At 60.7% G+C, this 57,027-nt stretch carries 49 protein-coding genes, 1 tRNA gene and 2 pseudogenes; 33 read left to right on the top strand and 19 right to left on the bottom strand.

Annotated elements, in window-relative coordinates:
• The first annotated feature begins 157 nt into the window (after window positions 1-157).
• From nifA (NKJ81_RS25530) to NKJ81_RS25495, 8 genes are all read left to right on the top strand, one after another.
• A complete protein-coding gene (gene nifA / locus NKJ81_RS25530) occupies window positions 158-1,921 on the top strand; it encodes a nif-specific transcriptional activator NifA (protein ID WP_352542074.1) in 1,764 nt (587 codons plus the stop codon).
• A 238-nt stretch (window positions 1,922-2,159) separates the two neighbouring features.
• Window positions 2,160-3,638: a nitrogenase cofactor biosynthesis protein NifB gene (nifB, locus tag NKJ81_RS25525; protein ID WP_352542073.1), complete on the top strand. Its 1,479-nt coding sequence runs from the start codon at window positions 2,160-2,162 to the stop codon at window positions 3,636-3,638.
• Between the two features lie 32 nt (window positions 3,639-3,670).
• Window positions 3,671-3,865, top strand: coding sequence for a 4Fe-4S dicluster domain-containing protein (locus NKJ81_RS32705; RefSeq protein ID WP_023678248.1), 195 nt, complete (start codon window positions 3,671-3,673; stop codon window positions 3,863-3,865).
• Between the two features lie 99 nt (window positions 3,866-3,964).
• Window positions 3,965-4,285: a nitrogen fixation protein NifZ gene (locus NKJ81_RS25515; protein ID WP_352542072.1), complete on the top strand. Its 321-nt coding sequence runs from the start codon at window positions 3,965-3,967 to the stop codon at window positions 4,283-4,285.
• The gene (nifT, locus tag NKJ81_RS25510; RefSeq protein ID WP_352542071.1) at window positions 4,282-4,494 is read left to right on the top strand and encodes a putative nitrogen fixation protein NifT; all 213 of its coding nucleotides are present in this window, start codon (window positions 4,282-4,284) and stop codon (window positions 4,492-4,494) included. Before NKJ81_RS25515 ends, nifT begins: the two co-directional genes overlap by 4 nt.
• Before the next feature lie 37 nt (window positions 4,495-4,531).
• A complete protein-coding gene (locus tag NKJ81_RS25505; protein WP_352503021.1) occupies window positions 4,532-5,437 on the top strand; it encodes an SIR2 family NAD-dependent protein deacylase in 906 nt (301 codons plus the stop codon).
• 73 nt (window positions 5,438-5,510) lie between these two features.
• Window positions 5,511-7,379 (top strand): ABC transporter ATP-binding protein, encoded by a 1,869-nt coding sequence (locus NKJ81_RS25500; protein ID WP_352542070.1) that lies wholly within the window; start codon window positions 5,511-5,513, stop codon window positions 7,377-7,379.
• Window positions 7,379-9,274: an ABC transporter ATP-binding protein gene (locus NKJ81_RS25495; protein ID WP_352542069.1), complete on the top strand. Its 1,896-nt coding sequence runs from the start codon at window positions 7,379-7,381 to the stop codon at window positions 9,272-9,274. Before NKJ81_RS25500 ends, NKJ81_RS25495 begins: the two co-directional genes overlap by 1 nt.
• Before the next feature lie 608 nt (window positions 9,275-9,882).
• Here the strand turns inward: NKJ81_RS25495 and NKJ81_RS25490 are convergent.
• The 3 genes from NKJ81_RS25490 to nifA (NKJ81_RS25480) all read right to left on the bottom strand — a co-directional run bounded on the left by NKJ81_RS25490 (window position 9,883) and on the right by nifA (NKJ81_RS25480) (window position 14,161).
• Window positions 9,883-10,923, bottom strand: coding sequence for an LLM class flavin-dependent oxidoreductase (locus tag NKJ81_RS25490; RefSeq protein WP_352542068.1), 1,041 nt, complete (start codon window positions 10,921-10,923; stop codon window positions 9,883-9,885).
• A 91-nt stretch (window positions 10,924-11,014) separates the two neighbouring features.
• The gene (gene hisC / locus NKJ81_RS25485) at window positions 11,015-12,154 is read right to left on the bottom strand and encodes a histidinol-phosphate transaminase (RefSeq protein ID WP_352542067.1); all 1,140 of its coding nucleotides are present in this window, start codon (window positions 12,152-12,154) and stop codon (window positions 11,015-11,017) included.
• A 234-nt stretch (window positions 12,155-12,388) separates the two neighbouring features.
• Window positions 12,389-14,161: a nif-specific transcriptional activator NifA gene (gene nifA, locus NKJ81_RS25480; protein WP_352542113.1), complete on the bottom strand. Its 1,773-nt coding sequence runs from the start codon at window positions 14,159-14,161 to the stop codon at window positions 12,389-12,391.
• Window positions 14,162-15,162: 1,001 nt separating this feature from the next.
• On the opposite strand from nifA (NKJ81_RS25480), the gene NKJ81_RS25475 reads away from it, so the two are divergent.
• Together NKJ81_RS25475 and NKJ81_RS25470 are read left to right on the top strand one after the other, a co-directional pair.
• On the top strand, window positions 15,163-16,491 hold the full coding sequence (locus NKJ81_RS25475) for a dicarboxylate/amino acid:cation symporter (protein WP_023678259.1): 1,329 nt from the start codon (window positions 15,163-15,165) through the stop codon (window positions 16,489-16,491).
• A 302-nt stretch (window positions 16,492-16,793) separates the two neighbouring features.
• Window positions 16,794-17,825, top strand: coding sequence for a LacI family DNA-binding transcriptional regulator (locus NKJ81_RS25470; RefSeq protein WP_352542066.1), 1,032 nt, complete (start codon window positions 16,794-16,796; stop codon window positions 17,823-17,825).
• 580 nt (window positions 17,826-18,405) lie between these two features.
• On the opposite strand, the gene NKJ81_RS25465 is transcribed toward NKJ81_RS25470, so the two are convergent.
• Window positions 18,406-19,335, bottom strand: coding sequence for a LysR family transcriptional regulator (locus tag NKJ81_RS25465; RefSeq protein WP_352494956.1), 930 nt, complete (start codon window positions 19,333-19,335; stop codon window positions 18,406-18,408).
• A 268-nt stretch (window positions 19,336-19,603) separates the two neighbouring features.
• Here NKJ81_RS25465 and NKJ81_RS25460 point away from each other — a divergent pair, with 268 nt between their 5' ends.
• The 9 genes and pseudogenes from NKJ81_RS25460 to NKJ81_RS25420 all read left to right on the top strand — a co-directional run.
• Entirely contained in the window at window positions 19,604-20,197 is a 594-nt protein-coding gene (locus tag NKJ81_RS25460; RefSeq protein WP_352457034.1) for a NodA family N-acyltransferase, read from the top strand.
• Window positions 20,194-20,853, top strand: coding sequence for a chitooligosaccharide deacetylase NodB (gene nodB, locus NKJ81_RS25455; protein WP_352542065.1), 660 nt, complete (start codon window positions 20,194-20,196; stop codon window positions 20,851-20,853). Before NKJ81_RS25460 ends, nodB begins: the two co-directional genes overlap by 4 nt.
• Window positions 20,854-20,867: 14 nt before the next feature.
• A complete protein-coding gene (gene nodC, locus NKJ81_RS25450) occupies window positions 20,868-22,193 on the top strand; it encodes a chitooligosaccharide synthase NodC (protein ID WP_352466667.1) in 1,326 nt (441 codons plus the stop codon).
• An 80-nt stretch (window positions 22,194-22,273) separates the two neighbouring features.
• Window positions 22,274-22,870: a nodulation methyltransferase NodS gene (gene nodS, locus NKJ81_RS25445; RefSeq protein WP_352466712.1), complete on the top strand. Its 597-nt coding sequence runs from the start codon at window positions 22,274-22,276 to the stop codon at window positions 22,868-22,870.
• A 35-nt stretch (window positions 22,871-22,905) separates the two neighbouring features.
• Window positions 22,906-23,151, top strand: a pseudogene (locus tag NKJ81_RS25440) (carbamoyltransferase N-terminal domain-containing protein); the annotation flags it as partial.
• Window positions 23,152-23,194: 43 nt separating this feature from the next.
• Complete coding sequence (gene nodI, locus NKJ81_RS25435; RefSeq protein WP_023719311.1) at window positions 23,195-24,106, top strand: nodulation factor ABC transporter ATP-binding protein NodI; 912 nt, start codon at window positions 23,195-23,197, stop codon at window positions 24,104-24,106.
• A gap of 3 nt (window positions 24,107-24,109) precedes the next feature.
• The gene (locus NKJ81_RS25430; RefSeq protein WP_023719312.1) at window positions 24,110-24,898 is read left to right on the top strand and encodes an ABC transporter permease; all 789 of its coding nucleotides are present in this window, start codon (window positions 24,110-24,112) and stop codon (window positions 24,896-24,898) included.
• A gap of 67 nt (window positions 24,899-24,965) precedes the next feature.
• A complete protein-coding gene (locus NKJ81_RS25425; protein WP_352516375.1) occupies window positions 24,966-25,928 on the top strand; it encodes a LysR family transcriptional regulator in 963 nt (320 codons plus the stop codon).
• 8 nt (window positions 25,929-25,936) lie between these two features.
• A pseudogene (locus NKJ81_RS25420) lies at window positions 25,937-26,199 on the top strand (hypothetical protein); the annotation flags it as partial.
• Window positions 26,200-26,310: 111 nt separating this feature from the next.
• Here the strand turns inward: NKJ81_RS25420 and NKJ81_RS25415 are convergent.
• Complete coding sequence (locus tag NKJ81_RS25415; protein WP_352491482.1) at window positions 26,311-26,544, bottom strand: hypothetical protein; 234 nt, start codon at window positions 26,542-26,544, stop codon at window positions 26,311-26,313.
• A gap of 556 nt (window positions 26,545-27,100) precedes the next feature.
• Between NKJ81_RS25415 and NKJ81_RS25410 the strand changes: the two genes are divergently transcribed.
• The 4 genes from NKJ81_RS25410 (at window position 27,101) to NKJ81_RS25395 (ending at window position 33,230) form a co-directional block, all read left to right on the top strand.
• Window positions 27,101-27,892: a M10 family metallopeptidase C-terminal domain-containing protein gene (locus NKJ81_RS25410; RefSeq protein WP_352491483.1), complete on the top strand. Its 792-nt coding sequence runs from the start codon at window positions 27,101-27,103 to the stop codon at window positions 27,890-27,892.
• 386 nt (window positions 27,893-28,278) lie between these two features.
• Window positions 28,279-30,051 (top strand): type I secretion system permease/ATPase, encoded by a 1,773-nt coding sequence (locus NKJ81_RS25405; RefSeq protein WP_352491525.1) that lies wholly within the window; start codon window positions 28,279-28,281, stop codon window positions 30,049-30,051.
• Entirely contained in the window at window positions 30,029-31,342 is a 1,314-nt protein-coding gene (locus NKJ81_RS25400) for an HlyD family type I secretion periplasmic adaptor subunit (RefSeq protein WP_352542064.1), read from the top strand. Before NKJ81_RS25405 ends, NKJ81_RS25400 begins: the two co-directional genes overlap by 23 nt.
• Window positions 31,343-32,012: 670 nt before the next feature.
• The gene (locus NKJ81_RS25395; RefSeq protein ID WP_352542063.1) at window positions 32,013-33,230 is read left to right on the top strand and encodes a tyrosine-type recombinase/integrase; all 1,218 of its coding nucleotides are present in this window, start codon (window positions 32,013-32,015) and stop codon (window positions 33,228-33,230) included.
• Window positions 33,231-33,251: 21 nt separating this feature from the next.
• On the opposite strand, the gene NKJ81_RS25390 is transcribed toward NKJ81_RS25395, so the two are convergent.
• A tRNA-Ile gene (locus NKJ81_RS25390) sits at window positions 33,252-33,327 on the bottom strand.
• Between the two features lie 184 nt (window positions 33,328-33,511).
• Here NKJ81_RS25390 and NKJ81_RS25385 point away from each other — a divergent pair.
• The gene (locus tag NKJ81_RS25385) at window positions 33,512-34,222 is read left to right on the top strand and encodes an SIMPL domain-containing protein (protein ID WP_352472400.1); all 711 of its coding nucleotides are present in this window, start codon (window positions 33,512-33,514) and stop codon (window positions 34,220-34,222) included.
• 132 nt (window positions 34,223-34,354) lie between these two features.
• Here the strand turns inward: NKJ81_RS25385 and NKJ81_RS25380 are convergent, their stop codons facing one another.
• Complete coding sequence (locus NKJ81_RS25380; protein WP_352472399.1) at window positions 34,355-34,714, bottom strand: hypothetical protein; 360 nt, start codon at window positions 34,712-34,714, stop codon at window positions 34,355-34,357.
• Window positions 34,715-34,939: 225 nt separating this feature from the next.
• On the bottom strand, window positions 34,940-35,386 hold the full coding sequence (locus NKJ81_RS25375; protein ID WP_023678278.1) for a YcgN family cysteine cluster protein: 447 nt from the start codon (window positions 35,384-35,386) through the stop codon (window positions 34,940-34,942).
• Window positions 35,387-35,621: 235 nt separating this feature from the next.
• On the opposite strand from NKJ81_RS25375, the gene NKJ81_RS25370 reads away from it, so the two are divergent.
• Complete coding sequence (locus tag NKJ81_RS25370) at window positions 35,622-37,868, top strand: OmpA family protein (protein WP_502904327.1); 2,247 nt, start codon at window positions 35,622-35,624, stop codon at window positions 37,866-37,868.
• Window positions 37,869-38,107: 239 nt separating this feature from the next.
• The gene (locus NKJ81_RS25365) at window positions 38,108-38,623 is read left to right on the top strand and encodes a TIGR00645 family protein (protein ID WP_352542061.1); all 516 of its coding nucleotides are present in this window, start codon (window positions 38,108-38,110) and stop codon (window positions 38,621-38,623) included.
• Window positions 38,624-38,677: 54 nt separating this feature from the next.
• On the opposite strand, the gene NKJ81_RS25360 is transcribed toward NKJ81_RS25365, so the two are convergent.
• The 3 genes from NKJ81_RS25360 to NKJ81_RS25350 all read right to left on the bottom strand — a co-directional run bounded on the left by NKJ81_RS25360 (window position 38,678) and on the right by NKJ81_RS25350 (window position 41,171).
• Window positions 38,678-39,544, bottom strand: a complete 867-nt coding sequence (locus tag NKJ81_RS25360; RefSeq protein WP_352473967.1) for an SDR family oxidoreductase — start codon at window positions 39,542-39,544, stop codon at window positions 38,678-38,680.
• A 114-nt stretch (window positions 39,545-39,658) separates the two neighbouring features.
• Window positions 39,659-40,294, bottom strand: coding sequence for a helix-turn-helix transcriptional regulator (locus tag NKJ81_RS25355; RefSeq protein WP_352542060.1), 636 nt, complete (start codon window positions 40,292-40,294; stop codon window positions 39,659-39,661).
• A 7-nt stretch (window positions 40,295-40,301) separates the two neighbouring features.
• Window positions 40,302-41,171, bottom strand: coding sequence for a S1C family serine protease (locus NKJ81_RS25350; RefSeq protein WP_352491489.1), 870 nt, complete (start codon window positions 41,169-41,171; stop codon window positions 40,302-40,304).
• A 169-nt stretch (window positions 41,172-41,340) separates the two neighbouring features.
• Here NKJ81_RS25350 and NKJ81_RS25345 point away from each other — a divergent pair, with 169 nt between their 5' ends.
• The gene (locus NKJ81_RS25345; protein ID WP_023678284.1) at window positions 41,341-42,291 is read left to right on the top strand and encodes a S1C family serine protease; all 951 of its coding nucleotides are present in this window, start codon (window positions 41,341-41,343) and stop codon (window positions 42,289-42,291) included.
• On the opposite strand, the gene NKJ81_RS25340 is transcribed toward NKJ81_RS25345, so the two are convergent.
• Window positions 42,288-42,713, bottom strand: coding sequence for a VOC family protein (locus tag NKJ81_RS25340; protein WP_352473963.1), 426 nt, complete (start codon window positions 42,711-42,713; stop codon window positions 42,288-42,290). The genes NKJ81_RS25345 and NKJ81_RS25340 overlap by 4 nt on opposite strands.
• Before the next feature lie 66 nt (window positions 42,714-42,779).
• Between NKJ81_RS25340 and NKJ81_RS25335 the strand changes: the two genes are divergently transcribed.
• On the top strand, window positions 42,780-43,406 hold the full coding sequence (locus NKJ81_RS25335) for a TetR/AcrR family transcriptional regulator (protein ID WP_352542059.1): 627 nt from the start codon (window positions 42,780-42,782) through the stop codon (window positions 43,404-43,406).
• On the opposite strand, the gene NKJ81_RS25330 is transcribed toward NKJ81_RS25335, so the two are convergent.
• Window positions 43,339-44,295 carry a LysR family transcriptional regulator gene (locus NKJ81_RS25330; protein WP_352450726.1) on the bottom strand — a complete coding sequence of 319 codons (957 nt, stop codon included), beginning with the start codon at window positions 44,293-44,295 and terminating at the stop codon, window positions 43,339-43,341. The two genes, NKJ81_RS25335 and NKJ81_RS25330, sit on opposite strands and share 68 nt — an antisense overlap.
• Window positions 44,296-44,405: 110 nt before the next feature.
• Here NKJ81_RS25330 and NKJ81_RS25325 point away from each other — a divergent pair, with 110 nt between their 5' ends.
• The 3 genes from NKJ81_RS25325 (at window position 44,406) to NKJ81_RS25315 (ending at window position 49,131) form a co-directional block, all read left to right on the top strand.
• Entirely contained in the window at window positions 44,406-45,050 is a 645-nt protein-coding gene (locus NKJ81_RS25325; RefSeq protein ID WP_352491493.1) for an FMN-dependent NADH-azoreductase, read from the top strand.
• Window positions 45,051-45,175: 125 nt separating this feature from the next.
• A complete protein-coding gene (locus NKJ81_RS25320; protein ID WP_352542058.1) occupies window positions 45,176-46,558 on the top strand; it encodes a 3' terminal RNA ribose 2'-O-methyltransferase Hen1 in 1,383 nt (460 codons plus the stop codon).
• A complete protein-coding gene (locus tag NKJ81_RS25315; RefSeq protein ID WP_352542057.1) occupies window positions 46,555-49,131 on the top strand; it encodes a polynucleotide kinase-phosphatase in 2,577 nt (858 codons plus the stop codon). The genes NKJ81_RS25320 and NKJ81_RS25315 overlap by 4 nt, the downstream gene beginning before the upstream one ends.
• Before the next feature lie 8 nt (window positions 49,132-49,139).
• Here the strand turns inward: NKJ81_RS25315 and NKJ81_RS25310 are convergent, their stop codons facing one another.
• The gene (locus NKJ81_RS25310; protein ID WP_023678291.1) at window positions 49,140-49,430 is read right to left on the bottom strand and encodes an HlyU family transcriptional regulator; all 291 of its coding nucleotides are present in this window, start codon (window positions 49,428-49,430) and stop codon (window positions 49,140-49,142) included.
• Between the two features lie 112 nt (window positions 49,431-49,542).
• Window positions 49,543-50,226, bottom strand: coding sequence for a PadR family transcriptional regulator (locus NKJ81_RS25305; RefSeq protein ID WP_352491496.1), 684 nt, complete (start codon window positions 50,224-50,226; stop codon window positions 49,543-49,545).
• A 270-nt stretch (window positions 50,227-50,496) separates the two neighbouring features.
• Here NKJ81_RS25305 and NKJ81_RS25300 point away from each other — a divergent pair, with 270 nt between their 5' ends.
• Entirely contained in the window at window positions 50,497-50,754 is a 258-nt protein-coding gene (locus tag NKJ81_RS25300; RefSeq protein WP_352542056.1) for a DUF2798 domain-containing protein, read from the top strand.
• 63 nt (window positions 50,755-50,817) lie between these two features.
• On the opposite strand, the gene NKJ81_RS25295 is transcribed toward NKJ81_RS25300, so the two are convergent.
• From NKJ81_RS25295 to dnaG, 4 genes are all read right to left on the bottom strand, one after another.
• Window positions 50,818-51,198: a thiol-disulfide oxidoreductase DCC family protein gene (locus tag NKJ81_RS25295; protein ID WP_352542055.1), complete on the bottom strand. Its 381-nt coding sequence runs from the start codon at window positions 51,196-51,198 to the stop codon at window positions 50,818-50,820.
• Window positions 51,199-51,408: 210 nt separating this feature from the next.
• A complete protein-coding gene (locus NKJ81_RS25290; protein ID WP_292658752.1) occupies window positions 51,409-51,702 on the bottom strand; it encodes a GYD domain-containing protein in 294 nt (97 codons plus the stop codon).
• Between the two features lie 207 nt (window positions 51,703-51,909).
• Complete coding sequence (gene rpoD / locus NKJ81_RS25285; RefSeq protein WP_023678297.1) at window positions 51,910-53,931, bottom strand: RNA polymerase sigma factor RpoD; 2,022 nt, start codon at window positions 53,929-53,931, stop codon at window positions 51,910-51,912.
• Window positions 53,932-54,305: 374 nt separating this feature from the next.
• Window positions 54,306-56,267: a DNA primase gene (gene dnaG, locus NKJ81_RS25280; protein ID WP_352473950.1), complete on the bottom strand. Its 1,962-nt coding sequence runs from the start codon at window positions 56,265-56,267 to the stop codon at window positions 54,306-54,308.
• Between the two features lie 282 nt (window positions 56,268-56,549).
• Here dnaG and NKJ81_RS25275 point away from each other — a divergent pair.
• The coding region (locus NKJ81_RS25275) for a hypothetical protein (RefSeq protein WP_352542054.1) at window positions 56,550-57,027 on the top strand (478 nt) is incomplete at its 3' end.

Raw genomic sequence — 57,027 nt, 5'->3', positions numbered from 1 at the left:
GTCAATCTTGATACACCTGAGGTCGGGACCAAGGCCAAGTCTATCTTTCCTTGAATTGCCGCGCCACGAAGAGAAGCTCGTGAATACTGTGCTTTCAGAATTCAGACTCAGATTCAAAAGGAGGAGCACTCTGGACGACAACCCCTGAGGTGTTTCCATGGCTCACGTACCGCAAGATCGGGTCGACGAGGTAGCACCTCGGGATACCCGCCCTGAACTGCCCATCAAAAGCATGCCCCAAGCAGATATCGCGCTCAGGGGACTCTACGAGATATCGAAGGTGCTGACCGCCCCCAGCGAGCTGGAGATTACGCTCGCCAATGTCGTGAACATCCTGCCTTCGTTTCTGCAGATGCGTCACGGAGCAATCGTCGTCCTGGACGCTGAAGGAGAGCCGGAGATTGCCGCAACTGCCGGCAATACCCACGCACTTCAATCAGGCACTCGCCGCGTCATACCACAGGCCGTAACAGATCAAATCGTCGCTACGGGGACGCCGCTGTTCATACCGGACGTCCGCAAGTCCCAACTATTTCAGGCTGACCTTCAAACATCTTCGAGCAGCGGCACCATCCCAATTGCCTTTATCGGTATCCCGCTAAAGGCTGATCATAAAATCCTTGGGACATTGTCGATCGACCGCGCCGGAGACGGCGCCACCGACTTTCGCGACGACGAGGACACATACTTCCTGACGATGGTCGCCAACCTTGTCGGCCGGACGATCCGTCTCCATCGCATCCTGAGTACAGATCGTCAGCGGTCTGTCCATGAGCAATGGAGACCGGAGAAATCGCCCAACGAGGGGAGGACCTACGACCCTGCCCGGCATGCGGATGTCAAAATCGACGGGATCATCGGGGAAAGCCCCGCACTCAAGCAGGTGCTCGAAACCGTCTCGGTCGTAGCAGGGACCAATTCCACCGTGCTACTGCGGGGTGAAAGCGGCACCGGCAAGGAATTCTTTGCGCAAGCCATCCATAAGCTCTCACGTCGGAGGAAGAGGTCTTTCGTCAAATTGAACTGCGCCGCACTGTCTGAAAGCGTTCTGGAGTCAGAACTGTTTGGGCATGAAAAGGGCGCTTTCACGGGTGCTATCTCCCAGCGCGCCGGTCGTTTTGAATTGGCAAATGAGGGAACGCTGCTACTTGATGAAATCGGCGAGATTTCGCCGGCCTTTCAAGCCAAGCTGTTGCGTGTCTTGCAGGAAGGCGAATTGGAGCGAGTCGGCGGCACCAAAACGCTACAGGTCGACGTGCGCCTCATATGCGCCACCAACAAGGATCTCGAGACGGCCGTCATAAAAGGGGAGTTCAGGGCCGACCTTTATTACCGCATCAATGTGGTGCCAATTATCCTGCCTCCGCTCAGAGAGCGACCCGGCGATATTCCACGCCTTGCGAACGCCTTCCTCAATCGATTCAACAAGGAGAACGATCGCGCACTCGCCTTCGCGCCGTCGGCGCTTGACCTGATCTCGCAATGCTACTTCCCTGGTAACGTCCGCGAGCTGGAGAACTGCGTCCAAAGGACGGCCACACTTGCGCGTTCAAGGACGGTCACGCCATCCGATTTCGCCTGTAAGAAGAGCCAGTGCCTTTCCTGGCTCCTCTGGAAGCGAGCCGACCGCTCGAATGGCGGCAATGCCATCGACGATCTCGCACGGGTCAACGCAGTGCCGGTCGGATTGCGGCTGCCGGCCAGTCGCATCGGTGTCTCCGCAGGCAAGGTATCTCCCCTTACGGCCGGCGATCCGAACGATCCCGCTTGTCCCCCGCGTCTGACGGAACGCGACCGGCTGATCGACGCGATGGACAAAGCCGGGTGGGTTCAGGCCAGGGCGGCTCGTATCCTCGGCCTCACGCCGCGGCAAATCGGCTACGCCCTGCGCCGGCATGGTATCGACGTGAAGAAATTCTAGACGTTGTGATGACGTCAAACGTAAGCCCGGAGTAGTCTCCCTCACACTCTGCGCGCCCAAGGCTGGTAGCCTTCGCGACCCGATTTGCTTGTCCACTGTCGGAAGCCCGACAAAGGTGTGTCGGAGCAATCCGACGGAATCCGACACGAAAGCCAATTCGTGAACCAAAACCGCTCTTTGAGCTGGCATAGCTCTTGCGGTTTGAACTGCGACATTCACCCAGCAACGGAGCCGTTCGATGTCCGCACCGGCAATTTCGCTTGAGAGCCTCAGCACGACATTCGATGACCAGTTGCTTGCCACCGTGAAAGCCGGTGGCTGCGCGTCTTCGTCCTGCGGCTCGTCGATAAAGCCGGACGACACGGATCCGGCTGTCTGGGACAAGATCAAGGATCACCCCTGCTTTTCAGAAGAGGCGCATCACTATTTCGCGCGCATGCACGTCGCGGTCGCGCCCAGCTGCAATATCCAGTGCAACTACTGCAATCGCAAATATAACTGCGCCAACGAAAGCCGGCCTGGGGTGGTCTCCGAAAAGCTGACGCCCGACCAGGCGCTACGCAAGGTGATCGCGGTCGCCAACGAGGTGCCGCAGCTCTCCGTGCTCGGCATCGCCGGACCGGGCGATGCCTGTTACGACTGGAAGAAGACGAAGGCAACGTTCGAACGAGTTGCCAGGGAAATCCCAGACATCAAGTTTTGCATCTCCACGAATGGGCTCGCGCTGCCGGACCATGTCGATGAGCTTGCCGACATGAATGTCGATCACGTGACGATCACCATCAACATGGTCGACCCTGAGGTCGGTGCAAAGATCTATCCTTGGATCTTTTACGACCATCGCCGCTACTTCGGCATCGAAGCCGCCCGGATCCTGCACGAGCGGCAGATGTTGGGTCTGGAGATGCTGACCGCGCGCGGCATCCTCACCAAAATCAATTCGGTGATGATCCCCGGCGTGAACGATGAGCATCTGATCGAGGTGAATAGATGGGTCAAGGAGCGAGGCGCGTTCCTGCACAACCTCATGCCGCTGATTTCGGACCCGGCGCACGGCACGCACTACGGACTGAGCGGGCAACGCGGCCCAAACGCAATGGAGATGAAGGCTCTTCAGGATCGTGTCGAAGGCGGCGCCCAGTTGATGCGCCACTGCCGGCAGTGCCGGGCAGATGCCGTCGGCCTGCTCGGTGAGGATCGTGGCCAGGAATTCACAGTCGACCGAATTCCCGGCGAGGTCACCTACGATGCCAGCAATCGCAAGGCCTATCGGGAGCTGGTCGCGGAGGAGCGCCGTGATCACGTGGCGGCTAGGAGAGAAGCGATCGGATTGGTCAAGGCAGCGAGCCCCGGCAAGTCCCTTCTCTTCGCAGTGGCGACCAAGGGCGGCGGCCGCGTCAATGAACATTTCGGCCATGCGAAGGAATTCCAGGTTTACGAAGCCTCGCCGAGAGGGATCAGCTTTGTCGGGCATCGCAAGGTCGAGCAGTATTGTCTCGGGGGCTGGGGCGGAGAAGCCGCCCTGGATGGCGTCATCGCTGCGCTTGAGGGCATAGATGTCGTGCTGTGCGCCAAGATCGGAAACTGCCCGCAGGATCAGCTCGCCGACGCTGGAATCCAAGCCACCGACGCATATGCCCACGACTATATCGAGACCGCAATCAGCGCGATTTACGCGGCCGCGTCTGGGACCCCCGCACTCGCGGCGACGGCCTGAGCGCGTCTCATCCATTCGGACCAGGAGTTAAAATGGCTTTCAAGATCATCGCATCCCAATGCACCCAATGCGGCGCCTGCGAATTCGAGTGTCCCTCCGGCGCGATCAAGTTCAAAGGCGAGAGCTATGTGATCGAGCCGCAAAAGTGCACCGAGTGCGAGGGGGTCTTCGATGCGCAGCAATGTGCCTCGGTATGCCCGGTGCCGAAGACCTGCGTTCCTGCGTGACGAACATTGGGCTGCCGACATGGTCGGGGATGCCTTCGCAGGACGCCTGGAACGCCTTTGTTCACAATCTGCAGCCTCAAGAGAAATCAGGGAACGGACATGTCGCTCGGACGCGAAGAGGAGGTCGAAATCCGCAGGCCTCCACGATTCATGCCGGGAGAGCGGGTACGTGCCACTCGCCACATAAAGAATGACGGCACCTATCCTGGCAGGGAGATCGGCGAAAATCTCGTGCGGAAGGGCGACGAGGGATATGTGCGCGACATTGGCACCTTTCTCCAGCAGTTCTTCATCTATGCGGTCGAATGGGTCGACCGTGGCACCGTCGTCGGCATGCGAGCGCGTGAACTGATGAGCCTCGACAAAGCCGAGGCGCCCTGCAGTGCTGAAAGCAATACCAATGAAGGGACGGCCAGATGAAAGTCATGATCCGCAGGACCGAGGCTGGCTTGTCGGCGTATGTCCCGAAGAAGGACCTCGAAGAGCCGATCATCAAGCTCGAGAAGGAAGAGTTGTGGGGCGGAACTGTGACGCTCAGGAACGGGTGGCGGCTCCTCCTACCCGATCTTCCACGGGATACGCGTCTGCCGATCACCGTCGAGGCAAGGAAGGTTTCCGAACAGGACTGATGCTGCCCCTTGATAGGTGCGTCGCGAGGAAACGAGCATGAACACGATCCTGACATCGGGCCACCTCGTCATCGTGCGGGACAGTTTTGCCGAAAAGCTGCTTGACCTGGCGAAGGAAGCGCTCGCCGCCGATGAGGTGATCCCCTATCTCGGTCCGGGTCTTCTTGGGTTCAACTGTGCGGAACCGCCTGTGCCACATACGCCGGAGGTCGTTGCCGCGGCACTCAATGCACGGGCGCCAGCCCCTTCCAGGATCCGCACCAATATGTGGTCGGTTGCGCAGTTCATCGAACAGCGCCGGCATCGCCGGACGCTTCAAGCTTGGATGACCGACATATTCGCAGCGCCGGTGGCGCCGACCCTCCTCCACGCCTGGCTCGCAAGGCTGCCGCTCTCCCTCATCGTCGACAGCTGGTACGACGGCGCGATGCGCACGGCTCTCGTAGAGACCGGCCGAACGGACGTCGTTGAGATACAAGGCGTCACGCGGGCGAACGAAATCGGTAACATTTGGACGAAAACCTACGATTTGTCCGGGAGGGAACTCGACCCCCGATCGGGGGCGAAGACGGTTCTCTATACACCTCACGGGAGTATTAGGCCGGCGCAAAACTTTCTCGTCGCAGATTCCGACTATGTCGAAGTCCTGACCGAAATCGATATCCAGACACCGATCCCAGACGTGGTGAAGGAACGGCGCATCACCCGTGGACTTTTCTTCGTTGGCTGCCGCTTCAACGATCAGATGCTGCGCACCTACGCCAGGCAGATCATGAAGCGCTCCCGAGGTCCATATTGCGCGGTAATGGACGCGGAAACGCTGACCCGAAACGAAGCGCGTTTCCTTGCGGCAAGCGGAATCACGGTGATCGACATGCCAGTAAGTGAAGCCGCGGCTCGGCTTATAGGAACGCGCCCTGCTGCAGGTGGTGGACTGGATTAACAATGGCGGGCTCCTTTGATGATTGGTCCTTCGGCTTGCCTCGAAGGCGCAAAATGCAGTCGGGAATACACCCGTGAGCAGTGATGCTATCGGCAGCGCAACGAACGCTCTGAATTCGTTGACCGATGTGGAAGCGGCGCGCTGGGGCCGGGATTTGAGTACGCTGTTGCGCATCACGCGTATGAATTTGCGGCATCCCTGGCAGGTCGCCTTCGCTATGGGCTCGACGATCATGGCGGCAATCCTCCAGTTGCTCATTCCCCAGCTGCTCGGCCGGGCTGTCGACCAGACCCAGACAGCCATCGGGGGCGGTGTCGCGGGGACCGCGGCAGGACAAGCGCTCTGGATTCCGGCTCTCCTGCTGCTCGCCGTCAGCGCGCTACGCGGCCTTTTCACGATGGCGCAGAACTTTTTTGCCGAAGCCGTCGGGCATCATGTCGCGTACGAACTGCGGCTCGCCTACTACGACAAGATCCAGCGTCTCAGCTTTTCCTTTCACGACCGGGTCCATTCAGGCGATCTGATCACCATCGGAATGCTCGATCTCCAAGGCGTGCGGATGTATTTTTCCACCGCGCTCGTTCGCGTGGTCCTGCTCACCATGCTGATCGGGATCGGCGCCTACATGATGATCTCGACCGATCCCATGCTCGGCCTGGTCGCGCTGAGCTTCGTGCCTTTTGTCGCCTGGCGCTCATCGACCACACAGCTTAGGCTGCGCGCCACCTGGCTCGACCTCTATGAGCGCCTTTCGGTACTAAGCCGCGTGATGAAGGAAAATCTCGCAGGCATCCGCGTGGTCCGCGCTTTTGCGGCTCAATCCTATGAGATGCTGAAGTTCGACCGCGCTTCCAAGAACGCGCTCGGCCTCGCCAACGATCTCGTTGACATCTACGTACCCAGCACGTCGGCGATGACCTTGTCCTTCTTTTTCGCAATGGGATTGGTGCTTTGGATCGGTGGCAACAAGCTCGTCGCTGGCGAGATCAGCGTCGGAACCATGGCGACCTTCCTGACCTTCATGACCATCCTGCAAATGCCAGTCCGCCAGATCGGCCTCATGGTCAATGCCTTTGCCCGCGCTTCTAGCTGCGGTTCGCGGCTTTTCGGTCTCCTCGATCAGGAGATCACAATCAGGGATGCTCTCGAGGCCAGACCGCTTGAGATAAGCGACGGCACTCTGCGCTTCCACAATGTCTCATTTGCGTACCCCAACGCCGAAAACCGCGCCATTCTGAAGAACCTCAGCTTTGAGGCCCGCAGAGGCGAGACGATCGCGATCGTCGGTCCGCCGGGTTCCGGCAAATCGACGATGGCTCATCTGGTCCCCCGCTTTTACGACGTGACCGGTGGCGCCATCACTTTGGACGGCCAGGACATACGCAATGTCACCCTCGAGAGCCTTCGCAAGGCGGTCGCGGTTGTACAGCAGGATGCGTTCCTGTTCACCACCACGATCGAGAACAACATCGCTTATGGCGATCCTTGGGCGAAGAGACAGCGAATTGAACACGCTGGCGAATTCGCCCAGCTCCACGACTACATTCTCGGGCTCCCAGCAGGGTATGAGACGGTCGTGGGCGAACGCGGCGTTTCTCTCTCTGGCGGCCAGCGCCAGCGTCTCACGATTGCTCGCACCATGATGCTGCGCCCCTCTGTCGTCGTTTTCGACGACTCAATGGCCGCGATCGATGCCGGCACCGAGCAGCGCATTCGCGCGGCGATGCGGCGGTTCGCCAAGGATCGGGTGACGATCATCATCGCGCACCGGCTGAGTGCGCTTATGCATGCCGATCAAATCCTTTTTGTCGATAACGGCGAAATCGTAGAACGCGGCACCCATGAAGAGCTTCTGGCGAAGCGGGGACGCTACAGGGCCCTTTACGATCTCCAGACGCGCCCGGGTCATGACAATATGACCCAGTATGGGGGCGCCCGCTGATGGCGCAGGGCCGCGCCGGCGAAGTCGAAGCCGAACGTGACGACGGTAGACGCCCTCCGCGCGCGGTTGTCGGCTCGCACCGCATCGAGGAGGAGATGTTCGGCCGGGCTTTCGACAAGAGCATCCTCCGGCGCATCTGGGCCTTCGTCCGTCCCTATCGGGCCAGGGTAGTCATCACGATTGCAGCAATGCTGATCTTCACCGGGACGCAGCTTCTCATCCCGTTGATCATCCGCTACGCGATCGACCAGGGCATGAACCCGGCAAGGACCGATCGCTCAGCCCAGCTTGCGGCCGTCGGCGCGTTCGTTTTGGCGATTTTGGTCAATTTCGCTGCCGGCTACATGCAGGAAACCGTGGTTGGGAAAGTGGCCGAAACTGTCCTGTTCGACATCCGCCGCGCCATGTTTGGCCATCTGCAGAAGGTTTCGCTCTCCTTCATGGACAAGACCGAGGTCGGGCGCCTCATGTCGCGCCTGCAAGGCGACGTCAACTCCATACAGGAATTCCTCGAAACCTCGGTATATTCCGTAGGCGATGTTGCGCTTCTCTTCGGCATCGTTTTCGTAATGCTGTGGCTCGACTTCCGCCTCGGCCTCCTGACGCTCTCGGTTCTGCCGATCCTGGTGATCGTCCGCATTGTCTGGCTGCCACGTGCCCGCGACGCCTTCATGGCTGCACACGAAACCAATTCCGTCGTCAATGGCGCGCTGGCCGAAGCCATTCACGGCGTGCGGACCATACAGTCAATGGATCGCCAGCAGGTGAATTTCATTCTTTTTGACGACCGGGCCCATGCCAACCTCAGGACCCAACTGATCGCTGCCAGATATGCACTGGCGATATTGCCCATCGTCGATGGCCTCACCGGCCTCGCCTTGGCCGCCGTTATTGTGGTCGGCGGCTCGATGGTCGTGAATAGCCGCATAGATGTGGGGGTTTTGGTTGCCTACCTGTTTTACATCCAGCGCTTCTTTGACCCGATCCGCTCACTCACCCTGCAATATTCGATCATGCAGCGCGCCATGGCCTCAGGCAAGCGCCTGACCGATGTGCTCGACGTCAAGATCGATGTTCAGGACAAACCCAATGCCGAGGTGCTTTCGCCCGAAATGGACGGCTCGGTCGAGTTTAGGGACGTCACCTTCGGCTACAATCCGAACCGTTCGGTGCTGAAAAATGTCTCCTTCCGGGTCAATCCCGGCGAGACGGTCGCACTGGTCGGGCCGAGCGGTTCTGGCAAATCGAGCGCGATGGCCCTGGTCCACCGCTTCTATGATGTTCAGCAGGGCCAAGTGCTGGTCGGCGGACATGATGTGCGCGATCTCACCCAGGAATCGCTCGGCCGCCAGGTCGCCATGGTGCTGCAGGAGCCGTTCCTGTTCACCGGGACGGTCTTCGAGAACATTCGATACCACAAGACGGAAGCCACGCGCGACAAGGTGATCGAGGCCGCCAAGGCGGTCGGCGCCCACGACTTCATAATGAGCCTCGCCGACGGGTATGAGACCCAACTTGGCGAACGCGGCGACAACTTATCTCTCGGCCAGCGCCAGCTTATCAGTTTCGCCCGCGCCCTCGTCGCCGACGCCAAGATCCTCGTGCTCGACGAAGCTACCGCCAACATCGACAGCTACACGGAAATGCAGATTCAGAAGGCTCTGATAAAGCTGCTTGAAGGGCGCACTGGCCTCGTCATCGCCCACCGTCTTGCCACGATCCGGGGTGCCGACCGCATCATCGTGCTTCAGAATGGCCAAGTTATTGCGACTGGCAACCACGATCAGCTAATAGCCATGGGGGGCCTGTATTCCAAACTCTACAATCTCAACTACGCCTCCTTTGACGATTTTCCAGAACACGATACGACCGTACAAGCCGGCTCCCAGACCTGACGTCTTGGCGGCCTTGTGGTACTGACATTGACTTCGGGCGTGCCGGCGGACACTCAGGCCGCCGCAGACGAGGAAGCAGGCAGCATTCATGCAAAGCACTCGCGCGGATCGTGAAGACCGGCTGCGAACGATTTCCTCCAGCGTCGTTATCCGACCGCGGTGCACGCCGCGACATCGGGCGAACTCGCTCCAGGTGGTGTCGCTCGGCGTAGCAAAGCCGCTCGCGAGCGCGCCCTCAACAGCGCCGTAGCGAGTGACGGCTTTGCTACCGCCGAGCCGCTGATGAAGCTGGATGCGGGAGCCGCCACCGGCGCCGCCCCGGTCGAGAAGACCTCTTGCGGCGGGCTATGGGCAACGACTAGCGCGAGCGCGACGAGCAGATGCGTGCCGGCATCGTGACGCGCTCGGCCATCATCTCCTTAGGATCGTGCAGTCTCACACCGTGCCCAGATGCCGGCCAACGCACAAACCTGGTAATCTGTGCCGCCGGCTCGTCGTCAGTTTGGCCTCCCTCACGATTTCCCAATCCCCACCACGTGCACGCTCGAGCAATGTGAGGGAGCGCTGTTACAACGATTTACGTTCGGATCAGACGGCGAATTTCATGGTCAGACAAGTCGAGCCATGATTTCGGATTGAATGGTCGTCGCGGTGTACAGGGAAGCATCTAGCGGCAGATTTCCAAATGCCAGTTGACAAAGCAGGTAGTTGGCACCTGCCTCTTCCAACTGATCTAACAGAGCTTTTCGCACAGATTCTGCTGATCCTACCACGCACAATTCACGCTCTATTGCCTCATCGAAGGTCAGCGGCAGGTTTGGTGGAGTCGGGATGGCATTAAGGTCGTAAAGGAATTGGAAGCTCTTGAGCCATCGTTCGTAAGCAGGTGCCGCGATCGAATACGCGTCTGTTTCAGAACGCCCAATCACCACCATTCGGAGCAATCCAATAAATAGCGCTCGATCGCCCGTGTCATTGTTGTCCTCTCGATAGCCGCGGAACGCATCAGTAGTTTTGCGAACAGAAGAGGAAGGCCCTACACACGCGATGTTTGCTCCATTCGCAGCGGCCCAGGCTGCGGACTCGGGTCGATTGGCGGCGACCCATGTCGGCGGATGTGGACGCTGATGAGGTCTTAGCGTCAAAGGAACGTCATTGAGCTCAAAATGGCGGCCTTGATAGCACAGCGTGCCAACCTTCATGGCATTAACAAGTATTTCAACAAGAATTTCGCTGGCTTCCGCATAGCGGCCCGGCACCGCGTCCGCACCAATCCCGAAGTAACCCAATTCGATCGGGAGAGCACCGCGCCCTATGCCCAGTTCGAGCCTGCCACCGCTCAACTGGTCCAGCATACAGATCTCTTCGAACGCACGCAGCGGATGATAAAGCGCAAGCAGCATCACCAAGGGTCCGAGACGCAGGCGCCGGGTGCGCTGGGCGACGCTCGATAAGAACAGATTCGGCGATGGACCTCTCCCATGGGGGGTACAGTGGTGCTCTGCGAGATGATAGGCATAGAACCCTAGCTGATCGCACGCCTCTGCTAATATCAGGCGATCTTCGTACTGCCGGGCGATATCGAGGCCGTCCTCGTCCAGATGATCGAAGATGCCGAAGGCTAGGTTTGAAGGAAAGACGTTTGTCACTCGATATTGTCCCCGATTTTAAAGAAAAATGTTGTCGTGCTTGGGTGACCAAGCAAGTCTAAAGATAGCAATGTGTGATATCGGATTAGCGTCAGCGTACCGAACGAGCAGAGCCTGACGCTCCCCTGCCCGTGGTGCTTGGTATGTTTAAGCTTCCAACTATATCGCGAGCGGCAGCAAGAAATGCATCCAATTGCTCTTTTGTGCCGATGCTGACGCGGATGCAATGTTCCAAACCATTATCCGGAAAGTAGGCAACGAGTATCTTTTGCCTTTCCAAGGCTGCTTGCCACCATGAGCCGTCCTGTCCCGCTGGTACACGGGCTAGCAAGAAATTTGCGTGGGAGGGCGTTACGGAAAATCCAAGTTGCGACAGTGCGGCTGTCACTCGCTGTCGTTCATGTCTGATGTGCTTGTGGTTCTCTGCGTAGGCGCCGCGATGCGCAAGCACGCTGATACCAACCGCATGCCCAATCACGTTCATGTTGAAGACGTTCTGGATGTTGCGCAGCCTGCCAATAATCTCAGGGTGACCGAAACCGAAACCGACGCGAATGCCGGCGGCGGCATAGCTCTTCGAAAATGTTCTCAAGATCAGAAGGTTCGAATAACGGTTGATGAGGCGCAGCCCGTGATCGGGTGCAAAGTCGACGTAGGCCTCATCAAGGACGACCAGGCGATCCGATTGTGCCACGAGGCGTTCGATATTGCTTATCGAGAGGAATGTTCCGGTCGGATTGTTTGGATTGGCCACCAGAATGAACTTGGCGTCTTTTGCCGGACCGGAAAGCAATTGCTCCATTGGCAGCGAATGAGTTTGACATCCGATCTCGAGAAACTCAGCACCATGCAACATGGCAAGTTTGCGGTTGAACGAAAACCCTGGCGATATCATCGCCACCTTGTCGCCAGGGGCGAGGAAAGCTCTGTAGATGAGTCCGAGCAGTTCAGACGACCCGTTGCCTGCGATGACCTGATCCGTGGATACGCCATAGGTATTGGACGCTGCTTCCCTCAAGCTGATGTTATCGTCGTCCGGATACAGATACTGGCGATTGAGGGCCGCCACTGCACTTTGCATTATGATTGGCGGCAACGGAAACGGGTTCTCATTCGTATTCAGCTTGACAAAACTTCTGTCCGGCGCTGGTCCGTTGGACGGCAGAGCATCTAACTGTCGCGTCCCTTGCGGAAGAGACGAAAGCACAGCTTGCAGTTTTGCATCGGACATATTTTATCTCCGTTTCAGTCGCACAGGGCATCCGTATGAGCTCGCAACGAGAGCAACATGGCGGACGGATTGACGATGGCAGCGTCGCCTTTCACAAGATGGTCGCAACGCCGGCTGCCACGGGAATTCGGCCAGGCTGTCCTCGGTCGGATCGACTTGACGCGGACGCGGATCTGCATCCCTGCGCGGGCCAAGCCGCTAAGCGGTCTCAGCTAATCCGCCTGAGTCATGCTTTCACAGACGCTTGACCTCGATGCCGTATTTCCTCAGCACGTAGCCAATCTGGCGCGGGGTCAGTCCAAGCAGGCGCGCCGCCTTTGCCTGCACCCAGCCACATCTTTCCATGGCAGCAATGACGCGCTCGGCGTCGGTGGTCCTCGCGCCCAATGAGTGGGTTGCTCCGGCAGGCGGGACTGTGGTGGCGGCCGAACGAGCGGCCGCATCCGGCGGCGTGGCCGGATTCACTGCCTCTGGGAGGATCGGCGCTGGTTGCAGCGCGGCCTTGCCCGATCTGCTCTTCCGCAGCGCCTCGGCAAAGCATTGGTCGTGGGAGCACGCAAAGTCGTTTCTCCCGATTGATCGTCCCTCCGCCAGGATCGCTGTCCGGTGCACGCAATTTTCAAGCTCGCGAATGTTGCCGGGAAATTCACATTTCATCAGTACTTCAATCGCACGCGCATCGAAGGTCAGCGTACGGCCGTTCTCATCGTTGAAATTCTTGAGAAACTCAGCTGCGAGGAGCGGAATATCGCTGCGCCTTTGGCGTAATGCCGGCACCAGCAAGGGAACCACGTTGATGCGATAATATAGGTCGGCGCGGAACTCATTCCTTGCAACCGCCTCTTCAAGGTTCCTGTTCGTGGCGGCAATCACGCGAACGTCGACCTTGATGGTCTGGTTGCTGCCGACGCGCTCAAACTCCTGCTCCTGCAGCACGCGCAGTAGCTTTGCCTGGAAGGAGGCCGAGATCTCGCCGATCTCATCCAGAAACAACGTCCCCTTGTCGGCGAGCTCAAAGCGACCCTTGCGGGAATTGAACGCGCTTGTGAAGGCACCCTTCTCATGACCGAACAATTCGGATTCCAGGACTGCCTCTGGCAGCGCTGCACAATTGAGTTTGATGAAGGGCCGCTTGGCGCGCGGCGACAACTCGTGAATTGCCTTGGCGACCAGCTCCTTCCCGGTACCGGATTCGCCTCGCAACAGAACCGTGGTCTTTGCCTTAGCTACCACTGCGATCTTCTCGAGCAGCGCGCTTAGCGCCGGACTATCGCCAATCATCCCCTTGACGTGAACCTTCTTGCGCTGCGGTGCAGGGTGCTTGACATCAGAGAATTGCGTTTGCAGCCGATCTTCCACCTCTGTCGGTCGTTCGCGGTCGCCCGCGGAGAAGCGGTGCAACTTGACTGTCTGTCCCACCATGTTGGCGATCATGGTGAGCAGCCGGACATCATAATCGAGCCGATACGTTGACCTGCTGTCCAAGGCGCGGTCGATAGTCAGCGTGCCTACGGCGTTCCCATCAACACGAATGGGAACGCCGATGAAGGACACGGGGTCGGAGGCCCCAAGCACCTCTATGTCAGCGGCAGTGAAGGCCGAATGCACCGCTATGTTCTCGGCGACGAGCGGCGTGTCCGTCGTCACAATCCGATCGATTGCCTTGCGCGGCAGACGCATCCGGGAGCGCTCATCGCTGTTCTCGTCGCAGCCGGTGACTACGGTGATGTCCAGTATGCCCTCAGCGTCGAAGAGAGCGATGATGCCGTGCCGCATCTGCACAAACGAGGGCAGGAGATCGACGACCTTGGCCAACGTGACTTCGAGCCGGGCGGGGTCGGTGAGTACTTTCGATATTTCGAAGATGCCGGTAAGCGCGTGCTCGTGCGATGGCACAAAAGGGACCGCGGTGTTCGTCTCGGACTTTGGGTAAGCCCTTTTCGCATCCGGAAGCGAAATGCGGCACTCGCTGGCATTTTGTTCTGATTTGGGAATGTTGTAGTGCATGTGATCCTCGATCTCGCGCCATGAAATGCATGCCTGCGGCATGTGCGCCCGCGACGTCGCGGGCAAGCGCGAAAATGCTCTGACGTGAACTCGTGCCACCGCCGTGTGGTCGAGTGCAAAGCGGGTCGACCCCTGACGCATCGCTTGGCTCTCCCTCCATGAAGCTTGGCCACGTTCTCGGCTTGCACGGGGGCAACCACACGTTGATTTTCAAAAGACTGGAGCGAGGCGGGATAGTCAATCGAGCTTTCTTTCATTCGTGAAAGGAAACCTCGCGGCCTATGATAGAATTCATCAGTTCTAATTTTTGTCGGCGATGTTGAACGACAGAAATACGGCGCCGGCGATGCGGTGCCCGAGCGGCTGACCGCGCCGAGTATAAATTGCCGGGTGCCATTCACCAGCGCCTGCGAACCAGGGGCGGGAGCGATAATCACTGCCGACGACACTGGTCGGTCGCGGCAACCGCCATTTCCTCGATATTGATGACGGAGATAAGGCGGCGGCATCGCGTGTGAAGGCGCGAAGCTGGCGGTCGAGCGCGGCTTTTTCGGCGGTGCTCGGAACTTCTGAACCGCATCGTCGCGGTCAGCACCAGCGGCGTCAATCCCTACGTCTCGACGTCGCTTTCAAGCTGTCGCTGCAGCGGCAGCGCGGCAAAGAACACGGCAATTCTCCGCTCTGGTGCCAGCGATGCGGCCCTTCCCAAAGTCGGCAAACCGAGGAGCCCACCACGATGTGCAGCAAAACCGCAAGCCAGAGAGATCGACCGGCAATCTGCCGGAGAACATCAAGCGCGTGCTGGACGGCGGCCTTGTCATTCCCGTCTTGTGCCACCGCATTCATCCCATCATTGGCGAGCCAACGTCAGTTCAGGTCATGCGGATCCATTTGGCATGGGTATTGCGGCGGCGTTGGTGCAGCGTTCGACCGGAGCGCCGCGATAGGGAGAAGCCCGGGAGAAGTCACGCCACCTCGATCCGGTCAGGGAGAGAGAAACAGTGTCAGCTGCACAAGTCCGCGGCGCGAGTCCCGCGCCCCGCAAACCCTTCTATGCCAAGCTTTACGCGCAGGTGCTTGCCGCCATCGCCCTCGGCGTCGCAATTGGCTATTTCTATCCGGGGACCGGCGAGAGCCTGAAGCCGCTGGGTGATGCCTTCATCAAGCTGGTCAAGATGATCATCGCGCCTGTCATCTTCCTGACAATTGCGACCGGCATTGCCGGCATGAACGATCTTCACAAGGTCGGCCGGGTCGCCGGCAAGGCAATGGTCTATTTCCTCACCTTCTCGACGCTCGCGCTGATCGTCGGCCTGATCGTCGCCAATGTCGTCCAGCCTGGCGCCGGCCTCAACATCGATCCGGCCTCGCTCGATGTCCAGGCCGTGAATACCTATGCCGCAAAGGCCCACGAGCAGTCGGTCACCGGCTTCCTGATGAACATCATCCCGCCAACGATTGTCGGTGCCTTCGCGGAAGGCGACATCCTGCAGGTGCTGTTCTTCTCGGTTCTGTTCGGCATGGCGCTCGCGATGGCCGGAGAGACGGGCAAGCCTGTCGTTTCCTTCCTTCAGGCGCTCATCGCGCCTGTCTTCAAGCTCGTCGGCATTCTGATGAAAGCCGCGCCGATCGGCGCTTTCGGCGCAATGGCCTTCACCATTGGCAGATATGGCATCGGTTCGGTCGTCAACCTCGCGATGCTGGTCGCGACGTTTTATTTCACCGCCTTCCTCTTCGTGTTCGGGGTTCTCGGCGCGGTCTGCCGCTACAACGGCTTTTCGATCTGTTCTCTTATTCGCTACATCAAGGAAGAGCTGCTGCTTGTCCTCGCAACGTCCTCCTCGGAGGCCGCGCTCCCCTCGCTCATGCAGAAGATGGAGAAGGCGGGCGCCAGGCGTTCGGTTGTGGGTCTCGTCATCCCGGCCGGATATTCGTTCAATCTGGACGGCACGAATATCTACATGACCCTGGCGGCCCTCTTCATCGCGCAGGCGACGAACACGGATCTGTCAATCGGCGATCAGGTGCTGCTGCTGCTCGTTGCGATGCTTTCCTCTAAGGGCGCTGCAGGTGTAACAGGTGCGGGCTTCATCACCCTGGCTGCTACGCTCGCCGTAGTTCCGAGTGTTCCCGTTGCTGGGATGGCACTGATACTCGGCATCGACCGCTTCATGTCCGAATGCCGGGCGCTGACGAATTGCGTCGGCAACGCAGTGGCATCCCTCGTCGTTGCCCGCTGGGAAGGAGAATTGGACCGAGCGCAGATGAAAGCCGCCTTCTGCGGTCATCAGCTTGCCGAGGCATCAAACCGGCTATCCTCCGCCGAGTAAGGGCGACGCACCGCGACCGGTTTCGCCAAGCTGGTCACATGACCTGAACGATCGACTCGCAGGCTCTAAACGGCGCCTCACGGACCATGTATCAGAAGCGCTAAATGTGTGAGTGCAAATCATCGCCGCCCTAAGCGAATGAACCTTCCGTTATACCCGGCCGGTCTACGTCTGGAGTAGTCCAATACGCTGTCGATCATTCAGTATGCGGGCGTCTTCACTTTGCCCACCCGAAAGCATTGTCGAATCACGCTAGGTGACAGAGAGCCAGCCTGCGTCAAAAACCAATCAGAATAGGACCCATGACCAAGCGCCCCACAATTACCGATCTCGCCCGCGAAGCCCGAGTCAGCGTAGCAACGGTCGATCGGGTTCTGAACGCCCGCCATCCGGTGCGCGAGGAGACCGCGCGGCGGGTCCACGACGCCGCCCACGCGATCGGCTATCATGCTGCCGGGCTCATCAAGCAGCGCTTGCGGCGAGACCTACCGTGCTACCGTCTGGGCTTCATCTTGAGAAAACCGGCCCAGCATTTCTACCAAGACTTTGCGCGCGAGGTCGAAGCGTCGGTCAATTTGGCCCAGTCCTTCCACGGCATTCCGCTCATCCAATTCGCCCCGTCACATATGCCGAACGACCTAATCGCACCGCTCAAGGATTTGGGCGCACGCTGCCATGCGATCGCGATGGTGGCACCGGACCACCCAAAAATTACAGCAGCGGTTGAGGACCTCAAGGCCAAAGGCATTCCGGTTTTCTCGCTGCTTTCCGACTTCGCCGCCGGCGTGCGACAGGGCTATATCGGCCTCAACAACCGCAAGGTGGGGCGCACGGCCGCTTGGATGGTGTCCAAGGTCGCAAAACGGCCCGGCAAGGTGGCGGTGTTTGTCGGTAGCCATCGTTTCCAGGGGCACGAGCTCCGTGACGTCGGCTTTCGCTCCTATTGCCGTGAGAACGCGCCGACGTTCGAGGTGCTCGATCCGCTTGTGAACCTGGAGAAACGGCAGGTCACCTACGAGGCAACGCTTGATCTCATGCAGCGGGAACCCGAGCTCGTCGGCTTCTATGTCGCCGGCGGCGGCATGGAGGGCGCCATCTCCGCGGTCCGGGAAGAGGGTAAAAGTCGCGATCTCGTCGCGATCGTGAATGAAATCACGCCGGAATCTCGGGCGGCACTCGCTGATAACATCATCACGATGGCGGTCGCCACGCCAATGCGCCGGCTTTCCCAGGAGCTGATAACGCTGATGACGCGGGCTATCGAGACCGGCACTGCTGAAACACCAGGACAGACATTTCTGCCGTTCGACATCCATCTGCCGGAAAATATATGAAACTGATGGCTTCTATCGTAAGCGGGGAGTTTCCTTTCATGAATGAGAGAAAGTTGATTGATTATCCCATCCACGCGGGGTAGCCGCACCCCACAGGCCTCAGCCGCGGCCCAGGATGAAGCGCCGATTGGGTGAACGGATCGGCCGCGCGTTCAGCCCGAAGCGCGAGGTAAATTGCCTACATCCGCAGCGTCGACCTCGACCGGCTTCATTGCCAACATCTCGACGTTGTCGGTGCAGGGCGGTGTCGTCAAGGATGCCTCACGCCAGTAGCCGAGCGAGGCCGGCACAGTCCATTGGGATTGACCTCGTCGACCGGCATCTCCTCGCCTGGTCGCGCGTGAAAAGCCGCGGCAAGGCCGGCAAAGTTGGCATTTGAGTGGGGCTAGACATCTTCTGGGACTTCGCACGCGAAATCGGAGGCGGCAGTCAACTCAGCACCAGCCCGGGCATGTGTTCTGCTCGTTCTTGGCCCTCGTACTCAGCAAGGAACTGCGCCGCTCTGCCGAGCCAAAGGCCTGACGCCCGAATGGCAACCGCTCCTACGCGATCGCGACCGCCTCCAGGAAGCCCGAGACGCTCAATAGCTTTCAGGCAAAGGCGCCAGGCGAGATGCCTCCTGCAACATCATTTCCCGCATCCACAGGCTTGCCGGATCAGTATTGTGAAGCGCGGGCCATTGGACGGCCTCCGTGAATGCGGGATGAGGAAGTGGCGGCGGAAGTCCGACAATCCGCAGGGGTGTTGTTTTTGCGAAATGCTGCGCCAGCCGTAAGGGCATGGTCCCGATGCGGTTGGTGCCTGATAGGACGGGCGCGATCAGGCTAAAGCCCTGTACGACGACCTCGATACGTCTCTCGAAACCGTGCTCGAGCAAATACCACTCCTCCATGGTGGGCTGCCGGGTGTGCCTGAATTTGAGCACGACATGCCCCATCGACAAGTATCGCTCGAATGTAAGTGGCTCTGACAGCTGCTTGTTCGTGCCGCAGCCTACGCATACGAGCATATCTTCGAACAGGGCTGCGCGAGGATGTTTCGACATGAACACTTCCGGCATAATCAGAAAATCAACGTCGCCGCGCCGGAGAAGCTCCTCGGGGTCGTCGCAAATAGGCAGACATTCGAAGCGGACGGCGGGAGCTTCCCGCGCAGTACGCTCTACGATCCTCTTAAAAAGCACGAGCGTGAGGTAATCGGAAAGCATGATTCGGAAGAGACGATCCGATTGGGCTGGGTTAAAGGCGTCGGAGGAAATAATCGATAGCTGGATGTGCAGCAATGCGTCCCGGACTGCTGGGGCAAGCCCCTCCGCGCGCGGTGTCAAAATGAGCTCGCGGCCGTTCATCGTAAATAGCTCATTGCTGAAGTAGGCGCGTAACCGAGCGACGGCGGCGCTCATGGCCGGCTGGCTCAGATTAATACTGTTGGCCGCGGCAGTGACTTTACGCTCCCTGATCAGAGCGTCCAGCACAACGAGGAGATTCAGATCCAGCCCCTTAAACCGCATATCCTGATCTATCCAGCGTGTGGATGGGCATCATCTAAACAATCAATTTTACGAATTTACGAACCATGCATTAGAGGAACGTAAATGACCGACGTCAAGCTCAAATCGACGGCGCCGCCACACGGGCGGGAACATCGAGAGAGCTCATTGGCGAGCCCCACCGGCTGGCTCACCGTCGCTAACGACAACGGTTGAGTGCAGCCAACAACGCCGCCGCTTTGGCCGGGTAATGCGGCCCGCAAGAAACCATTTTGAAGAGAGGTCCTGAATGCGCCCTCAGGTGCAGTGGAAATTGTGCTGGGAAAACGAGTTGCAGCTCTCGGACCACGTCGAGCTCGCCCAGTTCTTTCGTAATACCTACGGGCCGACTGGGGCGTCCAACGCAGAACCGTTCGAAGGTAGTCGAAGCTGGGCCGGAGCCAGGCCTGAACTCCGCGCAATCGCCTATGATTCGAGCGGTGTAGCGGCTCACATGGGCATACTGCGCCGTTTCATCAAGGTTGACGCGGTCGATCTGTTGGTGGCTGAGCTGGGCCTGTACGGGGTACGTCCGGATCTTGAGGGTCTCGGAATCGCCCATTCAATCCATGTCATGCTTCCAATACTGCAGGAGCTTGGCGTTCCATTCGCTTTCGGAACCGTCCGGGACGCGCTGCGGAATCATGTTGAGAGGTTCGCGCGGCGATACAGCCCTTTGGCCGTTTTGTCGGGAATTCGCGTGCGCTCCACCCGACCAGAGGCGCGCCTCGACCTGCCGCCCACACGCATCGATGACGCACTCACCATTGTTCTGCCAGTTGGACGGCCGATCAGCGAATGGCCCACGGGCACGATGATCGATCGGAACGGACCAGAGCTATGAGCCGTCCCGATTGCTTGTACGAACTGCGCCGTGAGTGCTCTGACGGCACCGGCCGTCGCAGCGTTTATCTGACGTTTGACGACGGTCCCAATCCACTTTTCACACCGGAGATTCTCGATGTGTTGGCAGAGCAGCGGGTGCCGGCGACTTTCTTCGTCATCGGCGCCTACGCCTTAGAGCACCCGGATCTAATCCAACGAATGTTTGCAGAAGGGCACGAGCTAGGCAACCACACGATGACTCATCCGGATCTGTACAAATGCGGCTTCGGCGAAGTGCAACGTGAGATTTTTGAAGCGAACGGCGCCATCATGAGGGCGTGCCCTCAGGCCTCGGTGCGCTATATTCGCGCGCCCTACGGCGCCTGGAGCGAAGAAATCTTCACAGCGTCACAGATCGCCGGGCTGACGGCCCTCCATTGGTCCGTCGACCCTCGAGATTGGTCTCGCCCTGGGGTCGACGCGATTATCGATACCGTGCTCGCCTCTGTCCGGCCGGGCGCAATCGTACTCTTGCACGACGGATGCCCTCCCGGCGAGTTGAGCCAGGGCGCTCACGCCGGTCTGCGCGACCAGACGGTCACGGCGCTGTCCCGTCTGATTCCAGCACTTCATGAGCGCGGATTTGTAATCCGCTCACTTCCTCAACATCACTGAACAAACGAGATCCCATGACTCTTCTTGGTACAACCAGCACTGTGGCCATTTCGCTTTATGCACTGCTCTCGACTGCTTATAAGAGCATGCAGGGGATTTATGCTCTGCCGACAAACGACTCATCGGCGTTGGAGGATCTCGTCGGCTCCGATCAACTGCCCAGCGTGGATGTCATCGTCCCCTGCTTCAACGAGGATCCGCGCACGCTTTCAGAGTGCCTGGCGTCCATTGCAGACCAAGAATACGCCGGAAGACTTCGGGTCTATGTGGTTGATGACGGTTCTGGAAATCGCGAAGCCGTAGGAACTGTCCACGAAACCTACGCGCGCGACCCTAGGTTCGACATTATTTTGCTTCCCGAGAATGTTGGAAAGCGCAAGGCGCAGATCGCCGCGATACGCCGCTCATCCGGGGATTTGGTGCTTAACGTTGATTCAGACACGATACTCGCGTCCGACGTCATCACCAAGCTTGTACCGAAGATGCGAGATCCAGCGGTCGGCGCAGTCATGGGTCAGTTGATTGCCAGTAACCGGAGCGAGAGCTGGCTGACAAGGCTGATAGACATGGAGTACTGGCTGGCTTGCAACGAGGAGCGCGCGGCACAGGCTCGCTTCGGTGCCGTTATGTGCTGTTGCGGCCCATGTGCCATGTACCGCCGGTCTGCGCTCCTTTTGTTACTGGACCAGTACGAGTCGCAATTTTTTCGGGGCAAGCCAAGCGACTTCGGGGAGGATCGCCATCTCACTATCCTCATGCTGAAAGCAGGCTTTCGAACCGAGTACGTTCCGGGCGCCATCGCGGCCACAGTCGTTCCGAACAGACTCGGACCGTATCTGCGCCAACAACTCCGTTGGGCACGAAGCACATTCCGGGACACGCTGCTTGGGCTGCGCTTGCTGCCCGGCCTCAATAGCTATCTCACGTTGGACGTGGTCGGACAGAATCTCGGGCCGCTACTCCTCGCCCTATCGGTACTAACGGGCCTCGCACATTTCGCACTGACAGGCACTGTGCCTTGGTGGACAGGACTGATGATTGTGTCCATGACCATGCTCCGATGCAGCGTGGTAGCATTTCGTGCTCGACAGTTTCGATTTCTGGGCTTTTCCCTGCACACGTTCATCAACATCTTTCTCTTACTTCCCTTGAAGGCCTACGCGCTGTGTACATTGAGCAATAGCGATTGGCTGTCGCGAAGCTCTGCTGTCGCTACATCGAACACTGGGGGAAAACAGGCCCCCACCCAAACTCCGATCACTGGATCAAGCAGGGCAGAATTCTCACCGCATGCGGCTCCGCTTCGCAGGCTCAATCTTGCGCGGATTCTTCGGGATTAGCGCTGTCGAGCAACATCTGCGGCGACGAGTGATCGCTAATTACCTAGGTAGACGAGAGGTGGACGAGTTTGACCCAGAACATGAATCATCAGTTGCTCGATCGGGAATTGGCCGCAGACGATCCGTGGCGCCTCGACGGCAATCCGTTCGAGCGGGAGCGCCACACGGAAATGCTCCAGCTGGCGCTTGCCCAAGGCTCCATTACAAATGCCCTCGAAGTCGGGTGCGCTGCCGGCGCATTCACGGAAAAACTAGCCCCCTACTGCCAAGGGCTCACCGTCATCGATGTCGTGGCCCAAGCGATTGCTCGAGCACGTCAACGGATAAAGGAGCCGTCGCGCATCAACTGGATAGTCTCCGATGTTCAACAGTTTTCGACCGACGAGTTGTTTGACCTGATCGTTGTGGCGGAGGTCCTATACTACCTCGAAGACATAGCCGAGATGCGCGCGGCCGTCAAAAACCTGGTGCGGGTGCTTGCGCCAGGCGGGCATCTGATCTTCGGATCGGCAAGGGATGCTAATTGCCGTCGCTGGGGTCACGCCGCTGGTGCTGAGCCGGTCATCGCCATGCTGAACGAAACGTTGATCGAGGTAGAGCGTCTTGAGTGTCGGGGCGAGTCGGTCAACGAAGACTGCTTGCTCGTCCGTTTCCGGAACCCGCTTTCCGCTTCCTGATGAATCGAATCTATCGCCGTTAACGTGGAGACACTATGCGCATCTGTGGTACCAAGCTGACCCATGATGGGGCGATCGCCCTTGTCGAGGATGGACGGCTCGTCTTCTGCGTTGAGCAGGAAAAGCGGCACAACAATCCGCGTTATCAAACCATCGATAATCTCGACGTAATTGTCGCCGCTTTGGCGGAACAGGGGCTAAATCCTTGTGATGTCGATCAGTTCGTTATCGACGGCTGGGATGGCGAAGACGAGTCACAGTTTCAGGTCCGGCAGGCAACCAAGCAACCGCCAGTCTTGGCGTCCCTCTCGGTAAAATGAACCCATGTCCATGGTAGCGATCGATCTTACTGACGTAAGCAAAACTTATGACAAGCTCGTTGTCGACAGACTGTCGTTCCGCGTTGCGGCGGGGGAATGCTTCGGGCTCTTGGGACCAAACGGTGCGGGCAAAAGCACGATTGCGCGTATGGTCCTCGGCATGACATCGCCTGATGCGGGGAAGATTACTGTGCTCGGCGCTCCAGTGCCGGCGCGCGCGCGTTTGGCACGTATGCGCATCGGCGTGGTCCCGCAGTTCGACAATCTTGATACCGCGTTCACTGTACGCGAGAACCTGTTGGTGTTCGGGCGCTACTTCCGGATGAGCAGACGCCAGATCGAAGCGGTCATACCGTCGCTGCTTGAGTTCGCCCGCCTCGAGAACAAAGCGGATGCGCGCGTCGCCGAACTGTCCGGCGGCATGAAGCGGCGCCTGACGCTCGCGCGTGCGCTGATCAATGACCCGCACTTGCTGGTGATGGACGAGCCGACCACCGGCCTCGATCCGCAGGCCCGCCACCTGATCTGGGAACGGCTGCGATCGCTGCTGGCGCGGGGCAAGACTATTCTTTTGACTACCCATTTCATGGAAGAGGCCGAGCGGCTGTGCGATCGGCTGTGCGTTATGGAGGAGGGGCGCAAGATCGCCGAAGGCCGCCCGTCCGCACTCATTGACGAGCAGATCGGCTGTGACGTGGTCGAGGTCTACGGCGGCAATCCGCATGAACTGGGTGCGCTGATCCGGCCGTACGCACAGCGCATCGAGGTGAGCGGTGAGACGCTTTTTTGCTATGCACCCGATCCGGAGCAGGTGCTGGTGCAGCTACGCGGGCGCGCCGGTCTGCGCCTTCTGCAGCGTCCCCCCAATCTCGAGGATGTGTTCTTGCGGCTAACCGGGCGCGAGATGGAGGACTGAACAATGGGCGAACGTTATGCGGCGGCCATGCCCGCCAATGCGTGGAATTGGGTCGCGGTTTGGCGCCGCAACTATCTTGGATGGAAGAAAATCGGGCTTGCATCGGTTCTCGGCAACCTCGCCGATCCGATGATCTATCTGTTCGGTCTCGGCTTTGGCATCGGAACAATGATAGGTCCTGTTGAGGGCACTTCGTACATTGCGTTTCTCGCGGCTGGCATGGTTGCCACAAGCGCGATGGCATCGGCGACTGCTGAAACGGTTTACGGGAGTTTCGGCCGCATGGACAACCAGCGCACCTGGGAAGGAATGCTATGCACTCAGCTGACGCTCGGCGATATCTTACTCGGCGAATTGGCGTGGGCAGCCACCAAGGCCCTGATGGCGGGCACAGCAATCACTGTTGTTGCCACCACGCTCGGCTACACATCGTGGCCATCCATCCTCTGCTTGCTGCCAGTCATCGCTCTCAGTGGCCTCGCCTTCGCGAGTCTAGCGATGGTCGTCACGGCGCTTGCGCCCAGTTATGAATATTTCATATTTTATAATACGCTTGTTATAACACCCATGCTGTTCCTTTGCGGCGCGATGTTTCCGGTCAACCAATTGCCCGGCGCTTTTCAGGACGTCGCCTCCTTGTTGCCGCTCGCACATGCAATTGACCTCATTCGTCCGGCGATGCTTGGCCGTCCGGCCGGCAGCATGGGCCTGCATATCGGCGCGCTTTGCATATACACGGTTTTGCCGTTCTTCCTATCGGTTGCTCTATTTCGTCGCCGGCTGATGCGTTGACGCTACTCACCATTCGTAAAATTGATTCTTTGGGCGATACCCATCCACGCGTCGGATAGGTCAATACATGCGTTTTAAGGGACTCGATCTAAATCTCCTGGTTGTGCTGGACGCTTTGATCAGGGAGCGTAAAGTCACCGCCGCGGCCCGCAGTATTAACCTGAGTCAGCCGGCCATGAGCGCCGCCGTCGGTCGGTTACGCGCCTATTTCAGCGATGAGCTATTTACGATGAACGGCCGCGAACTCATTTTGACACCGCGCGCGGAGGGGCTCGCCACAGCAGTCCGGGAGGCATTGCTGCACATCCAGCTGTCGATTATTTCCTGGGACGCCTTTAACCCGGCCCGATCGGATCGTCGCTTCCGCATCATCCTTTCCGATTACCTCACGCTCGTATTTTTTAAGAAGATCGTAAAGCGTGCTGCGCGGGAAGCTCCCGCCGTCCGCTTCGAATGTCTGCTTATTTCCGACGACCCCGAGGAGCTTCTCCGGCGCGGCGACGTTGATTTTCTGATTATGCCGGAAGTATTCATGTCGAAACATCCTCGCGCAGCCCTGTTCGAAGATATGCTCGTATGCGTAGGCTGCGGCACGAACAAGCAGCTGTCAGAGCCACTTACATTCGACCGATACTTGTCGATGGGGCAGGTTGTGCTTAAATTCGGGGACACCCGGCAGCCCTCCATCGAGGAATGGTATTTGCTCGAGAACGGTTTCGAGAGACGTATCGAGGTCGTCGTACAGGGCTTTAGCATGATCCCGCCCCTTCTATCAGGCACCAACCGCATTGGGACAATGCCCTTACGGCTGGCGCAGCATTTCGCAAAATTAACACCCCTGCGGATTGTCGAACTTCCGCCGCCACTTCCTGCCGCATTCACGGAGGCCGTCCAATGGCCTGCGCTTCACAATAATGATCCGGCAAGCCTATGGATGCGGGAAATGATGTTGCAGGAGGCATCTCGTATGATTACCCCGCCTAAGAGCACCGGACGTCTCAGTTGTCGGCCGACGACCCCTCGGTTATGAGAGGAGGCATGGATGGCGATTGGGATTGGGCGATTCCAGCATTGTCGAGAACGATGCAGGGAGAGCAGATCCTTCAGCTTGAAGAGGTGGCAGCGATGCTGCCGCTGCATGAGCTTGGCTGGGGAACCGGCGGGCGAACGAATTCGGGTGCGCTCGCAACACGGTGCCTCGGTATCTAAGCGAGGGCGGGACTGTTCCGTTTCGCAAGCCTGTGCGGCCGACCGCGTTTGACGGACTGGACGATTGGCTGCGGGAGCGCTTCTTCCCCCATGGCTCGGGCTAGATGACGATCTCGACCCGCTCCAGATGCGCCGGGAACGCCTTGCGCGGTCGCGCAGCACGTCGCGGCTCGCCTGTCGGTCTTGCGGCCTCGAGCTCGGACTCAATCGCGCCGAGCCCGGTCTGATTTCGAAGGCGAAGGCCTGCTGGGCACGTTCGAGCTTCTCGGAGCTGCGACCGAAGCGGCGCGCTCCAGCTGCTTGACGATCCCATGAAGGTCGGCGATCCTCTCCTGGGCACGCTCGTTGAGTGTCGCCATCCGGACGATCTCGGCCTTGAGTGTTTCGCTCCGGAGTTGTTGCAGTTCGGCCTTCTCCGCCGCCATGGCGACGAACATCGCCTTGAGCGGATCGATTTCGTGGGGACGGGCCGAGCGCTTCTCGTCACTGACGCCGACAGGAGCTTATTTTGCACGGCCTGAGGCCCGCCTTTTGCGCCTGAGTTACTTCGCCACGGCCTATCCGGCCGACGTCGGACGCCGTCTCCGTTCGGCTCAAACGCGCCAGTCCATGCCTTCGACGAGCGCCATCAGTTCGGCGCGGCAAGCCGGATCACGCCGTTCTCCACCCGCGGCCAGCGGAACTTGTCCTCGTCCAGCGCTTACGGTGCGGGTATGCCGGCGTCGAGCAAACAGAGAGAAGTTTGGGGCCGAACTAGGACGGCCCCGTTACGAAGTGTTGTCCTGGTGGTTTGAGTGTCGAATCTTCAGATCGATTGCTTGGGCGACCAGCGTCCCCGCCGCTAACGAGCCCGCAACTGCTCAGCAGAACGGCGAAGTGAACGTGAGTGCATCCATTTCGTAAATGCGTGTCTATCCAAGCAATCGATTTTTCTAATTATCCGATGAGGAATATGAACGCGTCAGGCAGGGTGCATCATTAGGAGTATTTTCGATGGCAAAGATTATCGAGGGTGGCCCGGGTTCCGAAACACTCCTCGGCACCGAGCTTGAAGATTGGATGGAGGGTTTCCAGGGCAATGACTGGATTGACGGTCGTGCCGGCAACGACGAGATCTCGGCTGGCCAGGGCAGTGACCGAGCCATTGGCGGCGAGGGTAACGACCGCATCTTCGGCGGAGATGGCTGGGACGATCTCTCCGGCGACAACGGCCGCTTCAACGCGCGCATCTCCGGTGAGGACAATGACAGGCTCAGCGGCGGTCCCGGCCAGGATGTCCTCTACGTGGGTGACGGCCAGGATACGTTGACCGGGGGCACCGACAATGACACGTTCGTGTTCCAGTTCCACAATCCGGTGCCTGGGGTTGTCGGGTCGAAGTCGGACATTACCACTATCACCGATTTCAACCCGGCGGAGGACAAGTTCGCCTTCGATGCGGTGGGCCTCTACAACGACGGTTTTGGCGCGAACTTCGTCAACAACGCCAGCATACAGTCCGGCTACCCGGTGAGCAGCTTCTACAGTGGTGCGGCCTCGGGTGCGAACGGCGAACACGTCGTGGTGATCACTGGCGAATCTTTCAACTCTGCTTCTGAAGCCGCGAGTGCGATCTCCGGCGAGCACGCCGGCGACATCATTGTCTACCAAAGCAGCTACAGCGACAGAGTCGCAACTCTGGCCTATGTCACCGCCGAGAACAATGGGCATGAGTTCGCCCACCTGGGCGGTGTGGTCACCGTGGCCGACCTAGGCCTGACCGCGTCGGACTTCACCTTCGTTTGATCCAGAAAACCCATACGGAACAGCGCCCCGCCCCCCTGGGCGGGCGCTTTCCGTCTCCGCTACTTGCGATGGGCCGGGGCGCCCGGGAGCAGTCGCAGCGTGTACAGCTTGACGAAGCCCTGCACGTCGCGCTGGTCGTACACCGAAATCTCCCTGAACGCGTGGAGGCGGAAGCCTGTTCGGGCCCTTGCGGCCGGCCACGATGACGTTGCCCTTCCAAACCTTCAGCCGGACGGTGTTGTTGTTGACCCGCTCCATTAGATGCCAAGCCAAACATATTCGGCGGGAGCACTGATCCTGAATCAGCGAGTCGGTTGCCGCTCGGGGAGCAATATAGGGAGCTGGGTCGCCAGATCCTCACGGAGACCTACGTGAGTAACCATTCCTTGAAGGATTCAGCTTTGAGACCTTTCCCTCTGACTTCCGCTATTTGGGGAATTCTGTTGATCAGCGGCGTGGTCAACGTGCTTGCGCTGATCTCGCCGCTGTTCATGCTTCAGGTCTACGACCGCGTTCTGGCAAGTGGCAGCGTATCGACGCTAGTGGGGCTCGTCGTGCTTGCTGCAGGGCTTTATGCGTTCCAATGCCTGCTCGACGTTTTGCGCGCCCGCGTGCTGCTGCGGATTGGCGAGCGTTTCGATGAACAGTTTTCCGGACGCGTTCACGATGCGATCGTTCGCCTTCCGCTTTTAACGCGCATGCCGGGCGACGGCTTGCAGCCGCTTCGCGACCTCGACAATATTCGCGGATTCTTAGGTGGAAACGGTCCGACAGCGTTCTTCGATCTGCCATGGATGCTGCTTTATCTTGCCATTTGCTTCCTCCTTCATTTCTGGATCGGCATGACGGCACTTATCGGGGCGATCGGTCTCACATCTCTGACACTTCTTACCAACACTCTCTCGCAACGGCCGATACGCGAGACCATTGCCCACGACATGGTGCGCAATGGCCTACTGCAAGCAGCGCGTTGCAATGCCGAGGTCGTGCAAGCTCTCGGTCTCGGAAAGCGGATCGCTGCCCGATGGCACAAGGCCAATGCCGAGTATCTGGCCGCCAACCGGAAAGCTGGGGACGTGGCAGGTGGGCTGGGTGGCATTGCAAAGTCGTTGCGCGTGCTGCTGCAATCGGCCATTCTTGCCGTCGGCGCGTACCTTGTCATCAGGCAGGAGGCTACGGCCGGGGTCATGATTGCCAGTTCGATCATGATGGGGCGCGCGCTGGCTCCGGTCGATCTGGCCATTTCAAGCTGGAAACCCTTCCTCATGGCGCGCCAGGGTTGGGCGCGGCTGGAGGACCTCCTGGGAAAGGTTCCTGAAACCGCTCCTGTTATGCCAATGCCTGCACCTGAACGCGAACTCCGCCTCGAAGGCGTGACAATCGTTCCGCCCGGCGAAAGGAAGCCGACCGTGACCGGCCTTGCGTTTGCCGTTCAGGCGGGAAGCGCACTCGGGATCATCGGTGCATCGGGTTCGGGCAAGTCGACACTCTCGCGCGCCATCGTCGGCGCATGGACGCCGGTCGCCGGAAAGGTTCGCATCGACAGCGCAAGCCTCGATCAATGGGACCGGGAAGCGCTAGGCCGTCATATCGGCTATTTGCCGCAAGGTGTTGAACTGTTCGACGGCACCATTGCCGAAAACATCGCTCGTTTTGAAGATAATCCTGACCCTGAGGCTATTGTCACCGCGGCGAAAGCAGCGGGCACGCACGAACTGATCCTCCGATTTGAGCACGGCTACGAAACTCCGATTGGTGAGGCCGGATCGGCACTTTCCGCCGGGCAGCGCCAGCGTATCGGTCTTGCCCGTGCTCTTTATCGAGACCCTTTCCTTGTTGTGCTGGATGAACCCAATGCCAATCTCGATGCGGAAGGCGAGGCTGCGGTCGTCAAGGCGATCGCCTCCGTGCGCGGGCGCAAGGGCATTGCGGTTGTCGTCGCCCATCGGCCGAGCGCCATCCGCGCCGTGGATTTTGTGTTGGTCATGGAAGGTGGACGGCAGCGAGCATTCGGTGCGCGTGATGAAGCGCTTTCCAAAGTCTTGAAGAGGGCAGCGATGGCACCAGGCGCTGGCGTCAAGGCCATCGAGTCTACACAGGATAACGTGGGAGAGCGCGCTGACATGGAGGATCCCGGTGGCCGGCATTCATCAGAATAATGACGTTTCCAGCTCCATTCGCCGGCACCTGGTGGCGGGCCTTCTGGCGAGCGTGATCTTTGTTGGAGGAGCCGGAGCCTGGGCGGCCTTCACGAATCTCTCCGGTGCGGTTGTCGCGTCCGGACACTTTGTCGTCGATTCCTATGTGAAGAAGGTGCAGCACCCGACCGGCGGGGTGGTGGGAGAAATCCTGGTGAGCGAAGGTGATAAAGTAAAAGCCGGCGACATCCTCATGCGGCTCGACGCCACCCAGACGCGCGCCAATCTCGCTGTAGTCACCAAGCGGCTCGATGAGCTGGCCGCCAACCTGGCACGACTCGAAGCTGAGCGTGACGATCTGGCGGAGATCGCCTTCCCGGACTGGCTGCTCGCCCGCAGAGATGTTCCGGACGTAGCTTCGGCAGTACATGGCGAGACGCGGCTGTTCGAATTCCGCAGACAATCCCGCGACGGAAGGCAGGCGCAGCTAGCGGAACGCATCACTCAATATGAGCACGAGATCGAGGGGCTCAAGGCGCAGGAAATCGCTTCTGAGAAAAGCACCGAGATTCTCCAAAAGGAAATTGCTGCCCTGAGTGGGCTGCGCGACCAAGGCATTGTCTCGGACCAACGCTTGAACAGCCTGAAGACGCAGGTTGCCACTTTCGGCGGCGAACGCGGTGAGAAGATTGCACATCAGGCACAGACGGCAGCCCGCATAGCCGAAACGCGCCTCCAGATCCTGCAGATCGATCCGGATTTCAAGACGGAAGTCGGCCAGGAGCTCAGAGAGGTTCAGGCGCAGGTTGGGGAGTATGTTGAGCGCAAGGTGGCGGCTGAACAGGAACTGCGACGGATCGATATTGTCGCGCCGCAGTCAGGCGCCATTCAACAACTCGCAGTTCATACGGTCGGAGGAGTGATCACGCCCGCCGATCCGATTATGCTAATCGTGCCGGAAGGCGACGATCTTGCGCTTGAAGCACGAATCACCCCGAAGGACATCGACCAAATCCAGCTTGGTCACAAGGCCGTGCTGCGGATGTCAGCCTTCAATCTGAGGACCACGCCGGTATTGAACGGATATGTCAGCCGGATCGCAGCCGATCTGGCGACGGACGAAAAAAACGGCGTTTCGTATTACCTAGTGCGTCTGTCGGTTCCGCATGCGGAACTGACGAAGCTCAAGGACCTGACGCTCGTGCCCGGCATGCCGGCCGAAGCGATGATCCAGACGGGCGAGCGTACGGCGCTTTCTTATTTTGTGAAGCCGCTGTCGGACCAAATCAGTCGCGCATTCCATGAGGAATGAAAGTAATCCACAGAAATATTTTGTTTGTATTCTTGTTGGTTGTTACGCATGCATGAGAGTCATAACCGTCTGAAAACACAGCCATGCTTTCCTCAGTTGGATTCCGCCTCTGACTCAGATTCGTGGTTCCGCGGTCATTTTGCCCTTCCAAGTCGCCGACCATTCAGTTCTTGGCCTCGAGCGCATTAAGATACCCATCATCGTACACAAAGGCTGGAAAAGAGTCCGGTGTCTTGAGCGATCCTAGGTCTGGAGACCTAGGGTGAGCCTGCAAGCACAGGGCCAGGAAATGATTGAGCGTCTGCAATATTCGGACAGGTGCATAGAAAGACAGGCAGGCGCCAAAGACGCGCTTTCAACGCACTAAACCGATGCTGCGCACCCCGAGCGTCTTGCCGCCCTCGCTCCCGCCGGTAGGAATCAATCGCGAGCAGGCTGCGACGTTCATCGGCGTAAGCTCAACGACCTTTGATGAAATGGTCCAGGACGGCCGGATGCCGCAGCCACGAATGCCGAGCAAGGGGCGCATTGTTTGGGACGTCGAGGAACTTGTATTGGCGTTTCGAAAGCTCCCTCACCGCCAAATCGGAGGAGCACCAAAGCTTGACGAAGATTCGCCGCCACTAGACAATCCTTGGGATCGAAAACCACGAACATGACGGATGAGCCCGTGAAGGTCGATCTTAAGGGCGTAGTGAAGGACACTGATCGCCACGGCAATGATCGGTACTATTTTCGCGCACCGGGTCGGAAGAAGGTCCGGCTCCGTGAACCGACCGGCAGCGACGAGTTCCTCGAGGAACTGCGGTGCGCGCGCGCCGAGGTCACTTATGTTCGGCCCGGCACTCTTCCCGAGATTTGCCGGCGCCTCCCCAAGCCTTCCGAGCCAGCGAAGAAAGGCACGTTGCTGTGGCTTTGCCAGGAGTATTACCGTCGGGGCGGCACGGAAATCACCCAAGACACTATGGCGCGCCGACGAGCAATTCTGGAGCGCGTATGCGAATTACCTCATCCCCTCGAAGGTGACCCGGATCCTCAGTATCCCACCAAGGGATCTCTGCCATTCGCCGGTATGAAACGGTCTCATGTTAAGGAGATCAGGGACACCAGGCTCGACGCCCTGGGCGCGGCAAACAATATCGTAAAGGCCATCAGCGCGATGTTTGAGTGGGCAAAGGACACAGAGATTCCGGGCGTCGACTCTAATCCCGCCCGCGGCATCAGACGGCTAAAGAGCGGCGACGGCTGGCACCCATGGGACGTGTCGGAGATCGTTCAATATGAGAAGCGGCATCCGCTGGGTACCGCAGCCAGACGTGCGCTCTCGATCTTCATGTTTACTGGCCTGCGGTTGTCCGACGTCGCGATCTTCGGTCGACAGCACATCACGCTCGTCTACAACGAGGAGACCGAGCAGTGGGAGAAGTGGATCAGAATTAAGCCTGGGAAGACCAGTCGTAACAAGGATGCGGTGTTGGTGGAGCTCCCGCTTCTGCCCGAACTAGAGGCGGAACTTGAGCACACGCCCTCCGACCAGATGACCTTCCTGGTCAATGAGTATGGTCGCCCGTTCTCGGACAACAGTCTGGGCAACAAGATGCGCCAGTGGTGTGATCAAGCTGAGCTGCCGCACTGCAGTGCTCATGGAATTCGGAAGGCCGGCGCGACGATCGCCGCTGAGAACGGCGCGACGCACGAGCAGCTGAAGGCGATATATGGGTGGACTACGTACCAGCAGCCCGACCACTACATCAAGAAAGCGCGTCGCCGGAAGGTAGCGAGAGCGGCGAAATACCTGCTGGTTATCGATCGAAAAGAGAACAAAATTGTCCCACTTTCTGAGGGGGTTGAAAGAGGTGGGACAAAAATGGCGAAAAAATCCAATTAAATCAACGGCCACAAAAGCCAATGGTGGGCCCGGAGGGACTCGAACCCCCAACCAAGCGGTTATGAGCCGCCGGCTCTAACCATTGAGCTACAGGCCCCACGGCGCTGGATTAGTGTTTTTCCCTGAACCGCACAAGGCTTTCCGAGGGCTTTCCGAGCAGGCGTTCCAAGGGGGCTGGCAGGGATCGCCCAAATCAGCCCATATTGATAACCTATTGCACGTCGCCCATTGGACGCCGGCCAACACACGGCTGTCTTGGGATCCCAGATCGAGGAGATTTCATGACCAGACGTATTTTGCCCCTGGCGATTGCCGCCGCAATCGCATTTCCGGCGATCGCGGCCGCCGCCGATTCGCCACCGCCGCCGCGTATCGTCGTCACCGGTGAAGGCGAGGCGGCGATAGCACCCGATCTGGCTCTGCTGACGCTCAGCGTCATGCGCGAAGCCAAGACGGCACGTGCAGCGCTCGATGCCAATAACGACGCCATGGCCGCGGTGATCGCTGCCATGAAATCGTCCGGCATCAAGGAGCGCGACCTGCAGACAGCGGGCATCCAGATCAATCCGCGCTATAACTACACCAACAAGCCCGACGGCAGCCAGGAGGCCGAGCTTGTCGCCTATCAGGTGACCAACACGCTTTCGGTGCGCGTCCGCGACATCGACAAGACCGGCGACATTCTCGACAAGGCGGTGTCGCTCGGCGTCAACCAGGGCGGCGGCATCTCCTTCTCCAACGACGATCCGGCGGCAGCCGTCACCGAGGCGCGCAAGAAGGCCGTCGCCAATGCCATGGCCAAGGCCAAGACGCTGGCCGAAGCGGCCGGCGTCGGCATCGGCCGGGTCCTGGAAATCACCGACCAGAATTTCGCACCACCGCCGATGCCGATCAACGCCAAGGCATTCGATGCCGCCGGCGCGTCGGTCCCGGTGCAAGCCGGCGAGAATTCCTATACCGCACAGGTGACGGTGACTTTCGAATTGAAATGATCATCGCTTGCAGCATGAAAAAACCCCGGAGGATCGATCCTCCGGGGTTTTTTGAGCCGCGCTTTCCGTCCTGGCGGAAAGGGCTCCGCTACTCTACCGGCTGCAAGTCAGCCGGCCGCAAGCCCGAAGACCTTAGCGATAGATGATCGGACAGCCGCGCTCGTTGGCGAATACGATTACGACGCGGTCGCCATACTGGCGGCCGGCGACCTTGACCGTGCGGCGGTTGATGTCGATGATGCGGGCGCGGTGCAGGCCCATGCGTTCGGCCTTGTCAATGGCACGCTCCGGCGAACAGGACCGGCGCCAGCCGCCATGACGGCGGTGTTCGCGATAGTAACCATCATCTTCGTCGCCGGTATAGACGCCGACGCGCGGATCCTGGTTGTTGCCGAAGCCGAGATAGATGCTGTCAGCATGAGCGGGGATGGCAGCAAGCGTGCCAAGGCCGACAAGTGCCGAAAGAGCAATCGTCTTGATGGTATTGAACATTGTCTTCTCTCCTTGTTTGAGGGTTTCCACCCGTTTTCGTCAAACCTATGCGAGGAGAATGCACCCGCCTGTCTGAATTTTTTGCGAACCGGCCATTCATCCCCCGTTCATGCGGCAAGAATGGGCCAGCCGTTAGTCTGTCCGTTTCTGGAACCGTTCTATGCAGGGCAGATGGGGAACGTACCCTTTTGCCATGGTTCCCGGTCTTCGTTACCGCAGGAAATCCTAAGGCTCGTCCGCGAGCATATGGTCGAAATAGTCGTCCGGCTCGGCAAGGTCGGTCTCGCTGGCGCTGACCCGGCCGCGCATCGAGATGCCGGCCTCGTGCACGGTCTCGTCGCTTCCCGACACCAGCCTGTGCCACCAATAGAGATCGCGGCCCTCGGCCACCAGCCGGTAAGCGCAGGTCTTGGGCAGCCAGCTGATGGTGCGCACGTTCTGCGGCGTCAGCCCGACGCAATCCGGAACACGCGCCAGCCGGTTGGCATAGTCGGAGCAGCGGCAGCTTCCAGCGTCGAACAGCCGGCAGCCGACGCTGGTCCAGTAGATCTCTCCGGTGTCCTCGTCTTCGAGTTTGGACAGGCAGCACTTGCCACAACCGTCGCAGAGTGATTCCCACTCGGCCGGGGTCATCGCCTCGAGCGTCTTGGTCTTCCAGAACGGCTTTTCCATCGTCGGCATGTGGCCCCCGGACGCTTCAAGGTCAAGCACGGCAACCGTGCACCCTCGTCCGAACGATACGCCGGGACCATACGCCGGAACATACGCCAGGACCATACGAATGACATGAAGTCGCCTTCAAAACGCCGGTCAATCGCCCTGTGCCACAGCTAGAACCTACAAACAGGAACCAAACATGGTTGCTGAAAGTTTGGGCATGGATGGGACGCCACAAGGAGTGTTTATGATGAAACGCCAACCACGGATTCTGGCAGGCACGGCGCTTGGCCTGTTGATGGCGTCCGCGCCGCTAGGCGCGTTCCCGCTGCAAGGCAATGCCGCACTCGGCCCCGTGCAACGCACCGCAGCGCCGCTCATCCCAGTGCAATCGAGTTGCGCCGAGGGCGAGTCGGCGGAGGCCTGCGCGCAGAGCCAGCAGGCAGAGCAGCCCAGAAAGAAGAAGCGCGACCAGCAGCAGCAAACGGAATCCGCTCCGGCCGAGCAGGCGGCTCCGGCCGAGTCCGAGCAACCCCGCAAGAAGCGGCGCAATCAGCAGCAGCAAACAGAATCCGCTCCGGCCGAGCAGATCGCTCCAGCCGAGTCCGAGCAACCCCGCAAGAAGCGGCGCAATCAGCAGCAGCAAACAGAATCCGCTCCGGCCGAGCAGATCGCTCCAGCCGAGTCCGAGCAACCGCGCAAGAAGCGGCGCAATCAGCAGCAGCAAACAGAATCCGCTCCGGCCGAGCAGATCGGTCCGGCCGAGACCGAGCAACCCCGCAAGAAGCGGCGCAATCAGCAGCAGCAAACAGAATCCGCTCCGGCCGAGCAGATCGCTCCGGCCGAGACCGAGCAGCCCCGCAAGAAGCGGCGCAATCAGCAGCAGATCGAAGCGGCCCCATCGGAACAACCGGCCGAGCAGGCAGCGCCGGCAAACGACAACCAGCCCAACGTCAATCCGCGCAAGAAGAAGCAAAAACAGAACCAGCAGATCGAGGCTGCCCCGGCAGAACAGGCTCCGACTGTCGAGCCCGGACAAAAGCCGGGCAAGCGCAAGAAGCCTGCTGAATTGACCGGACCCGCCACGGAGGCGGAAGGCCAGCCGGCGCCGACCAATAAGGAAGCGACCCCACAGGCCCAACCGGCTCCGACCGAGCAGCAGGCCGCTCCCGTCCAGGGCGAACAGCCCCAGGACAAGATCAAGAAACGTGGCAAGAGGCCTGTCGGCGAACAGCCGGTGACAGGAGAGCAACAGCCCTCGACCGGCGAACAGCCTTCGACTGGCCAGGCCGCGCCGGTCCAGGGGGAAAATCCGGTCCAGGGTGAAGCCCAGGCCAATCCGAACGAGGCACCTGTTCTGGACAGCCAGAAGGATGTCTTGCGCAAGCGCAAGGGTGGCAAGGAGCGCGGCCAAAATGCCGGTAAGCAGCAGGGCAACCAGCCCGCCCAGCAGGGCGAGAACCAGGTGGAAGCCCCGAAGCCGGCTCCGGTCGATCAGGGGCCGCCACCCACCGACGACCGGGCAGCCCAGCGGGAGATCAAGCCTGAAAAAATCGTTCCGGTGACCGAGGAAAAAGGCAAGCGCGTCGAGCGTGCGCCGGACATCGAGGATGTTCGTCGTCGTCCGCGCCCCCAGGGTGCCAACGTCGTCAGGGAATTCGGCGACCGCGTTATCCTGCAGTTCAACAACCAGACGTTCGTCGAAAGCAGTGATGCACCGCGCATGCACCGCGGCGCCAGGAATGTCTATTACGAGGACCTGTCGGGCGATCGCACCCGGGAAATAGTCGAGCGTGACAATGGTGTCCGGATCGTCACCATCCGCAATCGCTACGGCGACGTCATCCAGCGTTCACGCATCGCGCCCGACGGCCGCGAATATGTGCTGAGCTATGTCGACGAGCGGAACTATGACGACGATGCAGACTGGCGCGACCCGGGCGACGACCTGCCGCCGATGCGCCTTACCATCCCGCAAGAGGAATACATTCTGGATTCCGAAGAGGTCGAGGATCCGGACGACTACTACACCTTCCTCGAACGGCCGCCGGTCGAGAGGGTCCAGCGCCTCTATTCGATCGACGAGGTCAAGCGCTCGGCCCGCGTGCGCGACATCGCCCGCCGCATCGACCTCGACACGCTCAACTTCGAATTCGGTTCGGCCTCGATTTCCGACACCGAGGTCCAGAAGCTGGAGGGTGTTGCCAACGCCATGGACAAGCTGCTGAAGAAAAACCCGGCCGAGAGCTTCCTGATCGAGGGCCATACCGACGCTGTCGGCACACCGGAAGCGAACCTTGCTCTGTCCGACCGCCGCGCCGAGGCGGTCGCCGAAGCCTTGACCAACGCCTTTGGCATCCCGCCGGAGAACCTGACGACGCAGGGCTATGGCGAGGAGTATCTCAAGGTCAACACGTCGGGACCCAACCGCGAGAACCGCCGCGTCGCCATCCGCCGGATTACACCCCTGGTAGCGCCTGTGGCCAGCGCCCAATAAACCGCAATGTGAACCGCGCGATTTGATCAACCATTGAATCGCGCGGTCATCAATCTTGAAACGCGCGGTTACCCATCCCAGATTCTGGAAAGGGCGTTCCCTGCCCTGTCCCGACTCCAGCGGGACACACGAGCCCCGCCGGTTCCCCTCCCCGGCGGGGTTTCGTTTTTTTGAAACCTTGCAAACCGCCGCAGCCTGCCCGAAATACGGCACTCCGACAATGGAGCCCGAATCGCCGCATGAAGCGCCTCGAACTCGCCATCGAATCGATCATTCTCGCCTCGCGCTGGCTGCTCGTCGCCTTCTATCTCGGACTGGGTGCGGCACTTGCAATTTATGCCGTGTCCTTCGGCAACAAGCTGTTCGAGTTCGTCTCCCTCGCCTTCACGCTCGATGACACCGACACCATCCTGAAAATACTCGGCCTCATCGATGCCGCGCTGGTCGCCTCACTGGTGGTGATGGTGATCATCTCGGGTTACGAAAACTTCGTCAGCCGCTTCGATGAAAATGACGGCAAGGTGCATTGGCTGGGCACGATCGATGTCGGCTCGCTGAAGGTCAAGGTCGCCTCGACAATCGTAGCGATCTCCTCGATCCACCTCTTGCAGGTGTTCCTGAACTCGGTCTCCTACACGACCGACCAGCTGATGTGGCTGACCATTATTCATCTGGCCTTCGTTCTGTCGGCACTGATGCTTGCCTATATCGACCGGCTGATGGGTCTTGGCAAAGCCAAGAAAGCCGAAGACTGAGCACGCGTCTGTGCCGGTCTTTAAGAGTTATGCCTGTCAGCTAGATACTTTCCGTCAGTAGATACCTTTGATTTTGGTATCCGTCCGGCCGAACACCTCGTCCGGCACAAAAAAGTCGCCGGCGAGCGGGCCTGTCGCACCCGGCGCATAGGCCGAGAAATCGCTGACGCCCTCAGCGCGCAGCACTTCTTCGTCAATGTAGAAATTGCCGGTCGCCTCACGCGACGGCCTGACCAGGATGGCGTATGCCGCATCGGCCATGATGTCGGGCGAACGGCTCATCGCCGCCACCGTCGCCCCGCCCAGGAGGTTACGCACCGCCGCCGTGTCGATGGTCGAGATCGGCCATAGCGAATTGACCGCAATGCCGTCCCTGGCGAACTCGGCGCTCATGCCCAGCGTGCACATCGACATGCCGAACTTTGCCATCGTGTAGGCGACATGGTTCTTGAACCACTTGGCCTTCATGTCGAGCGGCGGCGCCAGATTCAAGATGTGAGGATTTTCCGCCAACCTCAAGTGCGGAATGCACATTTTGGAGACGAGAAAAGTGCCGCGCGTGTTGATCTGGTGCATCAGATCGTAGCGCTTCATATCGGTCTCCAACGTGCCGGTGAGCTGGATGGCACTGGCGTTGTTGACGCAGATATCGACGCCGCCGAACCTCTCCACGGTCTTGGCGACCGCCTCGGCGACCTGTTCTTCATCCCGAATGTCGCACAGCGCCGGCAGCGCCTTGCCGCCGGCCTGCTCGATCTCGTGCGCCGCCGTGTAGATCGTCCCGGGCAGCTTCGGATGCGGCTCGGCGGTCTTGGCCGCGATCGTCACATTGGCGCCATCGCGCGCGGCGCGCAGCGCAATCGCCAGCCCGATGCCGCGCGACCCGCCGGAGATGAAAAGCGTCTTTCCCTTGAGCGACATCCTTGCGCCTTCCTGCAACATGAAAGACACGATCCTTGCGCGGCTGAGAACCGCCGCGCAAGGCCCAACACACCGCATGTGGGTTACGCTGCGTCGGCCTTGAGACAATCTGAACTAGACCAGCACCAGGCCCTGCCGCATGGCGATGGCAATCGCATCGGTGCGGTTGGCGGCACCGAGCTTCGTCAGGATCGCTGCGACATGGAACTTCGCCGTATGCACGGAGATGTTCAGCCGCCGCGCGATGACCTTGTTGGGGGCGCCCTCGGCCAGTAGCGCCAGCACCTCGCCTTCCCGCGGCGAAAGCGTCGGCCGGACGATATGCTCGTCAGTCGGTTCCTCTTCGAACCGGTCGCTGCCATGGAAGGTCAAATCGTGATGCAGATCGGATAGAGCATGACTGTCACGCGAAATCCGGTAGCCCGCAGCCGCGAGCCGCGCGGCGGCGGCGATCAGCAACTCGTCCGCTTGCACCGGCAGCACGGCAAATACTGTATCGGCCGGCCATTCACGGGCCGCTCGCGACGATAGCAGCACGCGAGGCATAGCCGCGTCGACGAGCCCGCCTTGTAGCCCATGATCATCGACGATGGCGACATCCGCCGCCTCACGCCCGTCGACTTCGCCGGCCAGAACCGGCCGCAGATCATCGGTCGCGGCGAGAATGGCGGACAGACTTCGCGTGCGCTCGGCGTCACCGAGCGCGATCAGCACCGTCAGCCGTCTGCCAGCGACCTCACCGCTTACCATCTATCCCTCAGCTCAGTGGCTTTTCACCGATGGTCAGGGAAACCTCACGATTCTCGCCGCCGCGCACCACGCCGAGTGTCACCAAGGCACCGGCGCTGTCCGGCCCGAGCTTGCGGATCAGCTCGCGCGGGCCATGCACCGTCTCTGCGTTCCACGACACGATGATGTCGCCGAGACTGAGACCGGCTGATTTCGCCGGCCCGTTATCGTCGAGACTCATCACCATGGCGCCCTGTGTATCACCATTGCGGACCGGATGCAGGCCGGCGCCAAGATAGCCGCGCGCCACATGACCCTTCTCGCGCAGCGTCGTGACTGCCCGCTCGATCGTTTCGTAAGGCATGACCAGCGCCCGCCGGCGTGGCCCGAACAGCAGCATGCCGATCAGTCCGCCCTTGGCGTCGAGCACAGGGCCACCCTCGAAACGGCCGCCGGCATTGACGGCAAGGTTGATGCGCCGGTCGATCGTGCCACCGCGCATTGAACGCCAGGCCGGGCCGACCTCGCCGACCGTGCCGAAGGTAGCGAGCGAGGTGCCGTCGCTATTGCCCGCCACGACCACCAGGTTGCCCGGCCGCACCGCATCCGCCTTTACCAGTGACGGGGCGGCCGGCGCGCCGGCCGGTTTCAAAACGGCCGTGCCGGTGGACGGGTCGCGGCCGACCAGTTCCGCCTTGACGGCTTCGCCCGAAGAAAACGTCAGCTCGATCTCCTCGCCGGCCTCGACCGCCTCCTCGGCAGTGACGAAATAGCCGTCCCGCCAGTGGAAAGCAGTTGACGTCCGGTGGTGCGTCGCGAAGCTGGCCGTCGCTGGTGCCGCGGCTGCCGCGATGTCGGCAATGGCGTCGGAAAACGTGCTCAGATTGAAATCGCTCATGATTTGTCTCCTGGGTTCTTCGTGACCCAGATATCGCCCGGCAGGGCGTTGGCGGATACTCGCCTGACGGCTAGTTGGGCATTTGACTGGCCATCTGGTCAGGTCGCGGCCGGTCCGGCCGCTCCGCACATATAGGCATTGTTCATCTTGTTCCAAACGGAGCCCTCGGATGGCCCTGCCCGCCCAGCAATTGCAATATGACGATGCCCTTCTCGATGCCTATTCGGCGACGGTCGCCGATGCCGTCGACCGCATCGGGCCCGCCGTCTGCCGCATCGAGCGCATCGGTGGCCCGGGTGGCCATGGCTCCGGCTTCGTCATCGCGCAGGACGGGCTGGTCGTCACCAACTTCCACGTCGTCGGCGATGCGCGCAGCGTACGCGTGTCAATGCCGGACGGCGCCTCCAGGGAAGGCCGCGTGCTCGGCCGCGATCCCGACACCGACATTGCGCTGGTGCGCGCCGACGGCAACTTTGCCGATGTTGCGCCGCTTGGCGATTCCAAGCGTTTGAGGCGCGGCCAGATTGCTATTGCCATCGGCAATCCGCTCGGCTTCGAATGGACCGTCACCACTGGCGTCGTCTCGGCACTCGGCCGCTCGATGCGTGCCTCCACCGGCCGGCTGATCGACGACGTCATCCAGACCGACGCCGCGCTCAACCCCGGCAATTCTGGCGGACCGCTGGTGTCCTCGGCTGGCGAGGTGATCGGCGTTAACACCGCGATGATCCACGGTGCGCAAGGCATCGCCTTCGCGGTTGCCTCCAACACCGCCAATTTCGTCATCTCGGAAATCATCCGCTTCGGCCGTGTGCGCCGTGCCTTCATCGGCGTTTCCGCCGACACCACCAACCTGCCGCGCCGCGCAGCCCTTTTGTCGCAAGTATCGAGCAGCACGGCGGTGCGCCTGCGCACCGTCGAAAAGAACAGCCCGGCGGCCAAAGCCGGCCTCAGGGAAGGCGACATTATTGCCGCCATCGACGGCCGCCCGGTCACCGGCGTCGACGATCTGGTGCGCATGCTCGACGCCGAGCGAATCGGCCGCGAGACACTGTGCACGGTGGTGCGCCGCTCCGGCATTACTCAGGTCACCGTGATGCCGTTGGCGCGGGCGAGTTAGCGCGCCGCAGCACCCTGCGCATATTGCGCCATAAATTCTGGGCTCGGCGGGATCGGCCTGATCACGTCGATCAGCACGCCGTTGGGATCCCTGGTGATGAAATGGCGCTGGCCGAAGGGTTCGTCGCGCAGCGTTCGCAGGATCGGCAGGCCAGCGGCGGTGATCCGCTCATAGATGGCATCCGGATCCCTGACCTCGAAATTGATCAGCAGGCCAGATGTGCGGCCCCGCCCTTCCTCCGGGATCGTCTCATGATCGCCCTGGACGATGCCGAGGTTGACGCGGCGATCTTCGGCTGAGCGCAGATGCACGTACCAGTAGGCCTCAAACAGCGGCTTGAAGCCGAAATGCGCAACATAAAAGGCTGCCGTGCCGGCAACGTCGCTCGTCATCAGCACCGGATAATAGCTCGTCGTCCTCATCTTTCCTTCTCCCGGCAAATAACATACAGTCTGCATGTAAATGGCAATAACATACAGGCTGCATGTATGCAACAAGGATCCGCTCGTCGCTCCAACCGTGATCGCACCGAGGCGACACGCGCTGAGCTCATCGCCGCGGCTCGCAAACTGTTCACCGAAAAGTCCTATGCCGAGACCGGCACACCTGAGATCGTCGCCGCTGCCGGCGTCACGCGCGGCGCGCTCTATCATCACTTTGCCGACAAGCAGGCGTTGTTTGCCGCTGTGGTCGAACAGGAGGCGCAAGCCGTCTCGGAAGAGATCGAACGCGCGTCGCCGCCTTCGCTATTTGCCCGCGATGCGCTGATTGCCGGCTCGGATGCCTATCTGGCTGCCATGCGTGCGCCCGGCCGCACGCGGCTCTTGCTGCTTGACGGCCCGGCCGTACTCGGCCGCGCCGCCATGGATGCGATCGACAATCGCCATGGCAACCGTTCGCTGCGCGAAGGCCTTGTTGCTGCGATGCGCTCGCACTCCATGACGAGACTGCCTGTGGAAGCACTGACCGCGTTGCTCGCAGCCGCCTTCGACCGCGCAGCGCTCGCCATCGAAACTGGAGCATCGATCGAGGACTATCGCGCCGTTCTCATGGCGCTGATCGACGGCCTGTCTCCGGCTCCTCCTCAGGTATCTCACCCGGTTCGAACTCGTTGAAACAGCCTAGCTGGCGCTTGAACTGGTCGATCAGCCAGGCGGCCGCCGGTTTCGGGCTGCGATCGGCGCGGTGCATGGCATAGAGCGGCGAGCGGACTTCGCTGTAAGGCTCGAGATCGAGTTCGACGAGCCGGCCGGTCGCCAGATCATCGGCGATGAGCCATCGCGGCAGCCCGCCCCAGCCCAGCCCCTCGCGCATCAGCACGTGCTTGGTGCGCACATCCGTCAGCCGCCAGGTGCGGTAGGCGAAGACGCCATAGTCACGCCCGCGCGTACGCTCGGACTGGTCCGAGACGACCAGTTGGATGTGTTCGCGGACATCCTCTAGCGCCACTGGTCTCGGCAGCAGCGCCAGAGGGTGATCAGGCGCTGCGGCTGGCACCAGGGAGAAGAAGCCGATGCGAAGCAGATTCACGTCCGTCTCACCCAGAAGCCCCCCGATGCCGAGATCGGCCTGTCCGCCGACAACATGATCGAGGATAAGGCCAAGCGAGCCGATATGCAGACGCAGCGTCACGGCCGGGAACTGCGCCTCGAATGCCTTTAGCACCCGAACCAGCACCGGCGACGGTAGCGTCACGTCGACCGACAGCGTCACTTCCGCCTCCAATCCCTGCCGGTATCCGTCGACACGCGAGCGGATGCGTTGCAGCACGCCGACCATGCGCCGCGCATCTTCCAGCGTCGCCTTGCCGACATCGGTCAGTTGCGGTTCACGCGTGCCCTCGCGCTCGAACAGCTTCAGCCCGAGCTGCGCTTCGAGGTTGGCGATGGCGTAGCTGATCACCGATTGCGCGCGATTCAATTTGCGCCCGGCGGCCGAGAAGCTGCCGGTCTCGGCCACCGCAACCAGGATCTGCAGTTGGTCAAGCGTCGGGTTCGGTTGCATCGTTCAATCCACATTTTAGATGGATAATATACAAAATATACCAGTTTTTCAAATGGGTCTGCGCACACATATCTGCCGGGAGATTTTGATCCAACCCTGGAGACCCCATTATGTCCATCCTTCTTGTCACATCGAGCCCGCGCGGCGCTGCCTCACACTCGACCCGTATTGCTACTGAATTCGCCGAAAAGCTTGTTGCCGCCGATCCGTCGAACACGCTTGTCGTGCGCGACCTCGTCGCCAATCCGTTGCCGCACATCGATGCCGATTATGCGACCGGCATCTACACGCCGGCCGAAGCGCGCACCTCGCGCCAGGCTGAAGTCGTTGGCGTCTCCGATGTCGTGCTGGATGAACTGTTCGCCGCCGATTCGGTGATTCTCGCCACCGGCTTCATCAACTTCAACATCTCCTCGACGCTGAAGTCCTGGGTCGATCACATTGCCCGTTCCGGCAAGAGCTTTGCCTATGGCGAGAACGGCCCCAAGGGCCTCGTCACCGGCAAGAAGGTCTACATCGTGCTGGCTTCGGGCGGCATCTATTCCGAAGGTGCGGCCGTGCAGTTCGATCACGCCATTCCCTACCTGCGCAGCGTGCTTGGCTTCCTCGGCATGACCGATCTCGAGGTCATCCGCATCGAAGGAGTCGGCATGGGCGCCGATGCGGTGGCAGCAGCGCTGGCCAAGGCCTCGACCAAGGTCGACGCCATTGTAGCCGCGACCGGCAATGCCGAGCGCGTCGCCACCGCGGCGTAAAGCGTCAGCATCGTCTGAAAGGGCAGGCGCCCGGCGCCTGCCCTTGTTGTCGTTGGCGACAACCTATTGTGGTGGGCCACACAACCGCCATTGGTTATTCCGCTTGTCTGCGCTATCGGTCGCGGATGTTCCTTTCCGTTGCCACAACGCACCGTCCGGCCACCGATCTCGGTTTCTTGCTGCACAAGCATCCGGATCGCCTGCACGAGACCGACCTGTCTTTCGGCAAGGCGTGGCTGTTCTATCCCGAGGCAACCGAAGAGCGGTGCGAGGCTGCACTCCTGCTCGATGTCGATCCTGTGGGACTGGTGCGGGGCAAGGGCCAGGCAGAAGGCCTGCTCGACCAATATGTGAACGACCGGCCTTACGCAGCATCATCCTTCCTGTCGGTGGCGCTGAACAAAATGCTGCGGACGGCGATGACCGGTATATCGAAGGAGCGCCAGGAACTGGCCGACAGCGAACTGCCGCTGGAAGCCGTGGTTACGCCACTGCCAACGCGCGGCGGTGAGGTTCTGGTTCGAAGTTTGTTCGAACCCTTGGGCTGGACAGTCGATCTGACGCCAATCGAAGGAATCGGGGGTGCTGCAGGCGAGCCCCGATACGGCCATCTGAAGCTGACCGGCACAGGCCGGCTCAGCGCCTTGTTGAATCACCTCTATGTGCTGATCCCGGTGATGGACGATGCCAAGCATTACTGGGTCGGCGAAGCAGAGATCGACAAGCTGCTGTCCAAGGGAGAGGGCTGGCTGGAAAACCATCCGGCCAAAGACCTGATCGTGCGCCGCTACCTTGGCAATCGCCGGGCTTTGGCCCGCATCGCCCTGGAGCGGCTGGCTCCCGAGACGGCTGGCGAGGCACAACCTGCCGAGTTGCGCGTCACGCCCGAGGAAGCGCTGGAGACGCCTATCCGGCTCAACGATCTGCGCATGGACGCAGTTGTCCACGCCATTCGAGCGACGGGAGGAACCACGGTTGCGGACCTGGGATGCGGTGAAGGCAAGCTGCTCGACAGGCTGGTGCGCGAGCGATGGATCCACATGCTGTTCGGTCTGGATCCGGCGGCGCGCGAACTGGAATGGGCCGCAAAGCGTCTCAAGCTGAACGAATTAGGCGGGCCGCCCGAGGGCCGGGTCACGCTGCTGCATGGATCGCTGACCTACCGCGACAGCCGTTGGGCCGCAGCCGACGTCGCCGTTCTGGTCGAGGTCATCGAGCATCTCGACGAGGACAGGCTGCCCCTGGTCGAACGCATCGTTTTCGGTGAGACGGCGCCCAAATCCGTCATCGTGACCACTCCGAATGCGGACTACAACGCTCTGTTTCCAAGACTGGTCCCTGGCGCATTTCGCCATCCCGATCACCGTTTCGAATGGAGCCGGGCTCAGTTCCAAGCCTGGGCGGCCAAAATCGGCGAGATCTATGGCTATGCAGCCACCTTCAGCGGTATCGGAGCCGAGGGCCCGACCCTCGGCGCCCCCACACAGATGGCGGTGTTCACCCGATGAGAGAACCTGATAAGACCAACCTCACCATTCCTGACTTCGCCCTCGTCGTGCTGATCGGCTCGACCGGATCGGGCAAGTCGACTTTCGCCACCAAGCATTTCCTGACGACCGAGATTATCTCCTCGGACCAGTGCCGGGCGCTGATCTCCGACGACGAAACCGACCAGGACGTCTCTGCGGATGCCTTCGATCTGGTTCGCGAAATAGCCGGCAAGCGGCTCAAACACCGCAGGCTGGCCGTCATCGATGCCACCAATGTGCGAGCCGCCGACCGCAAGCCCTGGATTGAGCTGGCGCGCAAGTGGCACGCTTTGCCCGTCGCCGTGGTCCTCGATCCAGGCGTCGAGGTGTGCGTCGCACGCAATGCGGTGCGAGCCGACCGGCAGTTCGGCGCCGGGGTCGCCCAGCGCATGACAACCGAGGTCCGCAAGGGTCTTGGCGGCCTCCAACGCGAGGGCTTCCGCCAAGTCTGGAAGCTTACCAGCGAGGCCAGCATCGACGCGGCCGAGGTGTCGCGACAGCCGCTGTGGACCGATAAGCGCGACGACCATGGCCCGTTCGATATCATTGGCGACATCCATGGCTGTTCGGATGAGCTTCATATCCTGCTCGCTCGACTGGGCTACAGCGTCGCCTGGTCTGAGCATCAGGGCGACCGAATGGTCACCGTGGTTCCACCAGAGGGCCGCAAGATCGTCTTTGTCGGCGACCTCGTCGATCGCGGCCCCAACTCGCCCGACGTGCTGCGCATTGCCATGAGCATGGTCGCGGCTGGAACGGCTTACTGTGTCCAGGGCAACCATGAACGCAAACTCAGCCGCTGGCTAGAAGGCCGCAAGGTCACTGTCGCTCACGGCCTCCAGCAGACTCTCGATCAGCTAAATGCACAGGACCGAGGCCTGCGCGAGGCGCTGCCGGCCTTTCTCGACGGCCTGCGCAGCCATGTCTGGCTCGATCGCGGAGGCCTCGCCGTCGCCCATGCCGGCCTCAAGGAAGGGATGATCGGACGCGGTTCCGGCGCTGTGCGCGAGTTCGCTCTGTACGGCGAGACCACAGGCGAGACCGACGAATTCGGGCTGCCCGTCCGTGCCGACTGGGCTGCGGCCTATCGTGGCAAGACGGCCATTATCTATGGACATACGCCCACGCTATCGGCCGAATGGGTCAACAACACCCTGTGCATCGACACCGGATGCGTATTCGGCGGCAAGCTGACGGCCTTGCGCTGGCCGGAACGCGAACTGGTCGAGGTGCCGGCAATCGAGACCTGGTCGGAGCCGATACGTCCGCTGGGCGGGTCCGGTCCCGGTAAATCGGCACAGGCCGACGCCGACGGCGTGCTCGATTATCAGGATGTCTCCGGTCGCCGTTGGATCGAGACCGGACTGAGGGGCCGGATTGTCGTGGCCGAGGAGAACGCGTCGGCAGCACTGGAGGTGATGAGCCGCTTCGCGCTCTCGCCGCAATGGCTGATCTATCTGCCGCCGACCATGTCGCCGTCCGAGACCAGCAGCCAGGACGGCTGGCTGGAACGTCCGGAGGATGCCTTCGCTTACTTCCGCGAGCGCGGCGTTGCGCAGATCGTGTGCGAGGAGAAGCACATGGGTTCGCGGGCAGTGATCGCGCTCTGCCGGAACGCGCAGGCGGCACGCAGCCGCTTCGGGGTCCCTGGCGACGAAACCGGCGCAATCTGGACCCGCACCGGACGCTCCTTTTTCAATGACAGTGCCATGACGGAGGACCTGCTCGCCCGTCTTCGCACCGAGGTCGACGCGGCGGATCTGTGGAAGGAATTGAACAGCGACTGGCTGCTGCTGGACGCCGAGATAATGCCTTGGTCGGCCAAGGCCGGCAGTCTGATCGAAAGCCAGTATGCGCCTGTGGCGATATCCTCTGCCGCCGGTTTCAAGGCCAGCAACGAGGCGCTGGCCCGTGCGATGGCGCGCGGCGTCGATGCAGCCGGCCTGAACGCACGCCTTGAAGACCGGGCCGTCCGCGCAGCCAAATACGCGACCGCCTGGGCGCCCTACGTATGGCCAGTTTCGGGCGTCGAGGACCTTAAGGCCGCGCCTTTCCACCTGCTGGCCAGCGAGGGACGTGTTTGGTTTGACCAGGACCATGTCTGGCACATGTCGCTCGCGGACCGTCTGGCTGCCCGTGGCGGCGTGGTCACGCCGACTCGATGGCGTATGGTTGACCTCGCCGACGGCAGCGCGTGTGCCGAGGCCGTCGCCTGGTGGGAAGCACTGACCGGCTCAGGCGGCGAAGGCATGGTGGTCAAACCACGCGACTTCGTCAGCCGTGGCGAGAAGGGGCTCATCCAGCCGGCGCTGAAGGTCCGCGGCCCGGAATATTTGCGCATCATCTATGGTCCCGAATATGATTCACCCGACAATCTCATCCGCCTCCGAGAACGCGGCCTGGCCGGCAAGCGCAGCCTGGCGCTCCGGGAGTTCGCGCTTGGCCACGAAGCGCTAACGCGATTTGTCGCCAAGCAGCCGCTACGCCGGGTTCACGAGTGTGTCTTCGCCGTGCTGGCGTTGGAAAGCGAGCCAATCGACCCAAGGCTGTAGTAGCCGATCTATCCGAAGATCTTTTCGCCCTGCTCGTCGACCAGCTGGATGCCCTTTTTGATCGAGATGTCGACGGCATCATCAAGCCCGGCAAAGCGGTCGGCGCGGATGAATTTGTGCTCCTTCATCACGCCGTCGATCTCTTTCGAAACCACGCCGCAGGTCTGGTACTGGCCCTCCGCCTTGTAGGGCGTGGCGCTGATCAAAAATCCCTTGTGCTCGATCTGCTTTGCCGGCGCCGCTGTCTTTGGCTCGGCGGCTTCGTTGCCTCCGCCGAAAAGACGCTTCAGAAAAGACATGGGGTATCCTCCAACGGCAATCATCCTGCACCACATAGCGCGGTGCAGGATGATTTTCAGTACCGGTCCTTGGCTGGACCGGCAAGGGCCGCCTGCGGCTTGCCGTTAGAGGTCAGTCGCGCGTCAGTGCTTCCAGTGCTTCCGCGGCAGCTTCCAATATGCTGATTGCCTCGGCCTGCTTTGCTTCAGGCGCATCGACGATCTCGCCGAGCGCGGCGCGTAGCCGGTGGCGCACGGCGCGAAACTCGTCGCGCTTTTCCGAGCGGCCGCGGCCGCGCCGGCCACCGTCGCCGTCATCGTTCCAGCCGAACCAGTCGCGCGCCTTGGCCATCTTGCGGCCGAAGCGCTCGAGATGTTCGAGCACGTGGTCGATCATCTCGCGATTTTCGTTGAGGTGCGCCTGCCCAGCCTCGGTGATTGAAAACACCTTCTTGTTGCCTTCCGCCGCAGAAACGGCGTAGCCGGCCTCCTCCAGGAAGGTCAGCGTCGGATAGACCACGCCGGGGCTCGGGCTGTAGACGCCGCTGGTGCGCTCCTCCAGCGCCTTGATGATGTCGTAGCCGTGCCGCGGCGCCTCGGCCAGCAGTGACAGCGTGATGAGCTTGAGATCGCCGTCGGCCAGCATGCGGCCGGCGCGGAACATGTCGCCCGGCCCGCCGCGTCCGCCGCCTCTCATGCCATGCCCGAACGGGCCAAAGCCGCCGCCACGTCCGCCGAACTTGCCGGCCATATGCATGAAGACGCGCTCGGCGCGTTCGCCGAAACGATGATGGCTGAAATGATTGTCTTTGTGCATTGTCTGCTCCTTGAGTTATGTCTTACGATATATCTCAACTAAGTGCCCGCCACGGCCGAGTCAAGATATATCTTACGATGTATCTGAAAATGGCACCAGCAGGATTGATTTCGCCAGCGAGGGCAGCTAGACGGTGCATGAGGGCCGAAGGCCGCTCCGTAAGCGTCTGACGTGAAGCAACGCATCCACCCCGGTCGTTCCGGGCAGTTACGCCGACAATACGGGCGAATGGATGCAAGGCGACGAACCGGATGCTTCAGGGAAATCCAAATGACCATGAAAACCCGGCGCAGCAAGCTGCCTGCGCGCAATGCCGCCGTGCTCGGCCCGCTGGTGCTGTCGTTGCTGATGACGTTCATCGTGTCGTTCATCTCGACACTGAAAAGCCTTGGCTTCCAGCCCGACATGCTGGCCACTTGGCTGACGGCTTGGGGCCTGTCCTGGCTGGTTGCCTTTCCGACGCTGCTGCTGGTGCTGCCGGTGGTGCGCCGCATCGTTGGCTGGCTTTGCGAGCCCGTGGCTCGATAGCAGGGCACGCGAAAGACCTGGAAACAATCTCCGGACCTTTCGGTGCGGAGCGAATAATACCCGTTACCAGCGGCCTTTGCGCCGGTTCCAGGCATAGAGCAGATCGGCAAAGCGATCATAGCCATAGCGCGTCAACGGCAGTGCGCCGGGATTGCCGAACAGCGTTGCGAGCCAGGCTTCGCCGGGCGTCGTGCGCCATACAGCAATGGCAACATCGGCGCCGACCAGCAATTTGCCGTCGGCGTCGATCGCATGCAGCCTGCGCCGGATGTCCTCCAGGCCGATGCCGTACCCGGCCAGCGCCGCCGGTTCGGCATTGATGTCGCGAAATTCGATCCGCCCGGCCTTGACCGCCTCGATCAGCCGCCGCTTCTGCCGGCTGATGCCGGCATCGCAGACCGGACAGCGCGTATTGTACCAGACAGTCAGCAGAGGCTTGGCCATGTTTCGAAACGGCACCAGAGGACACGCACGGATTATCCGAGAAATGCCGTTGCGCCGCAACGTGATACGATACCGGCGGAATGGCCGGCTTCGCTGATCCAGGTCGCCCAAAGGGTACGCAGCGGTTTTACGATAACGACATGCATAAAAAGAAGAGCCTAAAGCGCGTCGCAAGGGCCGTTCAGCGCGACGCGCTTCAGGCGCCGCGGCTCAGCCGAGCGAGGTGATGATCTCGCGATAGGCATCCTCGGGGAAAGCCTTGAGTGTCCGCGTCCTGACGTTTCCGCCCGTCGCCAGCATCAGCGAGAAACGAGCCAGGACAGCATCGTCGGGCGCTTCGAGCACGGCCACCATGTCACAATCCCCCATGGTGAGATAAAATGCCTTGAAGGACCCGCCCATGTCTCCCAGCAGCTTCTTGGCGGCATCGAGCCGCTTCGGCGATTCGCGCACATTTTTGGCGCCTTGCTCCGTCCAGTTGATCAGCACGATGTAAGTTGTCATGGCACACCTCCCTCCGGTGCCACGGAGCACGGCGTCTAACCGCCGGGGCGGGCATCCGGGTTTGTCGCCCAGAGAATGCGTCCGTCGCGGAATTATCCTCTCGTAGGGCGCGACCCGCAAGAGCGGCGCGTCCAATCGTGATCGCCTGTGTCCAAACGGAAAAGGGCGCCACCGGCGCCCTTTAAACTGCTTATCCGTCACCCGGCCTCAGCTGTCGAGGAAGCTTCTGAGCTTGCGCGACCGGCTCGGGTGCTTGAGCTTGCGCAGCGCCTTGGCTTCGATCTGGCGGATGCGCTCGCGGGTGACCGAGAACTGCTGGCCGACCTCTTCAAGCGTGTGGTCGGTGTTCATGCCGATGCCGAAGCGCATTCTGAGCACGCGCTCTTCGCGCGGCGTCAGCGAGGCCAGCACGCGCGTCGTCGTCTCGCGCAAATTGGCCTGGATCGCCGCGTCGATCGGCAGAATCGCCATCTTGTCCTCGATGAAGTCGCCCAGATGCGAATCCTCCTCGTCGCCGACCGGCGTTTCGAGCGAGATCGGCTCCTTGGCGATCTTCAGCACCTTGCGCACTTTTTCCAGCGGCATGGCGAGCTTTTCCGCCAGTTCTTCCGGCGTCGGCTCACGGCCGATCTCATGCAGCATCTGGCGCGAGGTGCGCACGATCTTGTTGATCGTTTCGATCATGTGCACCGGAATGCGGATGGTGCGCGCCTGGTCGGCGATCGAACGGGTGATCGCCTGCCGGATCCACCACGTCGCGTAGGTCGAGAACTTGTAGCCGCGGCGGTATTCGAATTTGTCGACCGCCTTCATCAGGCCAATATTGCCTTCCTGGATCAGGTCGAGGAACTGCAGGCCGCGATTGGTATATTTCTTGGCGATGGAGATGACGAGGCGCAGATTGGCCTCGACCATTTCCTTCTTGGCGATCGCGGCTTCGCGCTCGCCCTTCTGCACCTGGTTGACGATCTTGCGAAATTCCTGGATCGAAATCGCCGTCTCGGTGGCGAGGTTCTGGATCTCGGCGCGCAGGTCGCGGATGGCGTCCTTCTCGTTCTTGGTGAATTCCTTCCAGCCGCGCGAGGTCAGATTGCCGATCGAGCGCGTCCAGTTGGGATCGAGCTCCGAGCCCTGATATTCCTTGAGGAATTCCTCGCGGCGCACGCCATAGCTTTCGGCCAGCCTGAGCAGCTTGCCTTCGTTCTGCACCAGGCGCTTGTTGATGTCGTAGAGCTGCTCGACCAGCGCCTCGATGCGCGCCGTGTTCAAGGACAGCGACTTCACCGCCTTGATCAGCTGGTCCTTCAATTCCTTCAGCCGGCGGTCCTGGCTGGGCGACAGCGTGCCCGCGGCAGCCAGCCGGTTCTCGACCTGCTGGTCCTGCAGCTTGCGCAGTTTCTTGTAGGTGTCGGCAATGACGTCGAGCGTCTCCATCACCTGCGGGCGCAGTTCCGCTTCCATCGCCGCCAGCGACAGGCTCGCCTCGTCATCGTCTTCCTCGTCGTCGTCCACCAGGCCACGCGTGTCGCCGCCGACATTGGTAATGTCGTCCTCGTCCTCGCGCGAACGGCGCGACTTTTCCTCGGTCTTGGCTTCCTCGATACGCTCGACAACCGGCGCCTGCTTGGCCTCCGGCCCGGCATAGGTCGCTTCAAGATCGATGATCTCGCGCAGCAGAATCTTCGATTCGTTGAGCTCGTCACGCCAGATGATGATGGCCTGGAAAGTCAGTGGGCTTTCGCACAGGCCTGCGATCATCGTCTCGCGGCCGGCCTCGATGCGTTTGGCGATCGCGATTTCGCCCTCGCGCGACAGAAGCTCGACTGAGCCCATCTCGCGCAGATACATGCGGACCGGATCGTCGGTGCGGTCGGTCGGCTCTTTCTTGGTCGTGGTGGCGGCGACGGCGGTGCCGGTCTGCTCGGCCAGCTCGTTGGCGTCTTCCTCGGCGTCAGCGGCGGTGTCGGCGGCTTCGGGCTCCTCGCCCTGCTCGTCGTCCTCGACCACGTTGATGCCCATGTCGGAAAGCATGGCCATCGTGTCCTCGATCTGCTCGGAGGTCACTTCCTCCGAGGGCAGCACCGAATTCAGCTCGTCCATGGTGACATAACCGCGCTTCTTGGCGGCCTTGATCATCTTCTTGACAGCATCGTCGGAAAGGTCGAGCAGAGGGCCATCGGTCGCGGCCTCGCGTTCGGTCTCGACTTCTTCCTTTTCTTTTGTCGCCATAGTCTTTATTTTCTCCAAGCGGCTGAGTATCAAAGCCGCGTAAGCTGCCGGTCCGGTCAAATTGGATGCGCTCTTTCCAGAACGCGCTTTACCGGGCCAGTAACTGCATCTCTCGTTAAGTCCAGATTAACCCTGATATCTGTGGCAAGCTGACTGCCTGTCCAGTGATCAGTACCTTACATCGCTGCATTCCCGTCGATGCTGGGGCGGGTTAACGTTTCGAATCGACCTGATTCCGCCATTCTGCCGGAAGGTCAAGCGCCTCTCGCATGATTCGCATGAAAAAAGCGAATCAATTACCCGACTTAGAGCACCGCACGCTTGATTCAACGCGCAAGCACGTCCTTACATTTGAGTCTTCTGGAGGCTTCGATCTAAACGCGCCCAGCTCTGCCCGACGATACGCCAAACCCTTCGATCAGCGCTTCCGTTGCCTGCACATCACGAAATTGCGCCTGGATTTCGACCAGGTGCCGGTAATTTTCGTCCGTGGGATCGCTGGCGAGCGCTGCTTCCGCCTGCTTCAGCTCCTTATGTAAGGTGCGCGCGCTGCGCTGCAAGTGGAGAGCTTGGCTGAACGCATCGCGAGCATCGTCGAGTGCTGCCGTTTCCAGCGCCGGCCATTGCCGCGCACGTTTGATCAGCGCCACCGCGCGCTGCCAGACCTCACCGCAGCCGGCCCGCTCGATCGTCGCGATTACAGCCTCGCGGTTGTTGGCCATATCGTGCGCCATGGCGTCGAGGATGGCCGCATGCAGCCGCTTCAGATCGGAATTGGCGAGATCGAGGAACTCGACATGGGCGAAATTCTCGTCGATCAGCACGGGATGGTTGACGAGGGCCGCAATGATCGTCGCCTCGCGCACCGACATGCCCTCGCCGTCGCGTTTGACCAGCGCCGAGCGGCCGAGGCTTTCGGTGATCGCGGTGCGCCCACCGGCACCGCCGCCACGTGCAAACTGTCCGCCGGGTGCTGAGACCCTGCCCGGGAAGCGCTCACCGGGCCGTCCGTCCTGACGTCCCTGGCGTCCGCGCTGGGCACCGAAGAAGCTCTGCACGCGCTCGCGCATTTCCTGTTGGTAGTGATAGCGAAGGCTCTCGTCGCGGATGCGGCTGGTCAGTTCGCGTAGCGTCTTTTCGAGCTCCGCCCGCCGTTCCGGCGTGTCGAAGATGCCGCCGGCGGTCTCGCGCATCCACAAGAGGTCGGCCAGCGGCCGTGCCTCGGAAAGCACGGCGCGGAACGCATCCGGCCCGTCACCCTTGACCAGATCGTCGGGATCCTTGCCCTCCGGCAGCAGGGCGAAGCGCACGGAGCGGCCTGCCTGGACCGCCGGCAGCGCCATGTCGGCGGCGCGCCACGCTGCCTTCAACCCGGCCTGGTCGCCGTCGAAGCACAGCACCGGCTCGCCAGCCATGCGCCATAGAAGTTCGAGCTGGTTTTCAGTCAACGCGGTGCCGAGCGGCGCCACCACGTTTTCGAAGCCGGCCTGCGCCAGCGCGATCACATCGATGTAGCCCTCTACGGCAATGACCGTGCCGCCCTTGGCCAGCGCCCCCTTTCCGAGCGCTTGCCGCGCACGGGCGAAATTATAGAGCACGTTGCCTTTGTGGAAGAGCTCCGTATCGGGCGAGTTCATGTATTTGGCCAGCGCATCCGGCGCCAGTGCCCGCCCGCCGAAGGCGATGATCTTGCCCCTGGAATCCGGGATCGGGAACATGATGCGGTCGCGGAACCAATCGTAGGAAACCGGGACGTCGTCGCCATGGCGCACCAGCCCGCACGCCTCGATGTCGGCCTTGGGGACACCCTTGGCGGCAAGATGCTCCTTCAGCGCATTGCGGCTGTCGGGTGCATAGCCGAGGCGGAAAGACTGCTGCGTCGCCGGTGTCAGCCCCCGGTCGCGCAGATAGGCGCGGGCCTTTGCCCCTTCCGGTCCCTGCAGCCGTTCCTGGAAGAACGCCGTCGCCATCTCCATGACGTCAGTCAGGCTGGCGCGTTCCTTTTCGCGCCGCTCCTCCTGGGCATCGCGAACCGGCATCGGCACGCCGGCCATGTCGGCGATCTTCTCGACCGCTTCAGGAAAGCTCATCCCGTCAAGTTCGGTCAGGAACTTGAAATGGTCGCCCGAAACCGAGCAGCCGAAGCAATGGTAGCGGCCCTTCTTGTCCTCGCAGTGGAAGGACGGGCTCTTCTCGCCATGGAAGGGACAGCACGCCCAATAGTCGCCGCGCGGCGCGTTAGTCTTCTTCCTGTCCCACGCGACGCGCTGGCCGATCACCGAAGAAATCGGCACGCGGTCGCGGATCTCGTCGAGGAAAGCAGGCGGAAAGCGCATGGGGGACAGCTCGTTTGGCCTCCATATAATCACGCCGGCGAAGCCCGACGACTCCTAATGCGGAACCATACCCGGTTTTCACAGGGCCAAGGGGTCCAGGCGCCTGACGTTGCGTGGCTGCCACACCGCGGCGGGAATAGTCTCAAGCTTACCTGACCCGTGGCTTCAAGATTGACTTTGCATGAACTCGCCAATCTAGATGATCATAAGCAAAGGCGACTCGTCCGGAATTCAGCGCCCGTAGAGAGCAGGCCCGCCGGTCGGGGGATTTTGGGGGACGGGGTGACCGTAGCTCTGGATGCGCATGTCACCATGCGGCTGCGGCGTTTGCCGTTGTCCGCACTTTCCTTTCTGTTGTCGTCGATTTTTCTGCTTTTGTTCGCAACGCTGAGGCGCGCCCTCGCCGCCATTCTCGTGTTCGTGCTCGTGCCGACCGCGGCGTTCGCGCTGCCGACGGTGACCATCAACCAGGCTGCCGGCCAGAGCGATCCGACCGGTTCCTCACCAATTCGGTTCGACGTGGTCTTCAGCGAGCCGGTGACCGGCTTCAATGGCAGCGACGTCGATCTTTCCGGCACCGCCGGCGCCACCACCGCGTCCGTTACCGGCTCCGGCAGCTCCTACAGCGTTTTGGTCAGCGGCATGACGGGTTCAGGTTCCGTCGTGGCCACAATACCGGCCGGCGTGGCAACCAACGCCAGCGTCGATCCGAACGAGCCCTCGACCAGCACCGACAATACCGTCACCTACAATCTGCCGC

The sequence above is a fragment of the Mesorhizobium sp. M0018 genome (assembly GCF_040323955.1).
Taxonomy (GTDB): Bacteria; Pseudomonadota; Alphaproteobacteria; order Rhizobiales; family Rhizobiaceae; genus Mesorhizobium.
The sequence above is the reverse complement of the archived record's forward strand: the minus strand, read 5'-3'. Positions and strand labels throughout refer to the sequence as shown.

What these genes read in the sequence shown, in the direction of transcription:
- NKJ81_RS25385 (WP_352472400.1), top strand. Translation starts at nt 33,512, where the DNA reads ATGACCAGACGTATTTTGCCCCTGGCGATTGCCGCCGCAATCGCATTT.
- NKJ81_RS25375 (WP_023678278.1), bottom strand. Translation starts at nt 35,386, where the DNA reads ATGGAAAAGCCGTTCTGGAAGACCAAGACGCTCGAGGCGATGACCCCG.
- NKJ81_RS25335 (WP_352542059.1), top strand. Translation starts at nt 42,780, where the DNA reads ATGCAACAAGGATCCGCTCGTCGCTCCAACCGTGATCGCACCGAGGCG.
- NKJ81_RS25430 (WP_023719312.1), top strand. Translation starts at nt 24,110, where the DNA reads ATGGGCGAACGTTATGCGGCGGCCATGCCCGCCAATGCGTGGAATTGG.
- NKJ81_RS25315 (WP_352542057.1), top strand. Translation starts at nt 46,555, where the DNA reads ATGAGAGAACCTGATAAGACCAACCTCACCATTCCTGACTTCGCCCTC.
- NKJ81_RS25410 (WP_352491483.1), top strand. Translation starts at nt 27,101, where the DNA reads ATGGCAAAGATTATCGAGGGTGGCCCGGGTTCCGAAACACTCCTCGGC.
- NKJ81_RS25365 (WP_352542061.1), top strand. Translation starts at nt 38,108, where the DNA reads ATGAAGCGCCTCGAACTCGCCATCGAATCGATCATTCTCGCCTCGCGC.
- NKJ81_RS25305 (WP_352491496.1), bottom strand. Translation starts at nt 50,226, where the DNA reads ATGCACAAAGACAATCATTTCAGCCATCATCGTTTCGGCGAACGCGCC.
- nifA (WP_352542074.1), top strand. Translation starts at nt 158, where the DNA reads ATGGCTCACGTACCGCAAGATCGGGTCGACGAGGTAGCACCTCGGGAT.
- NKJ81_RS25355 (WP_352542060.1), bottom strand. Translation starts at nt 40,294, where the DNA reads ATGGTAAGCGGTGAGGTCGCTGGCAGACGGCTGACGGTGCTGATCGCG.
- nifB (WP_352542073.1), top strand. Translation starts at nt 2,160, where the DNA reads ATGTCCGCACCGGCAATTTCGCTTGAGAGCCTCAGCACGACATTCGAT.
- NKJ81_RS32705 (WP_023678248.1), top strand. Translation starts at nt 3,671, where the DNA reads ATGGCTTTCAAGATCATCGCATCCCAATGCACCCAATGCGGCGCCTGC.
- NKJ81_RS25295 (WP_352542055.1), bottom strand. Translation starts at nt 51,198, where the DNA reads ATGGCCAAGCCTCTGCTGACTGTCTGGTACAATACGCGCTGTCCGGTC.
- NKJ81_RS25495 (WP_352542069.1), top strand. Translation starts at nt 7,379, where the DNA reads ATGGCGCAGGGCCGCGCCGGCGAAGTCGAAGCCGAACGTGACGACGGT.
- nifT (WP_352542071.1), top strand. Translation starts at nt 4,282, where the DNA reads ATGAAAGTCATGATCCGCAGGACCGAGGCTGGCTTGTCGGCGTATGTC.
- nifA (WP_352542113.1), bottom strand. Translation starts at nt 14,161, where the DNA reads ATGCACTACAACATTCCCAAATCAGAACAAAATGCCAGCGAGTGCCGC.
- NKJ81_RS25320 (WP_352542058.1), top strand. Translation starts at nt 45,176, where the DNA reads ATGTTCCTTTCCGTTGCCACAACGCACCGTCCGGCCACCGATCTCGGT.
- NKJ81_RS25415 (WP_352491482.1), bottom strand. Translation starts at nt 26,544, where the DNA reads ATGTTCGTCGCCATGGCGGCGGAGAAGGCCGAACTGCAACAACTCCGG.
- nodB (WP_352542065.1), top strand. Translation starts at nt 20,194, where the DNA reads ATGAGCCGTCCCGATTGCTTGTACGAACTGCGCCGTGAGTGCTCTGAC.
- NKJ81_RS25505 (WP_352503021.1), top strand. Translation starts at nt 4,532, where the DNA reads ATGAACACGATCCTGACATCGGGCCACCTCGTCATCGTGCGGGACAGT.
- NKJ81_RS25310 (WP_023678291.1), bottom strand. Translation starts at nt 49,430, where the DNA reads ATGTCTTTTCTGAAGCGTCTTTTCGGCGGAGGCAACGAAGCCGCCGAG.
- NKJ81_RS25460 (WP_352457034.1), top strand. Translation starts at nt 19,604, where the DNA reads ATGCGCCCTCAGGTGCAGTGGAAATTGTGCTGGGAAAACGAGTTGCAG.
- NKJ81_RS25345 (WP_023678284.1), top strand. Translation starts at nt 41,341, where the DNA reads ATGGCCCTGCCCGCCCAGCAATTGCAATATGACGATGCCCTTCTCGAT.
- NKJ81_RS25350 (WP_352491489.1), bottom strand. Translation starts at nt 41,171, where the DNA reads ATGAGCGATTTCAATCTGAGCACGTTTTCCGACGCCATTGCCGACATC.
- rpoD (WP_023678297.1), bottom strand. Translation starts at nt 53,931, where the DNA reads ATGGCGACAAAAGAAAAGGAAGAAGTCGAGACCGAACGCGAGGCCGCG.
- NKJ81_RS25370 (WP_502904327.1), top strand. Translation starts at nt 35,622, where the DNA reads ATGAAACGCCAACCACGGATTCTGGCAGGCACGGCGCTTGGCCTGTTG.
- NKJ81_RS25325 (WP_352491493.1), top strand. Translation starts at nt 44,406, where the DNA reads ATGTCCATCCTTCTTGTCACATCGAGCCCGCGCGGCGCTGCCTCACAC.
- nodC (WP_352466667.1), top strand. Translation starts at nt 20,868, where the DNA reads ATGACTCTTCTTGGTACAACCAGCACTGTGGCCATTTCGCTTTATGCA.
- NKJ81_RS25465 (WP_352494956.1), bottom strand. Translation starts at nt 19,335, where the DNA reads ATGCGGTTTAAGGGGCTGGATCTGAATCTCCTCGTTGTGCTGGACGCT.
- NKJ81_RS25290 (WP_292658752.1), bottom strand. Translation starts at nt 51,702, where the DNA reads ATGACAACTTACATCGTGCTGATCAACTGGACGGAGCAAGGCGCCAAA.
- nodI (WP_023719311.1), top strand. Translation starts at nt 23,195, where the DNA reads ATGTCCATGGTAGCGATCGATCTTACTGACGTAAGCAAAACTTATGAC.
- NKJ81_RS25360 (WP_352473967.1), bottom strand. Translation starts at nt 39,544, where the DNA reads ATGTCGCTCAAGGGAAAGACGCTTTTCATCTCCGGCGGGTCGCGCGGC.
- NKJ81_RS25330 (WP_352450726.1), bottom strand. Translation starts at nt 44,295, where the DNA reads ATGCAACCGAACCCGACGCTTGACCAACTGCAGATCCTGGTTGCGGTG.
- NKJ81_RS25425 (WP_352516375.1), top strand. Translation starts at nt 24,966, where the DNA reads ATGCGTTTTAAGGGACTCGATCTAAATCTCCTGGTTGTGCTGGACGCT.
- NKJ81_RS25300 (WP_352542056.1), top strand. Translation starts at nt 50,497, where the DNA reads ATGACCATGAAAACCCGGCGCAGCAAGCTGCCTGCGCGCAATGCCGCC.
- NKJ81_RS25470 (WP_352542066.1), top strand. Translation starts at nt 16,794, where the DNA reads ATGACCAAGCGCCCCACAATTACCGATCTCGCCCGCGAAGCCCGAGTC.
- NKJ81_RS25380 (WP_352472399.1), bottom strand. Translation starts at nt 34,714, where the DNA reads ATGTTCAATACCATCAAGACGATTGCTCTTTCGGCACTTGTCGGCCTT.
- nodS (WP_352466712.1), top strand. Translation starts at nt 22,274, where the DNA reads ATGAATCATCAGTTGCTCGATCGGGAATTGGCCGCAGACGATCCGTGG.
- hisC (WP_352542067.1), bottom strand. Translation starts at nt 12,154, where the DNA reads ATGTCCGATGCAAAACTGCAAGCTGTGCTTTCGTCTCTTCCGCAAGGG.
- NKJ81_RS25515 (WP_352542072.1), top strand. Translation starts at nt 3,965, where the DNA reads ATGTCGCTCGGACGCGAAGAGGAGGTCGAAATCCGCAGGCCTCCACGA.
- dnaG (WP_352473950.1), bottom strand. Translation starts at nt 56,267, where the DNA reads ATGCGCTTTCCGCCTGCTTTCCTCGACGAGATCCGCGACCGCGTGCCG.
- NKJ81_RS25340 (WP_352473963.1), bottom strand. Translation starts at nt 42,713, where the DNA reads ATGAGGACGACGAGCTATTATCCGGTGCTGATGACGAGCGACGTTGCC.